At 67.9% G+C, this 55,125-nt stretch carries 53 protein-coding genes and 3 pseudogenes (1 of these 56 only partly in view); 17 read left to right on the top strand and 39 right to left on the bottom strand.

The genetic code is table 11. The features are described 5' to 3' along the window. From ABLE43_RS16860 to thiL, 5 genes are all read right to left on the bottom strand, one after another. A protein-coding gene (locus tag ABLE43_RS16860; protein WP_348979560.1) for a heme o synthase crosses the window boundary here: on the bottom strand, positions 1–572 show its 5' portion. 325 nt of this gene lie to the left of the window's left edge; the window shows 572 of its 897 coding nt (coding positions 1–572); the start codon lies at positions 570–572; its stop codon lies off the left edge, out of view. Positions 573–751: 179 nt separating this feature from the next. Continuing rightward, positions 752–3,046: a TonB-dependent receptor gene (locus tag ABLE43_RS16855; RefSeq protein WP_348979547.1), complete on the bottom strand. Its 2,295-nt coding sequence runs from the start codon at positions 3,044–3,046 to the stop codon at positions 752–754. 181 nt (positions 3,047–3,227) lie between these two features. Then, on the bottom strand, positions 3,228–5,267 hold the full coding sequence (locus ABLE43_RS16850) for a prolyl oligopeptidase family serine peptidase (RefSeq protein ID WP_348979546.1): 2,040 nt from the start codon (positions 5,265–5,267) through the stop codon (positions 3,228–3,230). 39 nt (positions 5,268–5,306) lie between these two features. After that, positions 5,307–7,481: a sodium-translocating pyrophosphatase gene (locus tag ABLE43_RS16845; protein ID WP_348979545.1), complete on the bottom strand. Its 2,175-nt coding sequence runs from the start codon at positions 7,479–7,481 to the stop codon at positions 5,307–5,309. Between the two features lie 242 nt (positions 7,482–7,723). Further along, on the bottom strand, positions 7,724–8,608 hold the full coding sequence (gene thiL, locus ABLE43_RS16840; RefSeq protein ID WP_348979544.1) for a thiamine-phosphate kinase: 885 nt from the start codon (positions 8,606–8,608) through the stop codon (positions 7,724–7,726). A 49-nt stretch (positions 8,609–8,657) separates the two neighbouring features. Here thiL and hisG point away from each other — a divergent pair, with 49 nt between their 5' ends. From hisG to nusB, 3 genes are all read left to right on the top strand, one after another. Further along, a complete protein-coding gene (hisG, locus tag ABLE43_RS16835; protein ID WP_348979543.1) occupies positions 8,658–9,308 on the top strand; it encodes an ATP phosphoribosyltransferase in 651 nt (216 codons plus the stop codon). Beyond that, entirely contained in the window at positions 9,305–10,606 is a 1,302-nt protein-coding gene (gene hisD / locus ABLE43_RS16830) for a histidinol dehydrogenase (protein ID WP_348979542.1), read from the top strand. Before hisG ends, hisD begins: the two co-directional genes overlap by 4 nt. Before the next feature lie 263 nt (positions 10,607–10,869). Continuing rightward, complete coding sequence (nusB, locus tag ABLE43_RS16825) at positions 10,870–11,337, top strand: transcription antitermination factor NusB (RefSeq protein WP_348979541.1); 468 nt, start codon at positions 10,870–10,872, stop codon at positions 11,335–11,337. Positions 11,338–11,494: 157 nt separating this feature from the next. Here the strand turns inward: nusB and ABLE43_RS16820 are convergent, their stop codons facing one another. The 4 genes from ABLE43_RS16820 to ABLE43_RS16805 are packed head-to-tail and all read right to left on the bottom strand — an operon-like array spanning position 11,495 to position 13,696. Then, entirely contained in the window at positions 11,495–11,794 is a 300-nt protein-coding gene (locus ABLE43_RS16820) for a hypothetical protein (RefSeq protein ID WP_348979540.1), read from the bottom strand. Beyond that, entirely contained in the window at positions 11,791–12,693 is a 903-nt protein-coding gene (locus ABLE43_RS16815; protein WP_348979539.1) for a pirin family protein, read from the bottom strand. Before ABLE43_RS16815 ends, ABLE43_RS16820 begins: the two co-directional genes overlap by 4 nt. Beyond that, positions 12,693–13,397, bottom strand: coding sequence for a glutathione S-transferase (locus ABLE43_RS16810; RefSeq protein WP_348979538.1), 705 nt, complete (start codon positions 13,395–13,397; stop codon positions 12,693–12,695). The genes ABLE43_RS16815 and ABLE43_RS16810 overlap by 1 nt, the downstream gene beginning before the upstream one ends. Continuing rightward, on the bottom strand, positions 13,394–13,696 hold the full coding sequence (locus ABLE43_RS16805; protein ID WP_348979537.1) for a BolA family protein: 303 nt from the start codon (positions 13,694–13,696) through the stop codon (positions 13,394–13,396). Before ABLE43_RS16805 ends, ABLE43_RS16810 begins: the two co-directional genes overlap by 4 nt. Positions 13,697–13,733: 37 nt before the next feature. Here ABLE43_RS16805 and ABLE43_RS16800 point away from each other — a divergent pair, with 37 nt between their 5' ends. Then, the gene (locus ABLE43_RS16800; protein WP_348979536.1) at positions 13,734–14,357 is read left to right on the top strand and encodes a J domain-containing protein; all 624 of its coding nucleotides are present in this window, start codon (positions 13,734–13,736) and stop codon (positions 14,355–14,357) included. A gap of 99 nt (positions 14,358–14,456) precedes the next feature. Here the strand turns inward: ABLE43_RS16800 and ABLE43_RS16795 are convergent, their stop codons facing one another. From ABLE43_RS16795 to ABLE43_RS16780, 4 genes are all read right to left on the bottom strand, one after another. Then, positions 14,457–14,756, bottom strand: coding sequence for a hypothetical protein (locus ABLE43_RS16795; RefSeq protein WP_348979535.1), 300 nt, complete (start codon positions 14,754–14,756; stop codon positions 14,457–14,459). A 126-nt stretch (positions 14,757–14,882) separates the two neighbouring features. Continuing rightward, complete coding sequence (locus ABLE43_RS16790; RefSeq protein WP_348979534.1) at positions 14,883–15,269, bottom strand: acyl-CoA thioesterase; 387 nt, start codon at positions 15,267–15,269, stop codon at positions 14,883–14,885. 186 nt (positions 15,270–15,455) lie between these two features. Then, on the bottom strand, positions 15,456–16,457 hold the full coding sequence (cobS, locus tag ABLE43_RS16785; RefSeq protein WP_348979533.1) for a cobaltochelatase subunit CobS: 1,002 nt from the start codon (positions 16,455–16,457) through the stop codon (positions 15,456–15,458). 157 nt (positions 16,458–16,614) lie between these two features. Continuing rightward, a complete protein-coding gene (locus tag ABLE43_RS16780) occupies positions 16,615–18,393 on the bottom strand; it encodes an AcrB/AcrD/AcrF family protein (protein ID WP_348979532.1) in 1,779 nt (592 codons plus the stop codon). A gap of 83 nt (positions 18,394–18,476) precedes the next feature. Between ABLE43_RS16780 and ABLE43_RS16775 the strand changes: the two genes are divergently transcribed. After that, a complete protein-coding gene (locus ABLE43_RS16775) occupies positions 18,477–18,905 on the top strand; it encodes a GtrA family protein (protein WP_348979531.1) in 429 nt (142 codons plus the stop codon). 1 nt (position 18,906) lies between these two features. Then, positions 18,907–19,632: a class I SAM-dependent methyltransferase gene (locus ABLE43_RS16770; protein ID WP_348979530.1), complete on the top strand. Its 726-nt coding sequence runs from the start codon at positions 18,907–18,909 to the stop codon at positions 19,630–19,632. Between the two features lie 87 nt (positions 19,633–19,719). Here ABLE43_RS16770 and ABLE43_RS16765 read toward each other — a convergent pair whose 3' ends face one another. The 3 genes from ABLE43_RS16765 to ABLE43_RS16755 form a co-directional block, all read right to left on the bottom strand. After that, a complete protein-coding gene (locus ABLE43_RS16765) occupies positions 19,720–19,962 on the bottom strand; it encodes a hypothetical protein (RefSeq protein ID WP_348979529.1) in 243 nt (80 codons plus the stop codon). A 235-nt stretch (positions 19,963–20,197) separates the two neighbouring features. Next, complete coding sequence (locus tag ABLE43_RS16760) at positions 20,198–21,430, bottom strand: ABC transporter permease (RefSeq protein WP_348979528.1); 1,233 nt, start codon at positions 21,428–21,430, stop codon at positions 20,198–20,200. Next, positions 21,427–22,365, bottom strand: a complete 939-nt coding sequence (locus ABLE43_RS16755) for an ABC transporter ATP-binding protein (protein ID WP_348979527.1) — start codon at positions 22,363–22,365, stop codon at positions 21,427–21,429. Before ABLE43_RS16755 ends, ABLE43_RS16760 begins: the two co-directional genes overlap by 4 nt. A gap of 53 nt (positions 22,366–22,418) precedes the next feature. On the opposite strand from ABLE43_RS16755, the gene queG reads away from it, so the two are divergent. After that, positions 22,419–23,495, top strand: a complete 1,077-nt coding sequence (gene queG / locus ABLE43_RS16750; RefSeq protein ID WP_348979526.1) for a tRNA epoxyqueuosine(34) reductase QueG — start codon at positions 22,419–22,421, stop codon at positions 23,493–23,495. A 216-nt stretch (positions 23,496–23,711) separates the two neighbouring features. Here queG and ABLE43_RS16745 read toward each other — a convergent pair whose 3' ends face one another. Continuing rightward, positions 23,712–23,930, bottom strand: a complete 219-nt coding sequence (locus ABLE43_RS16745; RefSeq protein ID WP_348979525.1) for a hypothetical protein — start codon at positions 23,928–23,930, stop codon at positions 23,712–23,714. A gap of 283 nt (positions 23,931–24,213) precedes the next feature. Next, positions 24,214–24,573, bottom strand: coding sequence for a hypothetical protein (locus tag ABLE43_RS16740; protein WP_348979524.1), 360 nt, complete (start codon positions 24,571–24,573; stop codon positions 24,214–24,216). 285 nt (positions 24,574–24,858) lie between these two features. On the opposite strand from ABLE43_RS16740, the gene ABLE43_RS16735 reads away from it, so the two are divergent. Continuing rightward, positions 24,859–25,878, top strand: a complete 1,020-nt coding sequence (locus ABLE43_RS16735; RefSeq protein ID WP_348979523.1) for a glycosyltransferase family 2 protein — start codon at positions 24,859–24,861, stop codon at positions 25,876–25,878. Positions 25,879–26,114: 236 nt separating this feature from the next. Here the strand turns inward: ABLE43_RS16735 and ABLE43_RS16730 are convergent, their stop codons facing one another. The 6 genes from ABLE43_RS16730 to ABLE43_RS16705 form a co-directional block, all read right to left on the bottom strand. After that, a complete protein-coding gene (locus tag ABLE43_RS16730; protein ID WP_348979522.1) occupies positions 26,115–26,798 on the bottom strand; it encodes a Fe2+-dependent dioxygenase in 684 nt (227 codons plus the stop codon). Between the two features lie 88 nt (positions 26,799–26,886). Further along, the gene (locus tag ABLE43_RS16725; protein ID WP_348979521.1) at positions 26,887–29,283 is read right to left on the bottom strand and encodes a TonB-dependent receptor; all 2,397 of its coding nucleotides are present in this window, start codon (positions 29,281–29,283) and stop codon (positions 26,887–26,889) included. 54 nt (positions 29,284–29,337) lie between these two features. Then, the gene (locus ABLE43_RS16720) at positions 29,338–29,634 is read right to left on the bottom strand and encodes a ribbon-helix-helix domain-containing protein (RefSeq protein WP_348979520.1); all 297 of its coding nucleotides are present in this window, start codon (positions 29,632–29,634) and stop codon (positions 29,338–29,340) included. Beyond that, positions 29,631–31,460 (bottom strand): cobaltochelatase subunit CobT, encoded by a 1,830-nt coding sequence (gene cobT / locus ABLE43_RS16715; protein WP_348979519.1) that lies wholly within the window; start codon positions 31,458–31,460, stop codon positions 29,631–29,633. The genes ABLE43_RS16720 and cobT overlap by 4 nt, the downstream gene beginning before the upstream one ends. Before the next feature lie 185 nt (positions 31,461–31,645). Then, positions 31,646–33,736, bottom strand: a complete 2,091-nt coding sequence (locus tag ABLE43_RS16710; RefSeq protein WP_348979518.1) for a RelA/SpoT family protein — start codon at positions 33,734–33,736, stop codon at positions 31,646–31,648. A 60-nt stretch (positions 33,737–33,796) separates the two neighbouring features. Next, complete coding sequence (locus tag ABLE43_RS16705) at positions 33,797–34,096, bottom strand: CC_3452 family protein (RefSeq protein ID WP_348979517.1); 300 nt, start codon at positions 34,094–34,096, stop codon at positions 33,797–33,799. Between the two features lie 379 nt (positions 34,097–34,475). Between ABLE43_RS16705 and ABLE43_RS16700 the strand changes: the two genes are divergently transcribed. Further along, positions 34,476–34,946 (top strand): winged helix-turn-helix transcriptional regulator, encoded by a 471-nt coding sequence (locus ABLE43_RS16700; RefSeq protein ID WP_348979516.1) that lies wholly within the window; start codon positions 34,476–34,478, stop codon positions 34,944–34,946. Between the two features lie 36 nt (positions 34,947–34,982). Here the strand turns inward: ABLE43_RS16700 and ABLE43_RS16695 are convergent, their stop codons facing one another. The 3 genes from ABLE43_RS16695 to ABLE43_RS16685 all read right to left on the bottom strand — a co-directional run bounded on the left by ABLE43_RS16695 (position 34,983) and on the right by ABLE43_RS16685 (position 37,354). Then, positions 34,983–35,474 (bottom strand): DUF4142 domain-containing protein, encoded by a 492-nt coding sequence (locus tag ABLE43_RS16695; protein WP_348979515.1) that lies wholly within the window; start codon positions 35,472–35,474, stop codon positions 34,983–34,985. A gap of 112 nt (positions 35,475–35,586) precedes the next feature. After that, on the bottom strand, positions 35,587–35,985 hold the full coding sequence (locus ABLE43_RS16690; RefSeq protein ID WP_348979514.1) for an MAPEG family protein: 399 nt from the start codon (positions 35,983–35,985) through the stop codon (positions 35,587–35,589). Between the two features lie 160 nt (positions 35,986–36,145). Further along, a complete protein-coding gene (locus ABLE43_RS16685) occupies positions 36,146–37,354 on the bottom strand; it encodes an LL-diaminopimelate aminotransferase (RefSeq protein ID WP_348979513.1) in 1,209 nt (402 codons plus the stop codon). Positions 37,355–37,429: 75 nt separating this feature from the next. On the opposite strand from ABLE43_RS16685, the gene ABLE43_RS16680 reads away from it, so the two are divergent. The 6 genes from ABLE43_RS16680 to ABLE43_RS16655 all read left to right on the top strand — a co-directional run bounded on the left by ABLE43_RS16680 (position 37,430) and on the right by ABLE43_RS16655 (position 43,535). Next, entirely contained in the window at positions 37,430–39,163 is a 1,734-nt protein-coding gene (locus tag ABLE43_RS16680; RefSeq protein WP_348979512.1) for a PHA/PHB synthase family protein, read from the top strand. 106 nt (positions 39,164–39,269) lie between these two features. Then, positions 39,270–40,094, top strand: a complete 825-nt coding sequence (locus ABLE43_RS16675; protein WP_348979511.1) for a phasin family protein — start codon at positions 39,270–39,272, stop codon at positions 40,092–40,094. Between the two features lie 154 nt (positions 40,095–40,248). Next, positions 40,249–40,575, top strand: coding sequence for an ATP-dependent Clp protease adapter ClpS (gene clpS, locus ABLE43_RS16670; RefSeq protein ID WP_348979510.1), 327 nt, complete (start codon positions 40,249–40,251; stop codon positions 40,573–40,575). A gap of 4 nt (positions 40,576–40,579) precedes the next feature. Next, positions 40,580–41,077, top strand: coding sequence for a hypothetical protein (locus tag ABLE43_RS16665; protein ID WP_348979509.1), 498 nt, complete (start codon positions 40,580–40,582; stop codon positions 41,075–41,077). Between the two features lie 193 nt (positions 41,078–41,270). Beyond that, the gene (gene murA, locus ABLE43_RS16660) at positions 41,271–42,554 is read left to right on the top strand and encodes a UDP-N-acetylglucosamine 1-carboxyvinyltransferase (protein WP_348979508.1); all 1,284 of its coding nucleotides are present in this window, start codon (positions 41,271–41,273) and stop codon (positions 42,552–42,554) included. 87 nt (positions 42,555–42,641) lie between these two features. Next, positions 42,642–43,535, top strand: a complete 894-nt coding sequence (locus ABLE43_RS16655; RefSeq protein WP_348979507.1) for a DUF2971 domain-containing protein — start codon at positions 42,642–42,644, stop codon at positions 43,533–43,535. Positions 43,536–43,545: 10 nt separating this feature from the next. On the opposite strand, the gene ABLE43_RS16650 is transcribed toward ABLE43_RS16655, so the two are convergent. The 7 genes and pseudogenes from ABLE43_RS16650 to ABLE43_RS16620 form a co-directional block, all read right to left on the bottom strand. Then, entirely contained in the window at positions 43,546–44,493 is a 948-nt protein-coding gene (locus ABLE43_RS16650) for a cation diffusion facilitator family transporter (protein ID WP_348979506.1), read from the bottom strand. Positions 44,494–44,495: 2 nt separating this feature from the next. Continuing rightward, positions 44,496–44,945 (bottom strand): EF-hand domain-containing protein, encoded by a 450-nt coding sequence (locus ABLE43_RS16645; RefSeq protein ID WP_348979505.1) that lies wholly within the window; start codon positions 44,943–44,945, stop codon positions 44,496–44,498. Positions 44,946–45,210: 265 nt separating this feature from the next. Then, positions 45,211–45,330, bottom strand: a pseudogene (locus ABLE43_RS16640) (S-adenosylmethionine:tRNA ribosyltransferase-isomerase); the annotation flags it as partial. A 315-nt stretch (positions 45,331–45,645) separates the two neighbouring features. Beyond that, positions 45,646–45,960, bottom strand: a complete 315-nt coding sequence (locus tag ABLE43_RS16635; protein ID WP_348979504.1) for a hypothetical protein — start codon at positions 45,958–45,960, stop codon at positions 45,646–45,648. Further along, positions 45,960–47,183 carry a tyrosine-type recombinase/integrase gene (locus ABLE43_RS16630; protein ID WP_348979503.1) on the bottom strand — a complete coding sequence of 408 codons (1,224 nt, stop codon included), beginning with the start codon at positions 47,181–47,183 and terminating at the stop codon, positions 45,960–45,962. Before ABLE43_RS16630 ends, ABLE43_RS16635 begins: the two co-directional genes overlap by 1 nt. Positions 47,184–47,476: 293 nt before the next feature. Then, a complete protein-coding gene (locus ABLE43_RS16625) occupies positions 47,477–48,805 on the bottom strand; it encodes a VapE domain-containing protein (protein ID WP_348979502.1) in 1,329 nt (442 codons plus the stop codon). Positions 48,806–48,968: 163 nt separating this feature from the next. Then, positions 48,969–49,328, bottom strand: a complete 360-nt coding sequence (locus ABLE43_RS16620; RefSeq protein ID WP_348979501.1) for a hypothetical protein — start codon at positions 49,326–49,328, stop codon at positions 48,969–48,971. A gap of 252 nt (positions 49,329–49,580) precedes the next feature. Between ABLE43_RS16620 and ABLE43_RS16615 the strand changes: the two genes are divergently transcribed. Then, the gene (locus ABLE43_RS16615; protein WP_348979500.1) at positions 49,581–50,537 is read left to right on the top strand and encodes a helix-turn-helix domain-containing protein; all 957 of its coding nucleotides are present in this window, start codon (positions 49,581–49,583) and stop codon (positions 50,535–50,537) included. A gap of 74 nt (positions 50,538–50,611) precedes the next feature. Here the strand turns inward: ABLE43_RS16615 and ABLE43_RS16610 are convergent, their stop codons facing one another. From ABLE43_RS16610 to ABLE43_RS16600, 3 genes and pseudogenes are all read right to left on the bottom strand, one after another. Beyond that, positions 50,612–51,004 (bottom strand): hypothetical protein, encoded by a 393-nt coding sequence (locus ABLE43_RS16610; protein WP_348979499.1) that lies wholly within the window; start codon positions 51,002–51,004, stop codon positions 50,612–50,614. Between the two features lie 132 nt (positions 51,005–51,136). Then, positions 51,137–51,421, bottom strand: coding sequence for a hypothetical protein (locus ABLE43_RS16605; RefSeq protein ID WP_348979498.1), 285 nt, complete (start codon positions 51,419–51,421; stop codon positions 51,137–51,139). 49 nt (positions 51,422–51,470) lie between these two features. Further along, a pseudogene (locus tag ABLE43_RS16600) lies at positions 51,471–52,222 on the bottom strand (IS5 family transposase). 141 nt (positions 52,223–52,363) lie between these two features. On the opposite strand from ABLE43_RS16600, the pseudogene ABLE43_RS16595 reads away from it, so the two are divergent. Continuing rightward, positions 52,364–52,961: pseudogene (locus ABLE43_RS16595) on the top strand (transposase); the annotation flags it as partial. Positions 52,962–53,008: 47 nt separating this feature from the next. Here ABLE43_RS16595 and ABLE43_RS16590 read toward each other — a convergent pair. Then, complete coding sequence (locus ABLE43_RS16590) at positions 53,009–54,370, bottom strand: DUF7986 domain-containing protein (protein WP_348979496.1); 1,362 nt, start codon at positions 54,368–54,370, stop codon at positions 53,009–53,011. After that, positions 54,367–54,960 (bottom strand): recombinase family protein, encoded by a 594-nt coding sequence (locus tag ABLE43_RS16585; RefSeq protein WP_348979495.1) that lies wholly within the window; start codon positions 54,958–54,960, stop codon positions 54,367–54,369. The genes ABLE43_RS16590 and ABLE43_RS16585 overlap by 4 nt, the downstream gene beginning before the upstream one ends. Positions 54,961–55,125: the final 165 nt, after the last annotated feature.

Below are 55,125 nucleotides of genomic sequence, written 5' to 3'. Positions count from 1 at the left end.
AACAGCGCCAAGGCCCAGAAATGCGGCGGGGTCCACAGGAACACCAGCGCGAACAGCAAGAAGGGGAGCAGCGCGACCTCACCCGTCGCCGCCGCCCAGCCGATCAGCGGCGGAAACGCGCCCGCCGCCCCGCCGATGACGATGTTCTGCGGCGTGCGGCGCTTCAGCCACACGGTATAGACCAGCACGTAGAACAGGATCGAAACGCACAGGATCGCGGCGGCGGGCAGGTTCACCGCCAGCCCCATCAGCACGACCGAGAAGATGGCGAGGCCGACGCCGAAATGCAGCGCCGACTGCCGGTCCATGCGCCCGGCGGGCAGCGGACGGCCCTGCGTCCGCTTCATCAGCGCATCGAGATCGGCCTCGTACCACTGGTTGAGCGCACCCGCCGCACCCGCGCCCAGCGCGATGCACAGCACGGCGGTGAAGCCCAGCACCGGGTGGATCGTCACCGGTGCGGCGAGCATCCCGCACAGCCCGGTGAACACCACCAGCGTCATCACGCGCGGCTTGGTCAGGGCAAGGAAGTCGCGCCAGTCGGCGGGCAGGGTGAGCGTCTGCGCGGTCATCGCCCCCGTATAGGCGCTTGTGGGCGTGGGGGAAAGCGGCGTGCGGCGTATCCCCATCATCCGTCATCCCGGCGCAGGCCGGGATCCATCGACAGGCGACGGTCGCGAAGGAATCGACAACGCCCGACACAACGGATTCCGGCCTGCGCCGGAATGACGGAGGGTGCCTGGCTAACGGTTTACCGGAACCTGCCCGAGAGCGAGACGCCGACGATCCGCGGGTCGTTGAACACCGCCGCCATGTAGTTCTCGATCACGCCCTTCAGGTTCTTCTCGTTGGTGATGTTGCGCGCGAACACCGACAGCTCCCATGCATCCGACGGCGGGGCATAGCCGATGCGCAGGCCACCCTCGAAGTTGCCGTTCGCAGTGAACTCCTTGGTCCGGTACAGCACGAACTGGGTATAGCCCTGAAGATTCCAGTCGGTGGCGATGAACGCGCGACCGCCGTTGCCGAGCGGCTGGTCCCAGCGCGCGGTCAGGTCGACGGTATATTCGGGCGCGTTGGGCAGCGGCTCGCCGTCGATCTGCGCGAACACGTTGCTGCCGACGCGGATCGTCGGGTTCTCGACGGTGCACACCACCTGCCCGTTCAGCGCGCAGACCTGTGCGTACACCCGCTTGTCGCGGATCGCCGAATGCAGCCAGCTGCCGCCGAGACCCAGCGTCAGCTGCGGCACCGGCTTCCAGTCCAGCTCGGCCTCGACGCCGTACGCCTGCGCCTTGTCGGCGTTGAAGAGCACGCCGTTGCCGTTGGAATCATTGCCGTTGAGCTGGATGTCCTTCACCCGGTAGCCGAACACCGTGGCGTTCAGCCGCAGCGTGTTGTCGAGCAGGTTGCTCTTGAACCCGGTCTCGAACGACAGGATCGTCTCCGAATCGGCGGTGGTGAAATCGGCGTTGAACACCGCCGAGCGGCCCTGGATCGTCGGCCCGCGAAAACCGCGCGCGACGCGCGAATAGAGGCTCAGCGCATCGCTCGCCTTGTACAGCAGGCTCACGTCCCAGCTCGGCTCGGTCGACGTCAGCTCGACTTCGGTGCGCCCGCGATAGGTGACGACGTTCGCCGCCGTGTTCGCGGTCTTGAGCAGGCGGGTGCGCTTCTTATCCTCGGTGATGCGGCCGCCGGCGGTGAGGGTCAGCCGGTCGGTGAGATCGTAATGCGCCTGCCCGAACGCCGCCCATGACGTGTTCACGTCGCGCAGGCGCACCCAGTTGTTGGGGTTGCGTGCCGCCGTCGTCAGGAAGAAGCCGCGCTGGTAGAATTCGGTCACGTCGCGGTTGTCGAAATAGAAGCCGCCGAGCTGGAAGCCGAACGGCCCGCTGCCGGTGGTGGCGAGGCGCAGCTCCTGCGACCATTGGTCGAGGTCGCGGATGTTGCCGCGGCTCTGGCCGAAGCCGTTGGCCACGCCGTTCACCGGGAACAGCGCGGCGGCACCGCCGTCGGTATCGCCGCGGCTGTATCCCTCGGTCGTCTCGTACGCGGTGATCGAGGTCAGCGCGACCGGCCCGAAATCCAGCGTCGCCCGCGCCGATGCGCCATAGGTATTGTACGCCTGCGGATTATTGGCCCCTTCGTCCAGCGCGATGCGGTCGCGCGGTTCGGCCGACACGTCGTTCGACCCACGCTTCAGCGCCGCGCGGTGGAACACGGTCGAGGTGCCCGCATACCAGCGGGCGTGGCCCGACAGGTCGACGGTCAGCGCGTCGAACGGGCGCGCGCGCAGTTGCAGGCGCAGGTTGCGGTCGTCGAAGCCGCCCATCGCGTCCTTCTTGGGCGTCTGCGTGCCGTCGGCGCTGAACCCGGCATAGCGGTTGTCGATCCAGTCGTCGCGGTGCTGGACCAGCGCCGACAGCCGCATCGACAGCCCGTCGGCGACCGGCCCGCCGACGCCCGCATCGAAGCTGGCGCTGTTGTACGTCCCGTACGACGCCTGCGCGCGGCTCTGGAAGGTGTCGGAGGGGCGGATGGTGTCGAACTTGATGATGCCCGCCGTCGTGTTGCGCCCGAACAGCGACCCTTGCGGCCCGCGCAGCACTTCCACCTGGGCCACGTCATAGACCGGGTTCGACTTCAGCACGACATGCTCGAGGATCACATCGTCCTGGATGATCGTGACCGGCTGCGACGCGCCGAGGTAGAAGTCGATGTTGCCGAGACCCCGGATATAGAAGCGCGGGAAGATGCGGCCCGTCGTCGTCTCGGCATAGAGGCCGGGGATGCGGCCCGAGAGCGAGAGCAGCGTATCCTCGCCGCCCGCCTGGAACTGGCGCAGGTCGTCGCCGCTCGCCACGCCGACCGATACCGGCACGTCCTGCAACCGTTCCTCGCGGCGTTCGGCGGTGACGACGATGTCGCCCAGCTGCGGCGCATCGGCGCTCGCCGCGGGCGGGTTGGCGGCGGTCTGCGCCGCGGCGGGCGCGGCAAGCGCGACGAGTGCGGCGCCGACGAGCAGCGGCAAACGGTTCTTCATTGGTGGTCCTTCCCTCTACACGAGGGACGCGCCCGCCCGCCGGCGATCCCCCGATCGCATGGGCGGCGGACGACGGCGGCGCATCCCCTCGGCCGCGCCCGCTAGGGCCGGGATATGTCCGAACCGTGACGCCCCTATCGATTGGCGACGGCTGTTGCCCGATTGCCACGGGCGGCGCGGATCAGGCCGGGTTGTGCGCCTTGAGAAAGGCGGTCATCTCCTGAAGGAACTGCAACCGGTCCTCGCCGCGCGAGAAGAAATGGTCGGCGAGCGGCTGTTCGACATAGCGGTGCGGCTTGCCCGCCTTCTTCAGCTCGGCGACCAGCATCCGCGACTGGGCGACCGGCACCCGCTTGTCGAGCTTGCCGTGCACGATCAGGATCGGCGTGGAGAAGTCGGCGGCGTGGAAGCGCGGCGAGATGGCGTTGAAGTCCGGGGCCTGGGTCTTCAGCCAGTCGCCGATCGTCCGCCCGTTCAGGAACTGGCTGTCATAGCGCCGCAGCGCCGCCATGTCGGACACTCCGGCATAGGAGATCGCGCAGCGATAGCGCGACCCGTCGCGCTGCGCCGCGCGCATCGCCGCATAGCCGCCATAGGAACCGCCGACCATGCACACCCGCCGGGGATCGGCGATCCCCTGCCTGGCCAGATAGGTGACTGCGTCGTTCAGGTCGTCCTGCATCTTCAGGCCCCATTCGCCCGCGCCCTTCCTGGCGAAGGCGGTGCCATAGCCCGACGATCCGCGGTAATTGGGCTGGATCACGACATAGCCCATCTCCGCCAGATATTGCGCCCACCAGTCCCAGCCCTCGCTGTCGCGGGCGAAGGGGCCGCCGTGCGGCATCACGATCAGCGGCAGGTTCTTCTGTCCGGCGCGGTGGCGCGGCATCGTCAGCACCGCCTCGATCGACAGGCCGTCGCGCGCCGGATAGCGGATGGTGCTGACGGCCGACAGGCGGCGCGCCTGGAGCGAGTTGCTGTTCCACGCGATACGCTCCATCTTCGCGCCCGCGCTGTTCCAGTAATAGAGCGCGCCGGGCTGCGACGGTGCGCCGACCTCGATCAGGAAACGGTCGCGCGCCCGGTCCCACGACACGATCCGCGCGCGCCGGTCGCCGACCGCCCTGTCGATGTCGTCCTGCAGTTCCTTCATCTTGGGATCGAACCAGACGTGGCGACGGAAGCGATCGGTCAGCGCCACGCCCGCCGCATCGTTCTCGGTCGCATTTTCGACGATCGAAACGACGTCATATCCCTCGATCCCGTACAGCTTCCTGCCGAGCTTGAGGTCGGGCAGCGTGACCTCATAGACCGAGGTGAAGCCGTCCTCGTCGTCGATCGCGATCGCCGTTCCGTCGGCGCGGAAGGTGACGGGGATGGTGATGGGGATGGTGATCCCGTCCTCGTCGCGCCGGACGCGCCGGGCGATCGGGCGGAACTCCTCGCGGTTGTTCGCGCGGTAGAGCAGCGAGGCGGCGCGGGTGGTGTCGTTATACTGGTATGCGGCGCGCACCTGCCCCTCGCCGTCGGCATACCAGTTGCGCACGTTGTTGCGCCCGGCGGCGACCTTGCGCGACTTGCCGGTCGATACGTCGACCTCGAACACGGCGGGGTCGAAATCCTCCAGCCGCTCGATCCCCGTCTGGCGCGACAGCAGGATGCGCGGGCTGCCGTCGTGCGCGACCCACAGCACGTCGTCGGCATACAGGCCCGACCTGTCCCAGTCGATGCGGTTGGTCGTCCGGAAATCGGCGCTGACCCCGATCGTCCGGGTGACATAGACTTCTTCGCCGAAGATCGTCTGCTGCGCGCCCAGGCCGACCACCAGCCAGTCGTCGTTGACCCAGCGCCACCAGTTGATGTCGGTATTCTCGGGCGTGCCGAGGAAGCCCGGCTTCTTGCCGCCGAACAGCGGGGTGACGGTCAGCACCTGGCGGCCCTGCACCGCCTGTTTCGACACGACCATCTCGCCGTTGGGCGACAGCTGGGGCGACTCGATCGCGGGCAGTTGCGCGAACACCTCGATCGGGACAGGGGCGGCGGGATCGGGGGCGGGTGCGGGCGTCTGTGCGGGCAGGGTGGTCGCGGCGGCGGCCAGCGCCAGTGCAATGGTCCGGTACGAAATCACGTCGATGCCCCCAGTTTCACCGGGGGCGGGGAAGGGCGGGCGTCCCCCGACGCCCGGCTCGATCCCGACATGCGCATCGCCCCCGCTGCGCATGTCGGCATAGTATCCGCCGCGCGGCGCGGTGCAAGCCGTTCAGCCCACGCCGCCGCCCGCCAGTGCGGTCAGCAGCAGCAGCGCGACGATGTTGGTGATCTTGATCATCGGATTGACCGCCGGGCCCGCCGTATCCTTGTACGGATCGCCCACGGTATCGCCGGTGACGGCGGCCTTGTGCGCGTCCGATCCCTTGCCGCCGTGGTTGCCGTCCTCGATGTACTTCTTGGCATTGTCCCACGCGCCGCCGCCGCTGGTCATCGAGATGGCGACGAACAGCCCGGAGACGATGACGCCCAGCAGCATCGCGCCCAGCGCCGCGAACCCCTGCGCCTGTCCCGCCACCGCGGTCACGAGGAAATAGACCGCGATCGGCGAGAGCACCGGCAGCAGCGAGGGCACGATCATCTCGCGGATCGCGGCGCGGGTGACGATGTCGACGGTGCGGCCATATTGCGGGCGGCTGGTGCCCGCCATGATGCCGGGATCGGCGGCGAACTGCGCGCGCACGTCCTCCACCACCGATCCCGCCGCGCGGCCGACCGCCGTCATGCCGAACGCGCCGAAGAGATAGGGGAGCAGCGCGCCCAGCAGCAGCCCGACGATGACGTACGGGTTGGACAGCGAGAAATCGACGGTCAGGTCGGGGAAGAACAGCTTCAGGTCGGTGGTGTACGCCCCGAACAGCACCAGCGCGGCGAGCGCGGCGGAGCCGATCGCATAGCCCTTCGTCACCGCCTTGGTCGTGTTGCCGACCGCGTCGAGCGCGTCGGTGCGGTGGCGCACCTCGTCCGGCAGGTTCGCCATCTCGGCGATGCCGCCCGCATTGTCGGTGACGGGGCCGTAGGCGTCGAGCGCCACGACCATGCCCGCCAGCGCCAGCAGCGCGGTGGCGGCGAACGCCACGCCGATGATCCCGGCGAGCTGATAGGCGGCGACGACCGCGACGACGATCACCAGCGTCGGCAGCGCGGTCGATTCGAGGCTGATCGCCAACCCCTGGATCACGTTGGTGCCATGGCCGGTGACGCTGGCGCGCGCGATCGACTTGACCGGGCGATAGGCGGTGCCGGTGTAATATTCGGTGATCCACACCAGCGCGGCGGTGACGCCGAGGCCGATCATCATGCACCAGAACAGGTCCATGCCGGTGAAGCTCTGGCCCGCGACCGGGGCCTGTGCGCCCAGCGCCCCTTCCACGGTCAGCGTGTCGCCGCCGGGATCGAGGAACCCCGCCCCGCCGATCACCGCGTTCAGATCGCCCAGCGCATAGCTGCACGCGACATAGATGGCGGGGACGGCGAGCAGCGCGGTGGTCCAGAACCCCTTGTACAGCGCGCCCATGATCGATTGCTTCGCGCCCAGCCGGACCATGTAGGTGCCGATGATCGACGTGACGATGCACACCCCGCCGACGATCAGCGGCAGCGCCATCAGCCGCAGCAGCTCCGCGGGCGGGGCCTGCACCAGCAGCGCGATCGACACCATCGTCAGGCCGATGGTGACGACATAGGTCTCGAACAGGTCGGCGGCCATCCCTGCGCAGTCGCCGACGTTGTCGCCCACATTGTCGGCGATGACCGCCGGGTTGCGGGGGTCGTCCTCGGGGATGCCCGCCTCGACCTTGCCGACGAGGTCCGCGCCGACGTCCGCCGCCTTGGTGAAGATGCCGCCGCCGAGCCGCGCGAAGATCGAGATCAGCGACGCGCCGAAGGCGAGCGCGGTCAGCACCTCGACCACCTCGCGGTCGCCGGGGCCATGGCCTGCCACCGCGACGAGGTACCAGAACACGCCGGCGATCGCGATCAGCCCCAGTCCCGCGACCAGCATGCCGGTGATCGCGCCCGAGCGGAAGGCGAGGGTCAGGCCGCCCTGCAACGAGGTCCGCGCCGCCTCGGCGGTGCGGACGTTGGCGCGCACCGAAATCTCCATGCCGACATATCCCGCAACGCCCGACAGGATCGCCCCGATCAGGAAGCCGACCGTGGACAGCGGCCCCAATGTCGGGAACAGCAGGATGGCGACGATGACGCCGACGATCGCGATCGTGCGATACTGCCGCCCGAGATAGGCCTTGGCCCCCTCCTGGATCGCCGAGGCGATGTCCTGCATCCGTTCGTTGCCGGGCGACGCGCGCAGCACCTGCGCGGCGGTGAGTGCGCCATAGAGCACGGCGATGATGCCGCACGCGATGGCGAGATAGACGATCGTCATACGTTCCAACCCCTCCCAAGTGGGGCCGCCCGGCTGTGTCGTCGGGTCGAACCCTGAAGCGACGGCAGCTTATGCCGATGGATGGGGGAGGCAAGGGCGGAATTGATCCTCCCCGGCACGGGGAGGGGGACCGCGCCCGCAGGGCGTTATGGCGGGGGATCGCCGCGAACGCGACGGTTGCGTGTGCGGACGCCCCCCTCCACCATGCTGCGCATGGTCCCCCTCCCCGTGCCGGGGAGGATCTAGCCGTGGAGCCAGCCGAGGCGTTCGGGCAGGGAAACCGTGTGGTCGCCGTCCGTCAGCGACAGCCCCTCACCCGCCATAAACCACCCGACCCGCGTCGCGGCGACCGGCGGCACCTCGCCCTGCGGCAACGCGAACAGCAGTTCGTAGTCGTCGCCTGCCGTCGCCGCCTGCAACGCATCAACGCCGTACGCCCGCAGCGCGTCCGACAGCGGCACCTGCGCCAGATCGATCGTCACCGCGCACCCGCTCGCCGTCGCCATGCGGGCGGCATCGATCAGCAGCCCGTCGGACACGTCCATCATCGCGCTGACATGGCCCGCCAAGGCCCGTCCCTCCGCCAGCCGGGGGACAGGGCGGCGATAGCGTGCCAGCAGGTGCGCCGGACCCGCCGCCCCTTGCGCGATCGCGAGGCCCGCGCCCGCATCACCGATCGTCCCCGTCACCCACAGCGCATCGACCGCCCGCGCCCCGCCCCGGCGCGGGGCGGCGGCGCTGCGTCCGATCGCGGTCAGCGACAGCATGCGCGGCGCGCCGGGCGGCAGCCGCACCGTGTCGCCGCCCAGCAGCGGGCAGGCGAAGGTCCGCAGCACCATGTCCAGCCCGGTCAGGAACGCCCGGTCCCAGCCGTCGTCGCCGATCGGATAGCCGAGCATCGCCCCCACCGGCACCGCCCCCTTGGCGGCAAGGTCCGACAGGTTGGTCGCGACCAGCTTCCACGCCACGTCCGCCGGGGGATCGTCGGGCAGGAAATGCACCCCCGCGACGATCATGTCCTTGGTCAGCACGAGGTCGCCCAGATGCGCCGCATCGTCGGCCAGCCCCAGCGCGCCGGGATGGAGCGGCAGGCGGCGCAGCGCGGCGATGAACTCGGCTTCGGTCATGGCGCCCGTGTTGCGCGAGCGAGCACCCCCAAGTAAAGCCCGCGAGCCCATGACCGATCCCATCATCATCGCCGTGCCCAAGGGGCGCATCCTCGACGAAGCCATGCCGCTGCTGGCGCGGGCAGGCGTCGTCCCCGAAGCGGCGTTCGGCGATCCCGACAGCCGGGCGCTGCGCTTCCGCACCGACCGCGCCGACATCGACCTGATCCGGGTGCGCGCGTTCGACGTGGCGACCTTCGTCGCGCATGGCGCGGCGCAACTGGGCATCGTCGGGTCGGACGTACTCGCCGAGTTCGACTATTCGGAACTGTACGCGCCGGTCGATCTGAAGATCGGCCATTGCCGCATCTCGGTCGCCGAACCTGCCGCCATGGCCGAGCGGGACGATCCGCGCGGGTGGAGCCATGTGCGCATCGCCACCAAATATCCCTATACCACCCGCCGCCACTTCGCCGCGCGGGGGGTGCAGGCGGAATGCGTCAAGCTGAACGGCGCGATGGAGCTGGCCCCGGTGCTGGGCCTCGCCCCGCGCATCGTCGACCTGGTGTCGTCGGGGCGGACGCTGAAGGAGAACGGCCTCGTGGAAGTCGAAACCATCGCCGAGGTGACGTCGCGCCTCGTCGTCAACCGCGCGGCGTTCAAGACCCGGCCGCAGGTCGTGCCGCTGGTCGAGGCGTTCCGCCGGGCGGTGGCGGCATGATCCGGCTGGATGCGGGCGCGCCGGGCTTCGCCGCCGACTTCACCGCGCTGGTCGAGGGACGGCGCGAGGCCGATAGCGATGTCGCGCGCGACGTGGCGGCGATCCTGCGCGCGGTGCGCGAGGAGGGCGACGCGGCGGTGCGCGCCTTTACCGAGAAATTCGACGGCCATGACCCGGACGCGACCGGCTGGCGGATCGAGCGCGCGACGTGCGACGCGGCGCTGGCCGGGCTGGACCCCGAACTGCGTGCAGCGCTGGAACTCGCGCACGACCGGATCGCCGCCTATCACGCGAAGCAGCGCCCGGAGGACCGCGACGAGGTGGACGCGGCGGGCGTGCGGCTGGGCGCGCGGTGGAGCGCGGTGGCGGCGGCGGGGGTCTATGTGCCCGGCGGTCGTGCGGCCTATCCCTCGTCGGTGCTGATGAACGTCGTGCCCGCGAAGGTCGCCGGGGTCGGGCGGATCGTGATGGTCACGCCCACGCCAAAGGGTGAGGTCAACCCGCTGGTGCTGGCCGCCGCGGCGCTGGCAGGCGTGGACGAGGTGTGGCGCATCGGCGGGGCGCAGGCGGTGGCGGCGCTGGCGTACGGCACCGACCGGATCGGCGCGGTCGATGTCGTGACCGGCCCTGGCAACGCCTGGGTCGCGGAGGCCAAGCGCCAGCTGTACGGCGTGGTCGGCATCGACATGGTGGCCGGGCCGTCCGAGATCGTCGTCGTGGCCGACGGGCGGAACGACCCGGCATGGATCGCCGCCGACCTGCTGAGCCAGGCCGAGCACGACCCGACCAGCCAGTCGATCCTGTTCACCGACGACGCCGCCTTTGCCGATGCGGTGGCGCAGGCGGTGGATGCCCAGATCGCCGAACTGGCGACGGCGCAGGTCGCGCGGGCGAGCTGGGATGCGAACGGGGCGATCGTGCTGGTCCCGACGCTGGCCGATGCGATGCCGCTGGTCGACCGGCTGGCGCCCGAGCATCTCGAACTGGCGGTGGACGATCCCGAGCCGCTGTTCGGCCAGGTCCGCAACGCCGGGTCGGTATTCCTCGGGCGGTACACGCCCGAGGCGGTCGGCGATTATGTCGCGGGGCCGAACCATGTGCTGCCGACCGGGCGGCGGGCGCGCTTCGCCTCGGGGCTGTCGGTGCTGGATTACATGAAGCGGACCAGCTTCCTCGGGCTCGACCGGGCGGCGTTGCAGCGGATCGGCCCGGCGGCGGTGACGCTGGCGGGGGCGGAGGGGCTGCCCGCACATGCGAAGTCGGTGGCGGTCAGGCTCGACGCGCCGGGCAAGGCGTAGCGAAGCAGCGCCGCGCCCCAAGGCGCGTCCGGCCGGCGGGGCTGCCAGCCCCGACCGACGACGCGGGCTTCGCCCGCGGCTCCCCCCGATTCGCCTCCCGAAGTTTACAAACTTTACACTAACGCCGGGTTTCGCGCCGTCGTGCGCGCGCGCCCCGCCGGACCGATCTTCGTCGGCCAGCCTGACACACCACCGCCGCTGTAGGAAAGCCCGTTCAACCCCCCTCGACTTCGCACGGCCCGCGCGGCTAGGGGGATGGCCATATGAACACGAAGAACTCCCGCCCGCGCGGTGCCCGTCAGGCCCGCGCCGCCGCCCGCCTTGCCGCGGTGCAGGCGCTGTACCAGCACGACATGGAAGCGACCCCGATCCCCGCGCTGCTCCACGAGTTCCACCAGCACCGGCTGGGCGCGACGATCGAGGAGGTCGAATATGCCGAGGCCGACGTCCATTTCTTCGACGATGTGGTCAAGGGCGTCGATGCCCGCCGCGACGAGATCGACGCGCTGATCGCGTCCAAGCTGTCGAGCGGGTGGACGATCGAGCGGCTGGACAAGCCGATGCGCCAGATCCTGCGCGCGGGCACCTATGAACTGCTCGCCCGGCCCGACGTGCCGGTGGCGGCGGTGATCAGCGAATATCTCGACGTGGCCGACGCCTTCTACGACCGGCGCGAGAAGGGGTTCGTCAACGGCCTGCTCGACGCGGTGGCGAAGGTGGTGCGGGGATGACGAAGCGGGGGGCTCGCCTCCCCCCGTTCGTCCCGAGCGAAGTCGAGGGACGTGCCGCACGTACCGCGCCCGGTGTCTCGACTGCGCTCGACACGAACGATGGGGGATGGTTTCCCTGCATCGGCATCCGTTGACCCGAACCGATGGCACGCTGCTGCTACCGCACGAACGCCAGCGCCGCGACCGCCAGCATCGCCAGCAGCCCCACGCAGAGATAGCGCAGCGGCCGCCAGCGGATCAGCAGGTACAGCGCCGCCACGATCCCCGCCGCGGTCAGCAGCAGCAGCGCCAGCCCCTGCACCATGCCGGTACCGATGCCGTTGCCCGCGGGATCGCTGTCGGTGATGCGGGTGTTCAGCCCGATCGCGCCTGCGATCGCGCACCAGCCGGTCAGCGCCCACATGCCCCAGGTGAGCGGCGCGGGTCGCCACCACGGGCCGGGGGCGGGGTCGCTCACGGATAGCTGACCGTCTTGGGGATTTCGGGGATGGGGATGAATTCCGCCGCATCGCCCGGCACCTTGGGAAAGCGGCCCGCCTTCCAGTCGGCCTTCGCCTGATCGATCCGGTCGCGGCGCGACGACACGAAATTCCACCAGACGTGACGCGGGGTCGTGAACGCCTCGCCGCCGCACAGCATCACCCGCGCGCCGCCTGACGAGCGCAGCGTAGCGGCGATGCCGGGGCGCAGGACGTAGAGCGTCATCGGTTCGAGGCCCACGCCGTCCAATGCCGCATCGCCGTGCGTCAGGTAGAGCGCGCGCTCGTCCGCACCTGCGTCGATGGGGATCGCCCCACCCGCATCGAGCACGATATCGGCATAGATGGTCGCGGCATATTGCGTCGTCGGCGCGGACACGCCCCACAGATCGCCCATCACCACCCGCGCGCTGGCCCCGCCGCCGGTGACGATCGGCAGCCGGTCCGCCTCGACATGCTCGAACGCGGGGTCCATTTCCTCCTGCGCCTCGGGCACCGCCAGCCACGTCTGGATGCCCGAGAGCAGCGGACCGCCCGCGCGCTCGTCGTCCGGGGATCGTTCCGAATGGACGATGCCGTGCCCTGCCGTCATCAGATTGACCGCGCCCGGCTCGATCCGGGCATGGGTGCCCAGCGAGTCGCGATGGTCGATCGCCCCGCCGAACAGATAGGTGACGGTGGCGAGGTTGATGTGCGGATGCGGGCGCACGTCGATGCCCTGACCCGGATCGAGTTCCGCCGGGCCCATCTGGTCGAAGAAGATGAACGGGCCGACCATCGTCCGCGTCCGGGTCGGCAGGGTGCGATGGACCTTGAACCCGCCGAGGTCGTGCGTGACCGGCGCGATCGTCTGGAGGAAGAAGCGGTCGTTTTCCATCAGTCGGCGTCCAGTTCGGGATAGTGGCGGAAGATGCCGTCGTTGTTGAACGGCAAACGCCGGTCGCTGGCAAGATAGTGTGCGATTCCCGGCAGTTCGCGCACCCGGTCGTGCAGCGCGACCAGCGCGGGCACCTCGCGTTCGAGGGCCGCCATCCGCCGGGGAAAGGCATAGCGCAGCCCCGCGACGAGCTGGAACAGCGAGGTGTCGACATAGGTCCAGCGATGGTCGATCGCCCAAGGCCCGGCGTGGCCGGTGATCGCATCCTCGAAATAGCCGAGGAATTTGGGCAGGCGTTCCTCGCGGAACTGCCGCGCGGCGCGCGCCGCCTCGGCACGTTGTTCGTGATACCAGGCGCCGACCGCGACCGGGTGGTGCACATCGTGCACCTCCGCCACCAGATCGGCGATGGTCAGCTGCAACTGGTTCGCCCACAGCCGGTCGCGCATGTTGGAGAGCGCAAGGTCGTGGCGCTCGCCCAGATATTGCAGGATGCCCGCGACCTGCGCGATCACCAGCCCGTCGAGTTCGAGGAACGGCGGGGCGAAGGGGGCGCGGGCAGCCTCTGCCATGCGCCGTTGCATCGCCGCGACGCCCTGTTCGCGGGCGCAGTCGACATAGTCGATCCCGGCCCCTTCGAGCGCGAGGCGGACGAATTCGCCGCGCCCCTGGATCGTCGGCCAGTACCACAGGCGATAGGTCAAGCATTCTCTCCCGGTGCGCGGGCGCGGATCGCCAGCGCGTGTATCCGGGTGGCCAATAGGTCGGCGAGCGCGCGGTTGACCAGCCGTTGCCGCGCGACCCGCGACTGGCCCGCGAACGCCGCCGCCGCGATATCGACCGAGAAATGCGATTCGCCGGTGCCGTCGTCGCCCATGTGCCCGGCGTGATGATGGCTGTCGTTGGTGACGGTCAGCGACACGGGATCGAGCGCGGCGCGCAGGCGGTCGGCGATGATATCGGCAAGGGGGGTGCGGGGCGGAGCGGTGGTGCTGTCGGTCATGCCCCCTTATATAGTCGCTTTTGCCAAAGGGAGTCGCGTGGCGCGCGAGAAGATCAGCAAGGACCGCCCCGGTGCCCGGTTCCACGGGCGGGTGGAAGCGAACGGGCGGCGGTGCGAGGCGCCGGGCTGCGACGCGGCGGGCGAGTTCCGCGCGCCGCGCCGCGACGGCGGGGGGCAGGGCGACGGCCCGAACGCCTATCGCTGGTTCTGCCTCGACCATGTCCGCGCGTTCAACGCGGGCTACAACTATTTCGCGGGGATGACCGCCGAGGAGATCCACGACGCGCAACGCCCCTATGCCGGGTGGGAGCGCGAGACGCGGGCGTTCGCCCGGAACGGCGCCGATCCGGCCCCGGCGTGGAGCGACTTCGCCGATCCGCTCGACGCGATCGGCGCGACGATCCGCGGGCGCGCGGCGGCACGCGCCGCCGGGCGCGCGGAGCGGCAGGACGGGCGTCCGCTGTCGCCGGCGGATCGCTCCGCGCTGAAGGTCATGGGGCTGGCGGTCGATGCCGACCGGACGCATCTGCGCAAACGCTATTCGGAACTGGTCCGCCGGTTCCACCCCGACCGCAACGGCGGCGACCGCAGCCACGAGGCGGCGTTGCAGAAGGTGATCGCGGCGTATCAGCAGCTCAAGGGGTCGCGCGCCTTCGCCTGACACGACGACGCCCGCCCCGTCGGGTGACGGAGCGGGCGTTGCACCTAGGGTCTGATCCGCTCACGCGGATGCGGTGCCGGCCCGGCACCGCCTAGGACGTCAGCGCGCCGCGACCTGCGCGTTGCTGCCGGTCAGCGGCTTGGCGATGCGGAAGCGGACCTGACGGCCGTCGACGTCGCCGGTGACGAGGCGGTCGCGGACCACGAAGCGGAACGGTTCGCCGCTGTTCTTGATCGTGCCGGTCAGCACGGTCGCGCCGTCGGCGGTGACGCTGCGGTCGTAGTTGAAGGTGTAGCCGTCGCGGCTGATCTCGTTCGCCTGTGCGGCGAGGGTGGGAACCAGCAGGCCGGTGGCGACCAGGGCGACACGAAGGGCGGCGGCAACGACGAAAGCGCGCATGATGTTTCTCCGGTGGTGGTGGGATCGGCGCTCCGCTCGCGCCGTTTCGTTGCCGGAGATATGCCGTTGTGCAGTGCGATATCGCAACTGCACAGGTTTTCATCGTAATTGCAAAAACCGAAATCGTTATTCGGGAAGGAAGTGGCTCACCACGTCGCGCGCCAGCCGCGCCGGGCGGCGGGTGATCGAATCGAGCGAGCACCAGGTGCTCTTCACCTCGGCCAGCACCTCCTCGCCCCGGCGGATCAGCGTCGAGAAATAGGCGCGCACCCCCTCGACCCGTTCGGCGACCACGGTCGCGACGATCTCGTCGTCGAGGAAGGCGGGGCGGCGATAGGTGATCTCATGGCGGAGCGCGACCCACAGGTGGCGCGCGACCGCCTCGGCCGGGGCGGTGCGCTCCCAATAGGCGACCACCGCGTCCTGTACCCACGACAGGTACACCGCGTTGTTGACATGACCCATATGGTCGATGTCGCCGGGATTGACCGCGAGCGGATGCTGGTGCGCCATGGGGATATGCTGGGCGCTATTGACATGACTGTCAATGCGCGTCGTGGCTCAGCCCCGATGGAGCGTTGCTGCCATGCTGCCGTTCGTCATTCCCGCGCAGGCGGGAATCCATAGACGCTGCCGTTTCGGATCGATCACGACCGACATGGTGTATGGCTTCCCGCCTGCGCGGGAATGACGGGAGGATCAGCGCTTCCCCACCACGCTTTCGGGCAGGTCCTTGCCGAACACCCGCTGGTAATATTCCGCCACCAGCGCGCGTTCCGCCTCGTCGCACTTGTTCAGGAACGACAGGCGGAAGGCGAAGCCGACATCGCCGAAGATCAGCGCGTTCTGCGCCCAGGTGATGACGGTGCGCGGGCTCATCACGGTCGAGATGTCGCCGTTGACGAAGCCGCGGCGGGTCATGTCCGCCACGCGGACCATCTTCTCCACCGTCTCCTTGCCGCCGACCTTGTCGTATTCGCCCGACTTGGCGAGCACGATCCGCGCCTCGGTGGCGGCGGGCAGGTAGTTCAGGGTCACGACGATGTTCCAGCGGTCCATCTGGCCCTGGTTGATCTGCTGCGTGCCGTGATACAGGCCCGAGGTGTCGCCCAGGCCCACGGTGTTGGCGGTGGCGAACAGGCGGAAGTACGGGTTGGGGCGGATCACGCGGTTCTGGTCGAGCAGCGTCAGCTTGCCCTCCGTTTCCAGCACGCGCTGGATCACGAACATCACGTCGGGGCGCCCGGCGTCATATTCGTCGAACACCAGCGCGGTCGGCGTCTGGAGCGCCCAGGGGAGCAGCCCCTCGCGGAATTCCGTGACCTGCTGCCCGTCCTTCAGCACGATCGCGTCGCGCCCGATCAGGTCGATGCGGCTGATATGCGCGTCGAGGTTGATGCGGATGCACGGCCAGTTGAGGCGCGCCGCGACCTGTTCGATATGGGTCGACTTGCCGGTGCCGTGATAGCCCTGCACCATCACCCGCCGGTTGAAGGCGAAGCCCGCGAGGATCGCGAGCGTCGTGTCGGGATCGAACACATAGGCCGGATCGGCATCGGGCACGCGCTCGTCGGCGACCGAGAAGGCGGGGACTTCGAGATCGCTGTCGATCCCGAAGACCTCGCGCACCTGCACCATCTTGTCCGGCGCGGCGAGGATGGTGGTGTCGCTGGTCTGGGGCGGGGTGTCGGTGATGCTCATGCGGGCCTTTCGCTGCCCCGGCAGGGGGCGGGTCGCGCGTCTGATAGGACGAACCGGGGGTGCGGCTCAACCGGGTTGGTCGGGGGAGAGGAACGGGGCGGGCGGGGGCGGGGTTCCGTCCGCTTTACTCCCCGCCCTGTCAGGGCGGGGCGTCCGATCAATAGGCGATCCGCCACAGCCGCAGCGGCGATCCCTTCGGCAACGGCACCGGGGTCAGCCAGTCGAACCGCTCGCCCTTCGCCAGCCGTCCGTAGAAGCCGTCCGGCGACCGCGCGCGATAGTTGGTCGTCTCCGCCATGTTGGGGCAGGTGAGCAGATAGGTCGCGCCGTGGCGCTGCGCGATCCGGCGGAACAGCGCCGGATCGCCCTGGAACGCATGATGCACGTCGAGGATCGCGTCGCCGTTGCGGTGATACGGCCCGGTGATGCCGTCGTGATGCGTCGCGACGATCAGCCGCGGCCCCAGATCGACATGGGTGAACATGACGGCGGGCGGCAGGCGGTCGAGCGCCTGCAACGCGGGCAGGCTGGCGCAGCGGGCGCCGGCGCGCAGCACCAGCTTCGTCCGCGCATCGGGCGGGTCGATCCGGAATCGCTGCACGATCAGGCTGACGGCGGTGCTGGAGAGCAGCAGGAACGCCGCCACCGTGCCGCCGACGCGCACCAGCGGGCTGCGGTGCGTCAGCAACCACGGCACCACGATCCATGCCAGCGCCACCGTGCCGGGCACCGCCAGCAACTGCGCGGCGGGGCCGGAGCGGATCTGCCAGAACAGCATGGCGACCGCAAAGGCGGTGAACAGCGCGACCGCCGCCCAGCCGACGACCGCCGCCGACCGCCGTGCCCGCCATGTCGCATAGAGCGCGCCGACCAGCCCGACGAGCGGCCCGGTCACGATCGGCAGGATCGTGCGCCACGGCATGGCATATAGCGGCTTGGCCTCGCGCACGTTGTTCAGCCAGATGCGCGTCAGTTCGTCCGACACGCCTTCGGGCCGGTGGAGGCAGTTGGGGAAGAGCGTGGCGAAGGTCGCCGCCAGCGCGCCGCCCGCCACCAGCGCCAGCACCAGCCGCAGCCACAACGCGCGGGGATTGGCCCATGCCAGCAGCACCAGCAACGCCCCGCCCGCGACCACCGCCGACAGCCATACCGGGGTCAGCGCGTCGCAGCGCATCGCGTAATTGGCGTTGGAGGCGAAGGCGACGAACCCGCCCGCATTGCCCCCGGCCAGCACCGCGCCATAGACCGCCAGCCGCCGCGACTCGGCGCGGTCCCACACCCAGCGCAGCGCGACGATCGCCCCGGCCATGCCGCAATAGGGCAGCAGTTCCAGCCCGATGTTGAGCGACACCGCCGACGACAGCGCGACCGCAAGCCCGCCGCGCGCGCGCTTCGGATCGGCCAGCCCCGCAACGGTCCACGCAAGGCAGGCGAGCTGCCAGCCGTGATGGTCGATCCGCTCGGGCATGAACATCAGCAGCGTCGACGAACAGCCGAGCAGGAAGATCACCGCCAACGGCCATGCCATCGGCGCGACCAGCCGCCGCACCGTCACCGCCAGCGCGACCATCGCCACCCCCATCGGCAGCAGCGGCGCGATGCCCACCGCCAGCCGCTCCGCCCATGCCGTGCCCGCAAAGGGTTTCAGCAGCAGGATCAGCGCGGCGATCGGCAGGTCGACGATCCGCGACCAGTGGATGTCGAGGCCGCCGGGCGGGTTCAGCCGGTATTGGCGCAGGTCGTACCACGCCTGCCCGTTCAGCCACGCGCGGACCTGCATCAACCGCATGTTGTCGTCGGTGTCCGACAGCGCCAGCCAGTGCACCGCGTTCCAGCGGTTCCACAGGAAGTACGCGGCAAGCACGGCCCAGGCGAGCAGCGCCCAGCGCAGCCAGTGGCGCTCCAGACCCTGTGGCAGCGTGGCTCGGTCGTTCAAAATCGCTTCCCCCGGCACGCGGACCATTCTACGGCGCATGTCCAAGCGTCGCGCTGTATCGCACGGCGCGCAAAGGGCAAGACGTGGACGCGGTGACCGGACGGATCGAACGATTGCGGGACAGCGGCGTGCTGGGGCAGCTCGTGCGCTTCGGCATCGTCGGGCTGCTCTCGACCGGCATCTATTCGGCGGTGTATCTGCCGCTGGTCTATTGGGTGCTGCCCGCTGGCCGCGCGTTCCTCGCGGTGCCGCCCGCCTTCCTCGTCGCCGCCGCCTTCGGCTTCTTCGCGCATGGCCGCTGGAGCTTTCAGGGGCATGGGAGCCGCGATGCGGGCGCGGTGCAGCCGGTCAAGTTCATGGTGGTGCAGGGGTTCGGCATGGTGCTGAACGCGCTGTTCACGCTGGTGCTGGCCGACTGGATGGGGCTGGCCGAATGGGTGCCGCTGGTGCCCGCGATGCTCGTCACCCCCTTCGCCACCTTCGCGCTCAACCGTACATGGGTATTCGGATAAGATGGACCGCATCGTCTATGACCGCATGGCGGCGCATGATTCCACGCACTGGTGGTATCGCGCGCGGCGCGAGATCCTCGCCGATTATGTCGAGCGCTACGCCGGGCTGAAGCCGGGCGCGCGCATCCTCGAGATCGGCTGCGGCACCGGGCACAACCTGCCGATGCTGGGCGCGTTCGGGACGGTCGACGCGATCGAGATCGATCCGGCGGCGCGCGCCATCGCCAGCGAACGGCTGGGCAAGCCGGTCGGCACCGCGCCGCTGCCGGGGCTGGACGGCGTGACCGCGAAGTACGACATGATCGCCGTGCTCGACGTGGTCGAGCATATCGAGGACGATGTGGCGACGTTCCGCGGCATGGCCGACCGGCTGGCGCCGGGCGGCAAGATCCTCGTCACGGTCCCGGCACACCAGTGGATGTGGAGCGCGCACGACGTGGTGAACCATCACCACCGGCGCTATTCCAAGGCCACGCTGGCGAAGGCGATCGCGGATGCGGGGCTGCGCCACAACGGCCTGCGCTACTTCAATTCGCTGCTGTTCCCGGCGGCGGTGGCCGCGCGGGTCGCGGGCAAGCTGACCGGGAAGGACGACAGCGACGATTCGCCGCCGCCGGGGCCGCTCAACAAGGCGTTCGAGGCGATCTTCCGGCTGGAGCGCCATCTGGTCGGGCGGGTGCCGCTGCCGCCGGGGCTGTCGATCGTGACGCTGGTGGAGCGGGGGTAGGGGCGTCCGGCGCGCTAAGCCGTAGACCAGTATCGCATCGGCTCATGTCACCGCTCAGTCAGGATCGCGCTGGTGGTGGAAACCATGTCAGATGTCCATGCGCCAATAACCTCGGAAGACGAAACCGAGTTGGATCAGGGCAACCATGGCAAACGCGACTGCACACGCACGGTGCAACGCGCTGTGGATGTCGCCAGTCAAGACGCCATAGGCGATACCTATCCACGCTGGGACACCTACGAACACGGCAAGATAGCGAGCCCATATGGGTTGGACGCTCCAGTGGCCTTCCGCCAGCGTCTGGGGCTCTTCCTTGGCGAACAGCTTCAAGCTCGATTCCTCCACGATTTGCGGATGATGTCAGCCTGCCGCCCACGCGGCAATCGCATTCCGCTCTATGGGTTCACGGCCTGATTGCCGGATCAGCCGTTCTTACACCGTATTTCGTCATTCCCGCGCAGGCGGGAATCCATAGCCGCCGACGCTTCCTGACCGGTTCGTGACGGCAGCGCATATGGACTCCCGCCTGCGCGGGAGTGACGAGAAGGGGGGCGACGATCGCCCTCTACCCACGCTTCCGCCCCCACCGCCACTTCGGCCCCGCCGACTGCAACACCCCGCGCCGGAACAGCCGCGCGCCGAGCGTGATCGTCAGCGTCACCCACAGCAGCTGCCACGCGATCGCCGCCAGATGCGGCCACACCGCGCCGTCGGTCGCCGCGCGCGCCGCCATGGCGAAGGGCGAGCTGAACGGGAACAGCTGTGCCGCGGTCGCCACCCAGCTGCCCGGATTGCTGACCGCCGCCAGCGCGAAGCCGAACATCGCCATCTGGAAGATGGTGATGGGCAGCGACAGCATCTGGATTTCGCGCGGCGTGGATGCCTGCGCGCCGATCGTCAGGAACACCGATCCCAGCAGCATATAGGCCATGGTGAAATAGACGATGTAGAGCGCGGCGAAGGCGGGGAAGCCGAGCGCGGGAACGATGCCCGCCAGCCCCTGCGCCATCTCCGGCGGCAACAGCGCGCCGATGTTCGCGCCGACCGTGACCCAGAAGGCGAGGAACAGTACCGCCACCCCGAACATGCCGATCAGCTTGCCGAGGAACACCGATTCGAGCGGCACGGCGGCGGCGAGCACCTCGATCACCTTGTTCGAGCGTTCCTCCGCCATGGTGCCGACCGCCTGTCCGGCAAGCATCAGCGTGACGACGAACAGCGTGACCACCGCGAAGAACCCCGCCGCATTCTTGCCGCCGAGCGAGGTGCTGCTGCGCGCCACGCGGGTGAAGGTCGGGCGCGACAGCTTCGTGGGGCCCAGCCCGCTGCGCACGTCGCGGGTCGCCGCCTCCGCCAGCATCGCCAGATAATCGGCGGTGGTCGAGGTGACATTGGCATGCACCAGTTGCGGCCGATCGAGCGGGCCGTAGAGGACCGAGGGCACGTCGATCGTCGGATCGGCCAGCAGCGCGCGCGCCTGCGCCGCCGGATCGGCGGCGGGGGCGACCGTCACCAACGGAGGAAAGGCACGGTCGCGCGCGGGGATGCCGGGGCGGATGCGCGCGTCGGCGGCGCGCAGCCGCGCGGCGTCGGCGGGGGCGGCGATGGCGTAGATGCGCTCCTTGCCCGCCGCGCCCTTGCCCACGGTGGCGGCACCCAGCCCGCCGACCGCGCCGAACCCGGCGAACAGCAGCGGGGCGAGCAGGAACAGCAGGAACATCGGCGTCATCACCGTGGCGGTGAAATCCCGCCTTGCGATGGTCAGCGTCTGGCGGACCAGCTTGCGCGCGCCGCTCATGCCGCCTGCTCCGCCGCCGCTTCGCCGACGATGCGGACGAAGGCATCGTGCAGGCCCGGCCGTTCGATCGACAGCCCCGATATGCCGTGCCCCGCGTCGATCAGCCGCACCAATATCCCCTCGATCCCCTCCGGCGGCAGGGTGAAGCGCCAGCCGCCGCCGCGCGACGCATCGACCGGCTGCGCATCGGCGGGCAGCAGCGCGGCGATGGCGGGCGAGGGATGGTGCGGCACATAGTGCGCCTTCATCGGCAGCATCGCGCGGGCATCGTCCACCGTGCCCTCGAACCGGCGCTTGCCGCCCGCGATGATGCACAGGCGATCGCACAGCCGTTCGGCATGGGCCATGACATGGGTCGAGAACAGGATCGTCGCCCCCCGGTCGCGCTCGGCACGGATCAGCGCCTCCAGCCGTTCCTGATTGACCGGATCGAGGCCGGAGAAGGGTTCGTCGAGCACGAGGAATTCGGGCGCATGGACGACGCTGCCGAGCAGCTGGACGAACTGCGCCATGCCCTTGGACAGCTTGCGGATCTTGCTGTCGGCGGCGTGGCCGAGGCCTGCCGCCTCCAGCATCTCGCCCGCGCGCTTGCGCCCCTGCGACCAGTCCAGCCCGCGCAGCGCACCCATGAAGGCGATCGCCTCGCGCGCCTTCATGCCGGGATAGAGGCCGCGTTCCTCGGGGAGGTAGCCGACCCGGTCGGATGCGTCGCGGGGCGCGGCGTACCCGAGCAGGCTGCGATGCCCCTCGTCGGGTTCGATGATGCCGAGCAGCATGCGCAGCGTCGTCGTCTTGCCCGCGCCATTGGGGCCGAGCACGCCGTACACCGCACCGGTCGGCACGTTCAGGTCGATCCCGTCGACCACGCGCCGGTCGCCGAACCGCTTGACCAGTCCGGTGGCGCTGAGCGCCCAAGCATCGCCGTCCAACGCCATCCCCCCTGTCGCCGGGACTTCAGCACCGGACGATTACAGGGTAGCGGGGAGTGATGCGCCAGCACAAGGCCCCCCCCGGCGATATCGCCGATGCGATCCGCGCGAAGGCGGCGGAGCTGGGCTTCGTCGCCTGCGGCATCGCGCGCGCCGATGCCGCGCCGCGCACCGCCGAGCGGCTGCGCCAGTGGCTGGACGAGGGGCGGCACGGATCGATGATCTGGATGGAGGAACGCAGCCAACAGCGCGGCTCGCCCAAGGGGCTGTGGGGCGAGGTGCAAAGCGTGATCGCGCTCGGCATGAGCTATGCCCCCGCCGTCGATCCGCTGGCGCTGGAAGGCGTGGGGGATCGCGGGCGCATCTCGGTCTATGCGCAGGGCGGCGATTACCACGATGTGGTCAAGAAGGCGTTGAAGGCGCTGGGCCGCTGGCTGGCGCAGAGTGCGGGATGCGACCTGAAAGTGTTCGTCGATACCGCGCCGGTGATGGAGAAACCGCTGGCGGAGGCGGCGGGGCTGGGGTGGCAGGGCAAGCATACCAACCTTGTCAGCCGCGATCATGGCAGCTGGCTGTTCCTCGGGGCGATCTATACCACGCTCGACCTGACGCCCGATCGGGCGGGGCGCGACAGTTGCGGATCGTGCGATGCGTGCCAGCGGGCGTGCCCGACCGATGCGTTCCCTGCACCCTATCGCCTCGATGCCAGGCGCTGCATCTCCTATCTGACGATCGAGCATGCCGGGCCGATCCCGGTCGAGTTCCGCGAACGCCTGGGCAACCGCATCTATGGCTGTGACGATTGTCTCGCGGTGTGCCCGTGGAACAAGTTCGCCGCGCATGCCGCCGCGAACCGCGCCTTCGCCGCGCGGGCGGAGTTCGCCGCGCCCCGCCTCGCCGACCTGCTGGCGCTGGACGATGCGGCGTTCCGCGAGGTGTTCCGCGGATCGCCGATCAAGCGCATCGGGCGTAATCGCATGGTGCGCAACGCGCTGATCGCGGCGGGGAACAGCGGCGATGCGGCGCTGGTCGCGCCGGTCGCGGCGCTGCTGGGCGATGCCGACCCGGTAGTGGCGGAGGCGGCGGCGTGGGCGATGGCCGCGCTGTCCGCCGCGCCGCAGCGATCGGAGGCGTGAGGACGGCAGGGGGGGGCGGCTCCCGGACCGGTCGACATCGAGCGGGAGCGGGGATGAAACTCCCCGCCCTTGTCGGGATTTCCGTGCGACAGTCCAAGGCCAACCCTTGATCCTGCCGTACCCCCGCGCAGGCGGGGGTACGGAAAAGGGCTTTCGCAGAAGAATTCTTGTCGGGGGAGGAGAGGGACCGAGCCGGTTGCTGCGTGTCGATCGGCCCTAGCCGTCGCTGACCCGGCGCGCCTTGATCGCGCGCCATGCCGGTTCGGCGCGGTCGTTCTTGATGACGATCGTCTCGACCTCGTCGAATTCCTCTAGTTCCAGCGCCTCGCTGACCGAGACGGGATAATAGACCGATTCGTCGTTGTCGGCACGGATGCCATAGGCACCCCGGCCTTCGAGGCTGGAGGTGATGAAGCAGATGGCCTTGCCCGCCATGCAGGTTCCTTCCGGGTTAGATATCCTAGCTACGTAGCGTTGATGCCGCGGCGCACCACGACGGCAAGGACCATGCGCGCGTTGCGGGCGGGGTTCAAGCGGATGCGCGGCATGCCTGGGACGGATCGACCTTCAGCGATACGCATGCACTTTCGTCATTCCCGCGCAGGCGGGAATCCATAACCGCTGACGTTTCGACCGGATTCGCGACGCTGGCGCATATGGACTCCCGCCTGCGCGGGAGTGACGACAAGGAAATGGAGCGGTTTTCTTGCCTAGCGCGCTAACGGCTCGCGCGCGACGCCCGTGCGCGTCCTTCCGCCCGGCGGGCGTCGACCAGCCCGCGCAGGTTCAGTACCGCGCCGTCCTGCTGCGTGCCGACCCCGTTGGCGACCCCGAACGACGACCCCGCGATCGCGCGGGCCTGTGCGCGCAGTTCGCGCCCTTCGCGGCGGGTGAGTTCGCCGCGCCGCACCCCCTCGCGGATCGAACGGTCGATGCGGCGCGTCTCGCGGCCGCGCTGGAAGGCGGCGGGATCGACCGGGCGGAGGGGCCGCGTCTCGACGCTGCGCCCCCCGTCCCAGATCTGCGCCGGAGCGGGCGCGGCGAGCAGCATCAGGGGCAGCAGGAGGGCGAGACGCATCGGCGGTTCCTCGGCGGGGGTGCGCCATCGTAGCGCAGATCGACCTTCAGCGATATGCGTGGATTTTCGTCATTCCCGCGCAGGCGGGAATCCATAACCGCTGACGTTTCGACCGGATTCGCGACGCTGGCGCATATGGACTCCCGCCTGCGCGGGAGGGACGACAGGAAAGCGGATCGGCTTTCCTGCTTCGGCGAACGGAATGTCGATCGGGCCGAGCGCGGGGGCGGCGCGCAATCGACTCCGGCTTTTCCTGCGCTGCGGCATGGGGTAACGCACCCTCCCATGATCCGTCCCGCCCTCTCCGTCGTCGTGCCCTGTTACAACGAAGCCGCCTGTCTCGACGTGCTGCACGCGCGCGTGTCGGCGGCGGTGCGCGCGGTCGTCGGCGACGATCACGAGATCGTGCTGGTCAACGACGGGTCGCGCGACCAGAGCTGGGCGGTGATGGAGCGGCTCGCCGCCGCCGATCCGCGGCTGGTGGCGATCAACCTGTCGCGCAACCACGGCCACCAGCTGGCGCTGACCGCCGGGCTGGACCTGTGCGCGGGCGAACGCATCCTCATCATCGACGCCGACCTGCAGGACCCGCCCGAGCTGATCGGCGACATGCTGGCAAAGATGGACGGCGAGGGGGCCGACGTGGTGTATGCCGTCCGGCGCAAGCGCGAGGGCGAGACCTTCTTCAAGAAGCTGACCGCGTCGCTGTTCTACCGCGTGCTCGACCGGGTGACGGACACGCCGATCCCGCTCGACACCGGCGATTTCCGGCTGATGAGCAGGCGCGCGCTGGATGCGTTCCTGTCGCTGCCCGAACAGGCGCGCTTCATCCGCGGGATGGTGGCGTGGGTCGGCTTCCGGCAGGTGCCCTTCCCCTATGACCGCGACGAGCGGCTGGCGGGCGAGAGCAAATATCCGCTGGGCAAGATGATCCGCTTCGCACTCGACGCGGTGACGGGTTTCTCCACCGCGCCGCTCCGGCTCGCCAGCCATCTGGGGCTGGTGCTGACCGCGCTGTCGCTGCTGCTGTTCGCCTATATCGCCGTGGGCTGGATTTCGGGGAGCGCGGTGCAGGGCTGGACCTCGACGATGCTGGTCGTCGTGTTCCTCGGCGCGGTGCAGATGTTCGTGCTGGGGATGATCGGCGAATATCTCGGGCGGCTGTATGTCGAATCGAAGCGGCGGCCGCTGTATCTGGTCGCCGATGTCGCCGGGCCGGTGAAGGGCCGCGCGAGCCTGGGGTATCGTGCGGGCGATCATGGCGAGGTGACGGTGGCGCCGGTGCTGCCCGAGGTGGGGCAGTAGGGGGTTTTCACGCGAAGGCGCGAAGGCACGAAGAAGGTTTTAGCCGCGCAGAGACGCGGAGGCGCGGAGCCGCTGTGTTCGCGGCGCAGCCGCTCTCCATCATTGCCGCAGGAGATACAGCCGCTGGCGCGGCGGAGCGATCCACTGACGCAACCTCTTTGCGCTTCCGCGTCTCTGCGCGAACCATCCCTTCTACTTCTTCGCGTCTTCGCGCCTTCGCGTGGAAACCCGAAAATTCAAACCTCCGCCCAGCGGCGCAGCAGGTTGTGGTACACGCCGGTCAGTTCGATCACCGAACGGTCGCCGTGCCCCAGTTGCCCGGCCAGCCGCTGGATCGCGCGGTCCATGTCGAACAGGATGCGGCGTTCGCCGTCGCCGCGCACCATCGACTGGATCCAGAAGAACGACGCGACCCGCGCCCCCCGCGTCACCGGTTCGACCCGGTGGAGCGACGAGGCGGGATAAAGGACCATGTGCCCGGCGGGCAGCTTGACCGACTGGATGCCGAACAGGTCCTCGATCACCAGCTCGCCGCCGTCATAGTCGGCGGGGTCGGACAGGAACAGCGTCGCCGACAGGTCGGAACGGATGCGGAAGTCGCTGCCGCGCTGGATGCGCACCGCATTGTCGACATGCGCGCCGAACGCCTGCCCCCCGGCATAGCGGTTGAACAGCGGCGGAAAGACCTTCGCGGGCAGCGCCGCCGCGACGAACGGCGGGCAGCGCCCCAATGCGTCGAGCACCCGCCCGCCGCCCTCGCGCGCCGCCGCCGATCCTTCGGCCAGTTGCGCATTGCGCTTGGCCAGCGCCGATTGCGGGCCGGAGGTGACGTTGCCGTCCACCCAGTCGCCGCCGTCGATCAGCGCGCGCAGGTCGGCGACGCCTCGGGCGTCCAGCACGTCGGGAATTGCGATCAGCATGGGAAGGGCTCCTTCCGGACGAAAAGGGCCTGTCCCCGGCGGGGAACCGGGAACAGGCAGGGTCTGACGCGAGGCGGGGGCTGCCCGGTCAGAAGCTCTTGAACACGCTCAGCACCGCCTGTCGCCGGTCGCCGGGCATCGCCCAGCCGCCGGTGACGACGCCGGTCGTGGCATTCACGTTGTTGCGCACGTTCACGACATAGCGTTCGTCGGTCAGGTTCTGCACGTTGAGTTGCAGGCTCCACCCCTGACCGATCGTGTAGCCGAGATAGGCGCGGTGGATCAGATAGTCGTCCGCCTCGGTCGCACGCGCATTGGCGAGGTTGGGCGCATAGGTGGTGAAGCTGCCCTGGTAGGTGAGGCCGTAGCCCAGCTCCAGTCCGAACGGCAGCCGCCATGTGCTGAACAGGCTGCCCGAATGCTCCGGCGTCTGGACGAGGCGCGCGCCCGCCTGCGGATCGGGGTTCGCCGCGCTGTTGCCGCAGCCGGTGCGGCCCGGATTGGCGAGGCAGAAGTCGGACACCGACTGGCGCACCTTGCCGTCGAGATAGGTGTAGTTGGCGAAGATCGTCCAGCCGGGCAGGATGCTGCCCGACGCGCCCAGCGCCACGCCGTCCACCCGGCTCTTGCCGTCCAGCACCTGCACGCTCGGCAGCAGCGGGTCGTTCGAGGCGACGCGGTAGTTGGTGCGTTCGTTGCGGAACAGCGCGGCGGTCAGTTCCAGCTTGCCGTCCATCAGCCCGGCCTTGACCCCGGCTTCGTAGTTCTTCGCGGTTTCGGGCGCGACGTTGCAGGTGTCGGTGACGATGTTGTTCGACACGCTGACGCAACCGCCGCGCACGCTGACCGAGGACGGGGTGCGGGCGTTGCCGTAGGCGCCGTACAGGCTGACCGCCTCGACCGGGTGGAACACCGCGCCGACGCGGTAGGAGAACAGCCGTTCATCGTTGACCTGCAACGCCTGGAGCGCGGCGGCGGGCTGGGTGACGCCGGGGGCGAGGGCGACGAGCGGCAGCGCGCGGAACTCGGCGCGCTGATGCTCCCAGCGGACGCCGCCGTTCAGCTCGAAATAGCGTCCCAGCTCGAGCGTGTCGAACGCATAGACCGCGACGTTCCGCGAGGTGCCGCGCGACCGGGCGGTGGTGACGTAGTTGACCGGGCCGCGGTATGCCGTGTCGGGGTTGACGATCGCCAGCAGCGGCAGCGGCGTCGTCGCCGAACCGTCGGCATTGCGCAGCAGCGAGCCGCTGGTGATCGCATAATCCTCGACCATCGCGCTCATGCCGATGTTGGCGACGTTGCGGATGCCGCCCCCGGCCCCGTGTTCCAGCCGGAGATCGGTCTGGTTGACCAGCAGCTGGTTCTCCTGGTCGCGCACCAGCCCGCGCGGGCCGCTCGGCAGCCAGTTGCCGGGCGTGACCGTTGCGGGACAGGCGAGGCCGGTCGGGTTGGTGGCGCTGGTCGCCACCGGCTGGCGACCGCTGGCGAGGCAGAAGGCGCCCTGCGGCGCGCTGGTCACGGTGTACTGGCCGACGCGCTGCCAGCGGGTGAGGTTGCGCACCGAGACATGGGCATCGACCGCATGGGCGAAGGTGGCGGTGAGGCGGTCGACGGTCTGTTCCTGCCGGTCGAGGTTGCGATAGCCGTAGTAATCGCTGCGGTCGGTACTGGGCAGGAAGCCGCCGATCACGCCGTTGTCGAAATAGGGCAGGCCGTAGAGCGGCGTATTGTCGTCGCGCTGGTGGACAAGGCTGAGCGTCAGGCTGGTCGGCGTGCCGATGCCGATCGTGACCGACGGGGCCACGCCCCAGCGCTCGAACTTCTCCACGTCGCGGCCCGGCACGTCGTTATGGTGATAGGCGGCGTTCAGGCGCACCGCGACGGTATCGGCCACGCGGCGGTTGGCGTCGATCGCGCCGCGGTAATAGGCGTCGGTGCCGACCGACCCTTGCAGGATCGTCAGATCGTCCGCGTTCGGCGCCTTGCTGACGAGGTTGATCGTGCCGCCGACCGATCCCGATCCGTTGAAGACCGAGTTGGCGCCGTTATAGACCTCGATCTGTTGCAGGTTGAACGGATCGGTGCGGCTGTACTGGGCGCTGTCGCGGATACCGTCGACGGTGATGTCGTTCGCCGCCGAGAAGCCGCGCAGGTTGATCGAATCGCCATAGCCGCCGCCGCCCTCGCCCGCGCCGAAGGTGATGCCGGGCACGGTCTGGAGGATGTCGCGCAGCGTCTGGAGGTTCTGCTTGGCGATCACCTGATCGGAGACGACGGTGACCGTCTGCGGCGTGTCGATCAGCGCGGCGGTGGCCTTCGGGCTTTCGAGCGTCTCGACGCGCCGGCCCTCGACCACGATCGTCTGCGGATCGGCGGGCGCGGTGTCGCGCGGGTCGGCATGGGCGGGCGCGGAGGCGATGAAGCCGACGCAGGCGAGGGCGAGGAACGCGGGCGAGGCGCCCGCGGCGGTGGTGGTATCGGTCACGAATATCCCCTTTCGTTACCGACCCGCTATTGCGATGCGTTCGCAGAGTCAATGCTAATGCGAATGGGTTTCAACTTTGTCGGGGAGGGGAGAGGGAATCGCCCGTTCGGCGACCGCCGCCAGCAGCCACGACCGGATCGCACTGGCCAGATTGGGCGGATCGGCGCTCTCGATCCGCGCGGCGTCGATCGCCGCGACCAGCGCGGACAGGGGCAGGGCGCGTGCCGCCGCCTGCGCCTCCAGCGCCGCCCAGAAGCCGGGTTCGAGGCTGATCGAGGTCGGATGCCCGGCGATGGTGATCGACCGCTTGACCGGCCCGCGAAAGCCGCCGGGCGGGGCGGCGACCCTCATTCGCTGTCGAACAGCGCCGCCAGCTGCTCGATCATCGTTCCGGCAAGCTGTTCGGCGTCCATGATCGTGACCGCGCGCGAATACCAGCGGGTCACGTCATGGCCGATGCCGATCGCGACCAGTTCGACCGGCGACTTGTTCTCGATATAGGCGATCACCTGCCGCAGGTGCCGTTCGAGATAGCTGCCCGAATTGACCGACAGGGTCGAATCGTCGACCGGCGCGCCGTCGCTGATGACCATCAGCACCCGGCGATCCTCGGGCCGGGCGATCAGGCGGTTGTGCGCCCACAGCAGCGCCTCGCCGTCGATATTCTCCTTCAGCAGCCCTTCGCGCATCATCAGCCCGAGCGACTTCTTGGCGCGCCGCCACGGCTCGTCCGCCTGTTTGTAGACGATGTGGCGCAGGTCGTTGAGGCGGCCGGGATGCGGCGGGCGGCCCTGCGCCAGCCATGCCTCGCGGCTCTGCCCGCCCTTCCACGCGCGGGTGGTGAAGCCGAGGATCTCGACCTTCACTCCCACCCGTTCGAGCGTGCGGGCGAGGATGTCGGCGCTGATCGCGGCGATGCCGATCGGGCGACCGCGCATCGATCCCGAATTGTCGATCAGCAGCGTGACGACGGTGTCGCGGAAGTCGGTATCGCGCTCGATCTTGTAGCTGAGCGACTGCGCAGGATTGATGACCACCCGCGCCAGCCGCGCGGCGTCGAGCAACCCTTCCTCCTGATCGAAATCCCACGATCGCGACTGCTGCGCCATCAACCGGCGTTGCAGCCGGTTGGCGAGCTTCGTCACCACCCCCTGCAACTGCACCAGCTGCTGGTCGAGATAGGCGCGCAGCCGCTCCAGTTCGTCGGCGTCGCACAGCTCGGTGGCGGCGATCACCTCGTCGAAACGGGTGGTGTAGGCGCGATAGTCGAACTGGGCGTTCAGGTCGGGGGGCGCGCGGTTGGGGCGCACCGGCATCATGCCGCCCTCGTCCTCGCCGTCGGCCATGTCGTCGCCGTCGATCTCGCGGTCGTCCTGCGCATCGTCGGAGGGGCCTTCGGCGGAATCGTCGCTGCGATCCTCGCCGCGGGCCTCGACCTGGCCTTCGCCGCCCTGCTGCTCGCCGTCGTCGTTGCCGTCGTCGTCGGGGGTCTGGTCGTCCTCGCCCTCGGCGTCGTCGCCGCCGTCGTCGGCTTCCTCCGGCTCTACCTCGCCCTCGACCAGTTCGAGGTCCTCGAGCAGGCGGGTGATGCTGCGCCCGAACGCCTGCTGGTCGGCGATGAGCGGGGCGAGCGCATCGAGCTGCTTGCCCGCGCGCGCCTCGATCCAGTCGGTGATAAGCGCCATGCCCGGCGCCGCCGCCGCCGGGGGCAGCCGCCCGGTCAGCCGTTCGCGCACCAGCAGCTGCACCGCGGTCGACAGCGGCACCTCGGCGCGGGTGCGCGCCCGCGTGATCGGGTCGGAGCGCATGCGCAAGGCGAGCGCATGGTCGAGGTTGTCGGCGATCCCGGCATAGCCCGCCGATCCCAGCGCATCGACCCGCGCCTGTTCGACCGCATCGAACACCGCCCGCGCCACCGCGTCGCCGGGCGCGGCGCGGGCGTGGATCGCGGCATCATGGTGGCGCATCCTGAGCGCGAACCCGTCGGCGAGACCGCGCGCCTCGGCCACCTGATCGGCGGGAAGGGCGCGGGCGGGCATCGGCACCTTGATATGCTTGCCCGAGGCGACCGGCGCGTCGGCGGTGAAGCCCAGCTCGACCTCCGGCTCGTTCGCGATCGCGCGGGACGTACCGCGCAAGACGTCGCGGAACCGGTCGAGGGGGGAGTCCTGTGCCATGGGGGATGCTTTGGGGATTGGCGGTGCCGAGGGCAAGGGGGCAAGCTCCTCCCCGCTTGCGGGGAGGGGGACCGTCCGCGCAGCGGATGGTGGAGGGGGATCGCCGCGCACGCAGGCGTTCCGTATGCGGATGCCCCCCTCCACCATGCTGCGCATGGTCCCCCTCCCCGTGCCGGGGAGGAGCTTCAGACCCGTTCGGCTGCGTTCACGGCGTCCGCCGCGCGCAGGCCCGCGAGCAGCTTCATCAGATGCGCGGCGTCGCGCACCTCCACGTCGATGGTGTTGGTGTGGAAGGTGGTGTCGCGGTTGTCGAGCCGGAGGCCGAGGATGTTCGCCTTGTGCCCGCCGATCACCGTCGCCACCACGCCCAGCGCGCCGGGTTCGTTCTTCAGCGTCACCGCGATCCGCGCGGTCGCCCCTTCGGCATTGTTGCCCCAGGTCAGGTCGATCCAGTGGTGCGGATCGATCGCCTCGACGCGCGAACAGGCGATGTCGTGCACCTCGAACCGGCCGTCGTCGCTGCGCACGCCGATGATGCGGTCGCCGGGCACCGGATGACAGCAGGTGGCGAGGTCATAGCCGACGCCTGCGGTCAGCCCCTTGATCTCGATCGGCGCGCGCTGGGCGGGGATCGGTTCGGCCCTGGGATCGGCGACGGCGCCGGGCATCACCGCCTCCATCACCGCTTCCTCGGTCAGCTTGCCGCGCGCCAGCCCCTCGAACAGCGTCGCCGCATCGGCGATCTTGAGCCGCTTCAGCGCCTCGTCCAGCGCGTCGCTGCCCGCGGGTACGGGCAGGCGCGCGACCAGTTCGTGGTACAGCTTGGTACCCAGCGCCACCGTCTCCTCGCGCTCGCGCTGGCGGATGTAGCGGCGGATCGCGGCGCGCGCCTTGCCGGTGATCGCGAAGTTCAGCCAGTTCGCCTGCGGCCGCTGCGCCTTGGAGCGCAATATCTGTACCTGGTCGCCGTTCTTCAGTTCGGTACGCAGCGGCACCACCCCGCCGTTGACCTTCGCCCCCACCGCCTGGTCGCCCAGATCGGTGTGCACCGCATAGGCGAAGTCGATCGGCGTCGCGCCCTTGGGCAGCTGGTGCAGCTCGCCCTTGGGGGTAAAGGCGAAGATGCGGTCGGCATACATCGCCATGCGGGTGTGTTCGAGCAGCTCCTCCGGGCTTTCGGCATTGTCGAGGATCTCGACGAGGTCGCGGATCCAGCGCACCTGCGTGTCGGGGCGCACCGCATCCTGCTTGTAGGCCCAGTGCGCGGCGAGGCCGAATTCGGCCTGCGCGTGCATCTCGCGCGTGCGGATCTGCACCTCGATCCGCATGTTCTCGGCATGGATCACGCTGGTGTGGAGCGAGCGGTAGCCGTTGCGCTTGGGCGTCGAGATATAGTCCTTGAACCGCCCCGGCACCATCGGCCAGCGCCGGTGGATGATGCCGAGCGCGCGGTAGCATTCCTCCTCGGTGTCGACGATCGCGCGAAAGGCGATGATGTCCGAGAGTTGTTCGAGCGTGACGTGCCGCTCCGACATCTTGCGCCAGATCGAATAGGGATGCTTGCGCCGTCCCGACACCTCCGCCGCGATGCCGTGGCGGTCGAGCATCGCCTTCAGGTCGCCGCCGATCTTGGCGACGCGGTCGCCGCCGCCTTCCTCCAGCTGCGCGAGGCGGCGGGTGATCGATTCATATGCCTCGGGTTCGATCTCGCGAAATGCCAGCGTCTGCATCTCGTTCATGAACTCGTACATGCCGATCCGCTCGGCCAGCGGGGCATAGATGTCCATCGTCTCGCGCGCGATGCGCTTGCGCTTCTCGGGCTTGGCGATGTGGTGCAGCGTGCGCATGTTGTGCAGCCGGTCGGCCAGCTTCACCAGCAGCACGCGGATGTCGTCCGACATCGCCAGCAGGAACTTGCGCAGGTTCTCGGCGGCGCGCTCGTTCTCGGTCTGCGCCTCGATCTTGCTGAGCTTGGTCACGCCCTCCACCAGCCGGGCGACGTTCGCGCCGAACTTCGCCTCGATCTCCTCGTGCGTCGCCACCGTATCCTCGACGGTGTCGTGGAGGATCGCGGTGGCGATCGTCTCGTCGTCGAGATGCAGGTCGGTCAATATGCCTGCCACCTCGATCGGATGGCTGAAATAGGGGTCGCCCGAGGCGCGCTTCTGGCTGCCATGGGCGTGCATCGAGAAGACATAGGCGCGGTTCAGCAGGGCCTCGTCCGCATCGGGATCATAGGCCTTGACCCGCTCGACCAATTCATACTGGCGCAGCATGGGTTGAAGATGGGGCGAGGCAGGCGCGCTTGGCAACCGTTTTCGCCCCGCCCGGTACGATCAGTCCGCCTTGCCGTTGCACTTTTCGAGCCGGTCGGCGGCAAAGGCGCTGCCGTTGGCGGCGAAGCCGGTGAGCGGGCCGAGCTTCGCGCGCACCAGCTGGCACGTCGCCATCGGGCTGCCTTCGGTACGCGCCGTGGTGCAGGCGGTGCCGCCGCACGTCCACAGGGTGCTGCGCGTGATGAGGCTGTCGACCGACGGGGCGGCGGCGGGGGTCGCGCTATAGCCGCGTGCGCCCTGCGCCATGGCGGCGGGGGCAAGCAGCAGGGCGGCGGCGGCGAGCAGGGCGGGGGTCTTCATCGGCACGCTCCAATGGTTGAGGGCGCGCACTTAATGTACATTGATGTAAGTTGCAATCGGGTACGTATGCTGCGTTGCAAGGTAATCGCCTGACCAATCGACATTCCGTTGAAACAGCGGCGGAATGCCTCCCCTCCCTTGCAAGGATTTCCCTGCGAAAGTCTGAGGTCAACCTTTGGATCCTGCCGTACCCCCGCGCAGGCGGAGGTCCAGAGCCAAGCACAACAACGGCTTGCGTCCGTGGCGCCTGGACCCCCGCCTGCGCGGGGTTACGGAAAAGGACTTTGCCGGAGGAATGCCTGTCAGGCAGCGGAAGCGACCCTCGAATCTCGATTCCCACGGGTTTCCCCGCGACCCGATCTTGCGCTAGATCAAGTCGATGACGATCCCCTTGCGAGAACCGCTGCGCCTGCTGGCCGGCCGGTGCAGCCTGCCCGCCGCGCTGGAAGTGATGGGGGAACGCTGGTCGTTCCTGATCCTGCGCGCGGCGTTCAACGGCCTGCAGCATTTCGAGGAGTTCCAGAGCGAGCTGGGCATCGCGCGCAACATCCTTGCCAACCGGCTGGGGCGGCTGGTCGGGCACGGCATCCTCGAACGATGCGCCGTGGCCGAGGACCGGCGCAAGATCGAATATCGCCTGACCGACAAGGGCCATGCGCTGCTGCCGACGATGGTCGCGCTCCGCCAATGGGGCGAGCGGTGGGAGACCGGCGTGCCGGCGACGCCGCGACTGGTCGACACGCGCGATCGCCGGCCGGTCCGCGCGGTGGCGGTGCTGTCCCACGACGGGCGCGCGCTGGGGAAGGGCGACCTCGACTGGGCGGGCGAGGACGAGGCGCTGGCGCACTGACCGGCGCGGGTGTCGCCCCGCGCCGGTCCAGCCCGGTCACATCGCCCGGAGCATCTCGATATGATGCTGCACCACCGGCGCGGTCGCGGCGGCGACGGCCTTCAGCGGTGCGGCGGTGCCGCCCTGCGCGAAGCCGCCGTGCAGCGCCAGCGCCTGCTGATGCGCGGTCTGCTGCTGCTGCACGTACAGCCGGTCGCGGTCGGCGCCCGTGGCGCGGCGCAGTTCGGCGACCATCTGCGCCTGCATCGGCTCCAGCTTCGGCGCGGGGACGCGGACGTTCGACTGCGCGGCGGCGCGCTTCACGTCGGCGGTGCTCTTGGCGTGATCGCGGATCATCATCGTCGCGAAGTCGCGGACCCTGGCGTCCTTGCTCGATTGCAGCACGAGCTGGCTCGACGTCTTTTCGTACAGGTCGCTTGCCCCCGCCTTGGCGACATAGGTGGCGGCGTCGGTGGTCTGCGCGACCAGCGGGGCGGCGGCAACCATGCCGACGGCGGCGGCGATCATCATCAGGCGGGGCATCGTCATCTCCTGCTCGCTTCGCATATCTGCGGAACGACCGCCCAACGCGCGGTTGCGGCAAAGGAAGCGACGAAATCCGTGCTAACTGATTTGGATCAGGACGATTTTTCGCGCGCTGCTACACCAGCCGGACGAACATCAGCAGCAGCCCGACCATCGATGCGACCCATGCGAGGCTGCGCAGATAGGGCACGCCCAGCAGGTAGAGCGGGTGATAGACGACGCGCGCGGCGATCCACAGCAGCGCACCCGCAGCACCCAGCCCGCCGGTGCGCCCGCTGACCGCCAGCGCCAGCGCGAGCGCCACGAACGCCGGATAGGTTTCCTTGAGATTGTCGAGCGCGCGCTGCGCCCGTCCGGCCAGCGCGCCCCGCGGATGACGGTCGCCGTCGCGCGGCCCGGCGTTCCAGTCCAGCCCCAGTTCGCGGGTGGCCAACTGCCCCTGCAACAGGATCGCCGCGACCAGCAGCGCGGTCGACCACGCGAGTACCAGCAGTTCGGTCGGCAGGTCGCTCATGGCGGGGCTTCCTTGGCGGCAGGGGAATGCGGAACGTTGGGGCGGGGTTCCGCTGCCATGCTATCGCTGCAGGCAACTTGGCCACCCGGCGCGATCTTCGTCGCTCCCGCCTGCGCGGGAATGACGAAAATCCAGAATAATCATCGAACGCCGATCGCCCCTATCCCACGCTGCGCCCCGGCGTGTTGACCCCCATCGACTGGAGATACTTCTTCACGTTGCGCGCCGCCTGTCGCAGCCGCTGTTCGTTCTCGACCATGGCGATGCGGACATAGCCCTCGCCGTTCTCGCCATAGCCGACGCCCGGCGCCACCGCGACCTTGGCCTCGGTCAGCAACTGCTTGGCGAATTCCAGCGACCCCAGATGCGCGAGCGCGGGCGGCAGCGGGGCCCAGGCGAACATCGACGCGCGGGGGGAGGGGATATCCCATCCGGCGCGCCCGAAACTCTCGACCAGCACGTCGCGGCGCTTGTGATAGAGCTGGCGGTTCTTCGCGACGATATCCTGCGGGCCGTTCAGCGCCGCGCAGGCCGCCGCCTGGATCGGGGTGAACGCGCCGTAATCGAGGTACGACTTCACCCGCGTCATCGCCGCGATCAACTGCTTGTTGCCGACGCCGAAGCCCATGCGCCAGCCCGCCATCGAATAGGTCTTGGACAGCGAGGTGAACTCGATCGCGACATCCTTCGCGCCCTTGACCTGGAGGATCGAGGGGGTGGGGCAGCCGTCGTAATACAGCTCGCTATAGGCGAGGTCGGAGATGACCCACAGGCCATGTTCCTTCGCGAAGGCGACCACCCGTTCGTAGAAGGCGAGGTCGACCACCTCGGCGGTGGGGTTCGACGGATAGCCCATCACCAGCACGCTGGGCTTGGGCACGGTGAACGCCATCGCCCTTTCGAGCGCCTCGAAATAGGCTTCGTCGGGCGTGGTCGGCACCGCGCGGATCGTCGCCCCCGCGATGATGAAGCCGAACATGTGGATCGGATAGCTGGGGTTCGGCGCGAGGATCACGTCGCCCGGCGCGGTGATCGCGGTGGCGAGGCTGGCCAGCCCCTCCTTCGACCCCATCGTCACCACCACCTCGCTGTCGGGATCGATGTCGACCCCGAAGCGACGGCCATAATAGTTCGCCTGTGCCTTGCGCAGCCCCGGAATGCCGCGCGACTGCGAATAGCCGTGCGCCGAGGGCTTCCTCGCCACCTCGACCAGCTTTTCGATCACATGGTCGGGCGGGGGCAGGTCGGGGTTGCCCATGCCCAGGTCGATGATGTCCTCGCCACCGGCACGCGCCGCTGCCCGCATCGCATTGACCTCGGCGATGACATAGGGGGGCAGGCGTTTCATGCGGTAGAATTCGTCGGACATTCTCGTTCCTTTCGTCATCGCCCTTACGCTAGGAAGCAACTAACGGGTAGGCCCGCGTGCCCCGAGGAGAGGAAAATGACCGACGAGACGCAATCGCCGCCTGTCGCACCCATGTCGCTGGAAGAGTTGCAGCACTGGACGCAGACGCTCGGGCGCGCGCAGCAGCTGATGCTCGAACACGGCATCGACCTGATCGAGCGGACGCCGCCGCTGCCGGTCGCCGATCCGACCGGCGTGCTGCGGGTGCAGGCCGATTTCTGGGCGGACACGATGAAGCTGTGGCAACGCTTCCTGAGCGCCGAGGGCAGCGTTCCCGCGCCCGAATCGCCCGAACAGGCGCGCGACCGCCGGTTCAAGGCGAAGCAATGGCACGACGATCCGCTCTATGCCTTCATCCGCCAGAGCTATTATCTGATCGCCGACCATATGCTGAAGGGCGTGGACGCGATCGAGAATGTCGAGCCCAAGCAGAAGGAGCAGCTGCGCTTCGCGACGCGCGGGCTGATCGATGCGATGAGCCCGACCAACTTCCCGATCACCAACCCGCTGGTGATGGAGAAGATCGTCGAGACGCGCGGCGAGAATCTGGTCAAGGGGTTGCAGAACATGCTCTCCGACATCGCCAGGGGGCAGATGACGCAGAGCGACACCAGCGCGTTCGAGCTGGGCCGCAACGTCGCCACCACGCCGGGCAAGGTCATCAAGCGCACCCCGCTCTACGAACTGATCCACTATGCGCCGACGACGGAGAAGGTGGGCGCGGTTCCGCTGCTGATCTTTCCGCCGTGGATCAACCGTTTCTACATCCTCGACCTGACGCCCGAGAAGAGCTTCATCCGCTGGGCGGTGGAGCAGGGATTGTCGGTGTTCGTCGTCTCGTGGCGATCGGCGGATGCGTCGATGAAGGACGTGACGTGGGACGATTATGTCGTGCGCGGGCAGATCGACGCGATCGACACGGTGCGCGAGGTGCTGGGCGTCGAATCGGTGCACACCATCGGCTATTGCGTGGCGGGCACCACGCTCGCCGCGACGCTGGCGCTGCTGGCGGCGCGGGGGGAGGCGGCCAAGGTCGCCACCGCCACCTTCTTCACCGCGCAGGTCGATTTCGCCGATGCGGGCGAGCTGTCGCTGTTCGTCGACGACGACCAGCTGAACCTGATCCGCCAGATCGGGCAGGAGGGCTATCTCGACGGACGCTACATGGCCGCCACGTTCAACCTGCTGCGCGGGCGCGACCTGATCTGGAACTATGTCACCAACAACTATCTGCTGGGCAACGACTATACCCCGTTCGACCTGCTCCACTGGAACGCGGACGTCACCAACTTGCCCGCGCAGTGGCATCTGGGCTATCTGACCGACCTGTACCGCGACAACCGGCTGGCGCAGGCGGGATCGATGGTGGTCGACGGAACGCCGATCGACCTGTCGGTCGTCCAGACCCCGGCCTATGTCCAGGCGGGGCGCGAGGATCATATCGCGCCCCCCGAAAGCGTGTGGAAGATCACCGACCATTTCACCGGCCCGCTGCGCTTCGTGCTGGCCGGATCGGGGCATATCGCGGGCGTGGTCAATCCGCCCTCGGCGCAGAAATACCAGTATTGGACCAACGACCATCCCGCCGAATCGCTGGCCGCGTTCGTCGCGGGGGCGAAGGAAACCAGGGGGAGCTGGTGGCCCGACTGGCGCGCATGGATCCGCGCGGCGGACGGCGAGGAGGTTCCGGCGGACGGCGCGCGCATTCCCGGCGGGGGCGCGATGCCCGCGCTGGCCGATGCGCCCGGCGACTATGTACGAACCCGTTGATAACGTTCACATAAAAATATGCTGCAATGCACAATAAAGCGTCTTGAAACTGCAACGCCGAATGCGTAGATGCTGCATTGCAGCAGCAACAGATGGAGGATGTCTAGTGGCCAGCCGCGGTCCAAAGACCGGCACGCGCAAGCCTGCCAATTCCCGTTCCAAACCGCCGGTCGCCCGTGCGACCGCCCCGGTCGGCGCTGCTGCGCCGGATCCCGCGGGCAAGGTGGACGAAACGGTCGAGGCGGCGGTGCCGCCCGTGCCCTTCGTCGCCGAACCCGCGCCCGCTCCGGTCGAACTGGAAGAAAAGATCGAAGCAGCCATCGCCGATGCGGCGGACAGCGCGGAACCGGCCGTAGCGGCCGTTGCCGACGCCGCGCACGACATGGCGCAGGAAGCAACCGCAGCGGTCGACACCGTCGCCGCCCAAGTCGAGGAAAAGACCATGGACGTCACCAACGAAGCGACCGCCACCGCCCAGACCGCCGCCGACAAGATGCAGGGTTTCGCGCAGGACGCGACCGCCAAGGCGCAGGCGATGACGGCCGAGTTCAACGAGAAGGCGAAGGCCGCGATGGAAAAGAGCGCGAAGGGATTCGAGGAAATGAACGATATGGCCAAGGGCAACGTCGAAGCGATGGTCGAGGCGAGCCGCATCGCCGCCAAGGGTCTGGAAGCGCTGGGTCAGGAAATGGCCGAGTACGGCCGCAAGTCGTTCGAGCATGCGACCTCGACCGCCAAGACGCTGGCGTCGGTGAAGTCGCCGACCGAGTTCGTGAAGCTCCAGTCGGACTTCGTGCGCCAGTCGTTCGACTCGTTCGTCGCCGAAGCGTCGAAGACCACCGAGATGATGATCAAGCTGGCGGGCGACGCCGCGCAGCCGATCAGCAACCGCGTCGCGGTCGCCGCCGACAAGCTGAAGGTCGCCGCGTAAGCGACCTCCGCGCATCGTCGATGGGAAGCGAAGGGGCGGCCTGCCATGCGGGCCGCCCCTTTCGTTTGTGGCGCGAAACACCGCGCACCCCCTTGCCCCGACCGGGCGGGATGCCATATTTCCGTGCGACATGTCTCGACAGCACGATTTCCAGATGGCCGGCGACGACCGCGACCAGGACGACGACCGCACGACCGGCATCGGCGTGGCGACCCAGGCGCGCGTCAAGAAGCCGACGCCGTACCGCGTGCTGATGCTGAACGACGACTATACCCCGATGGAGTTCGTCGTCCTCGTCCTGCAACGCTTCTTCCGCATGACGATGGAGGAGGCGACGCGGGTCATGCTCCACGTCCACCAGCGCGGCGTGGGGGTGTGCGGCGTCTTCACCTATGAGGTGGCGGAGACGAAGGTGACGCAGGTGATGGACTTCGCCCGCCAGAACCAGCACCCCCTGCAATGCACGCTGGAAAAGGCGTGAGGTGATGCGCGGCGCGCTGCCCTGCTGCGCGCTGCTGATCGCGGGTTGTTCCGCCGAACCGCCCGCCCCCGCCGGACCCATGGCGCAGCGCAGCGAACGCGCGGCCCCGCGCGCCGTCGTGCGCTCGCCCGAGCCGGAAGCGTCGGTCGACCGGCACGCCGCCGATGCGCTGCGCCGCGAATTCGGGCTGCCGCGCTGCGACGAGATCACCCGGCTGCGCGACGTGCGTCGGAACGGCTATCTGGCGGAGAGCTGGCGGGTGCGCGGCGACGACGCCTGTTTCGCGGACTGGGCCGCGCGAACCGGGCGCTATTCCGTGCTGGAGCATGTGGTGAAGGGCGACACTGCTGCGCAGATCGACCGGATGCCGTGGCGGTGCGGCGATGGCGGCGACCATGTCCTGACCTGCTCGACACAAGGCCGCGGGGTCACGCTGGCGATCGAGCAGCCGAACTTCGCACCGTTCCTGCTGCTGCGCCGGATCACGCCGCCGCGCCGCTGACTGTCCTCAAATCCTCCCCGGCACGGGGAGGGGGACCAGCCGCAGGCTGGTGGAGGGGGCGGGCCGCATACGGAACGGCAGCCTACGCGGAGACGCCCCTCCACCATCGCCTTCGGCGACGGTCCCCCTCCCCGTGCTGGGGAGGATGCGCTCGCCCCTTGCGTGTGTGTTACGACACAGTAGAAGCTCTCCCATGGATCGTATCGTCATTCGCGGCGGCAATCGCCTGTCGGGCCGCATCGTCATTTCCGGGGCCAAGAACGCCGCGCTCACGCTGCTGCCCTGCGCGCTGCTGACCGAGGAGCCGCTGACGCTGCGCAACCTGCCGCGCCTCGCCGACGTCGACAGCTTCGGGCATCTGCTCAACCAGTTCGGCGTATCGACGATGATCGAGGGATCGCACCCCAGCGAGTTCGGCCGGGTGATGACGATGCGCGGGCAGCGCCTCACCTCGACGGTCGCGCCGTACGACATCGTGCGCAAGATGCGCGCCTCGATCCTCGTGCTCGGGCCGCTGGTGGCGCGGGCAGGGGAAGCGACCGTCTCGCTCCCCGGCGGCTGCGCGATCGGCAACCGCCCGATCGACCTGCATCTGAAGGCACTGGAGGCGCTGGGCGCCGAGATCGAGCTGGCGGCGGGCTATGTGAAGGCGACGGCACCGGGCGGGCGCCTGTCGGGCGGGCGCTATCGCTTCCCGGTCGTGTCGGTCGGCGCCACCGAGAATGCGGTGATGGCCGCGGTGCTGGCCAGGGGCACCAGCGTCCTCGAAAACGCCGCGCGCGAACCGGAGATCGTCGACCTGTGCCGCTGCCTCGTCGCGATGGGCGCGTCGATCGACGGCATCGGCAGCGACACGCTGACCATCGAGGGGCGCGACCGGCTGCATGGCGCCACCTATGCGGTGATGCCCGACCGGATCGAGGCGGGCAGCTATGCCTGCGCCGCCGCGATCACCGGCGGATCGGTCGAACTGGCCAATGTCGTCCCCTCCGACATGCGCGCGACGATCGACGCGCTGGTCGAGGCGGGGGTGGCGGTGCGCGAGACGGCTTCCTCGCTGTTCGTCGAGGCGGGCGGCGACATCCGCCCGGTCAACCTCTCGACCGCGCCCTATCCCGGCTTCGCCACCGACATGCAGGCGCAGTTCATGGCGCTGCTGACCGCCGCCAACGGCGCGAGCGTGCTGACCGAGACGATCTTCGAGAACCGCTACATGCACGTCCCCGAACTGGCGCGGATGGGCGCAGACATCACCGTCACCGGGCGATCGGCGGTGGTGAAGGGCCCGGCGGCGCTGGTCGGCGCGCCGGTGATGGCCACCGACCTGCGCGCGTCGATGAGCCTTATCATCGCCGGGCTGGCAGCCGATGGCGAGACGTCGGTCAGCCGCGTCTACCACCTCGATCGCGGCTATGAACGGCTGGAGGAGAAGCTCCAGGCGGTGGGTGCGGATATCGAGCGGCTCGGCGACGGATAGAAGCAGGTCCGGAACGGATGGTTTCGGCCTTGCGTGCCACATCGTCGATGCGCACCATTTTGCCTTCGTATCGATTCGGAGACAGCGATGGCACGGCCTGTGGAAGCAGATTTCGATGTCGTCGGGCGGCGCTGGATCGACGATGCCGTCGTCAATCCGGCGTCGGTCGTGCCGCGGATCGTCTATCACTATACGGACGCGGCGGGCCTGATCGGCATGTTGCAGTCCCGGCGGATCTGGCTGACCGACTATCGGTTCCTGAACGACACCGCCGAATTCGTCCACATCCAGAAGCTGGTCCGGACCCTGCTCGCCAGACGCGCGGCACAGGCGGGGCCGACATGGCGTACCGCATTCCATGACCATATCCTGCATTGGCAGAGAAAGCCGACGCCCGAGGACGCCTTCGTCTTTTCCTGCTCCACCGAGCAGGACGATCTGAGCCAGTGGCGGGGCTATGCCTCCGAAGGCTGCGGCTTCACCATCGGTTTCGCGTCGGCATCGCTTGCCGCCATGCCCGCGCAGGAAGGGCATACCGCCTTTTCGCGGGTGATCTATCGCGACGACCAGCAGGAATCCGCGCTCGCCAACGCGCTGGACGAGATGGAGGAGATCATCCTCAATGCAGGCGAACTATCCCCGGAGGAACTGGAAGCGACGCTCAAGACGGCGGCGTGCACCTTCGACTGGATCGCCACCAATCGCGGTGCGCTGAACAAGCACGGTTCCTTCGCCAACGAGCGGGAGTGGCGGCTGGTCCACTACATCTCCCGCCAGAGCGATGCGGTGAAGGTGCGCGCCCGGGGCAAGTCGCTGGTCCCCTATGTAGAGGTCGGCGCAGCGCAGCCGCTCGATATCCGTGCGGTCGGGATCGGACCCGGGCATACCAACCCCCATATCATCGAAGCGGTACGCAACCTGACCCGCGGATACCGGAACCTTGAGATATATCAGGCCGATACGCCCTATCGTCAGACCTGAGCGCCCCCGCTCAATGCGCATGCGCCAGCGCGCAATCCTCCGCCTGTTCGATCTGGAGCGTCGCATGGCCGATGGCGAAGTCGTGCTCCAGCATGTGCGCCGCCGTTGCGAGGAACGCATCGCCGCCGTGGCCGCCGGGCATCACCAGATGCGCGGTCAGCGCGGTCTGCGTCGTGCTCATCGGCCAGATGTGCAGGTCGTGCACCCGCGTCACGCCGGGCAGGCGGGTGAGCGCCGCCTCCACCGCCGCCGCGTCCAGCCCGCGCGGCACCGCCTGTAGCGCCAGCAGCAGCGATTCGCTGAGCAGCCCCCAGGTGCCGAACAGGATCACGACCACCACGATCAGGCTGACGACCGGATCGATCCATGTCGCCCCGGTCCACAGGATCAGCAGCCCGGCGACGACCACCCCCGCCGATACCGCCGCGTCCGCGGCCATGTGCAGATAGGCCCCGCGGATGTTGACGTCGCCGTGCCGCCCGCGCGCGAACAGCAGCGCGGTGCCGAGGTTGACGGCGATGCCCGCCAGCGCGACCCACACCACCGGCATGCCCGCGACCGGCGTCGGATCGCCCAGCCGCCGCACCGCCTCCCACAGGATCGCGCCGACCGCGAGCAGCAGCACCAGCGCATTGGCAAGCGCGGCGAGGATGGTCGACGCCCCCAGCCCATAGGTGAAGCGCTTCGACGCGGGCCGCTTGGCCAGTTCCGCGCCGCCCCATGCGATCAGCAGCCCCAGCACGTCGGACAGATTGTGCCCGGCATCGGCGAGCAGCGCAACCGAATTGGTCCAGAAGCCCGCCGTCGCCTCGATGGCGACGAAGCCGAGGTTCAGCAGCGTCCCGATCAGAAAGGCGCGACCGAAGTCGGCGGGGGCGTGCCCGTGGCCGTGGCCGTGGCCGTGGTCATGCCCGTGCCCGTGCCCGTGCCCGTGCCGGTGATGCTGGTGCCCGCCCATGGTCAGCGCCGCTCCCGCCGCCCGCGCCCGTCGGCGCGCCCGGGCAGGGTACGGATGGTCAGCAGTTCGCCGCGCGTCAGCACGCCGTCGCCGTCGCGGTCGATCCGGCGAAAGATCGCCACGATCCGCGCCTGCAATTCGTCCGGGGTGATGCGGTTGTCGCCGTCGCGGTCGACCTCGAACGGTCCGGGCAGCGCGTTGCGGTCGCCCAGCCGGCGCTCGGCCCAGTCGGCGAAGGCGATATAGCCGATCGCATTCTGCCCGGCGGGAAAGCTGCGGGCGACGCACGCCTGCGCCTCGGCGAGGGTCGTGCGCGCGTCGCCGTCGGCATCGCAGGCGGCGAGGAACATGCCGACCGGCTCGACGACCAACGTCGCCGCCGCCGGGCGGTCGCCGGGGGCGGGCACGGGCGGCGGCACCGTCTGCAGACCGAGGAGAAGCGCGAACACCATCGATCGCGCTTGTGGCAGCTAAGCCGCGCCGTGACCAGCCGTCGCTTCGGGCGGGCGCGTGCGGCTCGTGGCCGGGCACGGACGATCCGCAACCGCCTCCTCCGCAGGATGGGCGTCGTCAACCGCGGTTCTGCCGACGTCGCGACGGGATGGGGACCATATGCGGCCGCCGCAGGGAGCGGCGGCGCATCCATGCCCGCGATGCCGGATCCGGTGTCAAAGCACCGCTTCCATGTTCCACCTACCACGTCCTGCCAGCGGTGCCCTACGGAAGCAGCAGCGACGCGTCCCCGTAGGAGTAGAACCGATAGCCATTCTCAATGGCATAAGCGTAAGCGTCTTTCATCCGCTCCCGCCCCATCAGCGCCGAGACCAGCATGAACAGAGCCTGCGGAAAGCGCCGGATTGCTTTATAGGTACAAGCGCTTGGCTCCAAAATGCGGATGGAAAATTTAGTGTTCCATGCACGACCCACTCGCACCAAAGCTCGCTGTTCCGCCGTCATCCAGTGGAAGGGTCTTTGGCCCGATCACCCGCGCTTGTTCGGCCTACAGCCGGCCACTGGCAGCCGCTCCTCATCCGGCTTCAGCAGCCGCTGCCTGGCCCTCTCCACTACCCGAAAAAATTTATAGAAGATGTCGCCCCTCAAGCGACCTTGGCGGTCACCCGAGGGGCGAAAGAGTTGGTGAACCGGAACGGCCTAACCGGCCTCGCTGTGGTCGGTCCCAGCCGGCAGCATATGACGATATCGACCTTCGGCATCGAGTGCCCACCGCCTCGCGAGAAGGCCCTCCGCAAGGGTTTGAACGGCATGGCTCGCCGAGAAATCCAACCGCCGCATGGCGCCGATGATGCGCCGCCGGGTATCAATGCCTTCGCCGATCAGAGCCTCGATCAACACCGTGGCCTGATCGTGCTTGTTGCCGCCGGATGCCTTCTTGAGCCACCGCAATCGACGGAACAGCTCAGTCGTCTCCTTCACCGGGGGCCGATTTCCGTTGCCGACCATCGCCATCACCCCTCTTCGCTCAGCGGCGGCAAGGGCGAGGGAGCGGCCGCCTCCTCGGCATCGGTCGGCGGCAGCTGCCAAGTGGTGCCACTGACCTTTACCGCGGCATCGACGGCATTGCGTAGTGTCTCGGTCGACAGCCTCGCATATCGTTCGGTCGACCGGCTTTGCGCATGGCCGAGCACCTTCGAGATCACCCAGAGCGAGTGACCGGACTGCGCGAGCTGACTGGCAAGCGTATGGCGCAGGTCATGAACGCGGACGTCAGCCAGCCCCGCCCGGCGTCGCGCCTGGTTCCAGCTCGTATAGATCGAGCCGTGCGGTTCCATGGTCTTGAGGTTCGGCACGATGTACGGGCACCCGTCGAACCGCGGAAGCGATCGAAGCAGCGCCAGCGCCTCGCTGCCCAGTGGCACGAACCGCGAGCCGGTCTTGCCCTTCACGATCTTGAGCGTCTTGTTCTCGAAGTCGACCTGATCCCACTTGGCGTCGAGGATTTCCCGCTTCCGACAACCGGTCAGGAGCAGAAGCCCGACGATCGGGGTGAGCATAGGGTTGGGGCTCTGCTCGACCGCCGCCTTAAGGCGCTGAACCTCTTCCGGCGTGAGAAACCGGTCCTTCATGTTGTCGGGCTCCTTGAGCTTGGCGCCCTTCAGCGGGTTGCGCTCGGCACCCGCTACACCCCACTCGCCGGCAAGCCGCATCATGCACGACAGGATGACCTGCCAGCGATTGACTGTCGCCTGAGCGTAGCCCTCCTTCACTTTCTCGTTCAGCCAGTCCATGATTTCGGGCTGCTTCAGCTTGTCGAGGTGCTGCCGGCCGAAGCGGGGCAGGAGGTGCAGGCGGAGGTATCGCTCGTCGATGTCATGCGACCGCTTATTGACCCGGGCATGCTCCAGATAACGGACGGCGAACTCGGCAAGCGTCGGTACCTGCCGCATGACCTTGCGCTTTGCCTGCGGGCTATCCCCGATGAGGGCTTGCGCCTTGATCCGCTGCGCTACCTTGCGAGCTTGTTCGGCCGTCAGAACTGAAGCGTCTCCAATTTTGTACTGGCACTGAGTGCCGCGCTCGTCGGTGTACCGCTGCGCATAGGTTCTCCGACCAGTCCGGTGAATCTCGCAGACGAACCCGGTGAGACTATCATCAAAAAGCGATATCTTCTTCTTGCCTGCCGGGCAGACGGCCGTGAGCACGGCGGTGTTGGTGATGCGGATTACGGGCATGACTGGTTCCTTTTAAATGGGCAGCCGCATGCGTGGCGCGAGGACGCGCGGCGCGGCGGCGATGGCTGGGTGATCGGAGGGCTCGGGACGGCGCCCTGCGGGGCTCCTCCGGGCCGTGGCGGGCCTGCCGAGGGGGCGGGCTCCGCGAAGGTAGGGGTGGGCGATTTCTCCCCACCACCGGCCGCTACCGGTGCGATGCGATGGTTTTCATCGGCTTACCGGCAGGTGGCGGCAGGGGAGGCAAGACCGGGTCGATCGCGTGCTCCGGCGGGACCGTGACATCGTGTTTGTAATCAATACTCCTCGTTTTCGGGGTTGGTGCGGCGGTTTGCGTACAACTCCTTCGCGCTGAGCTGAGACCGGTCCCAGGGAACATACCAGCGATAGACGCCCTGGATTTTCTTCGGGCCGCCCAGCAGTTCCTTCAAAATCGCGTTGGCCTCCTTGAATTGAATGTTGGTCGGTCTTTCGACGCCGATCTTGCGCAGCACGTCCCCGGCACTGTCACGGGGATTGCTGGTCAGTCCTCTACCGGACAGATCGAGCAAGGACTTTATTTTCTCCCCTATCGCGCCATAGTGTCGATGCTGCCGATTGACTGCTTCGAGTTGTTGTTCCTCCTCATCTTCAAGATGCCATTTGGCACCGGCTTCGAAGTCCTTCTTCAGCTGCGCAAACAGCTGCTGCATGTCGATGCTATGCTCGTAGTCGAGCTTCGCGACGGCAATGGTCCAAAAGCGGCTGTTTCCCGTGGCATCGAGCAGAAAATCGCTTTCGTTCACAGACGCACCGAAGATCGTCCGACGCGGGTACTCCGCATCGACACGGCCATAGGGCGGCCTGATCTTGTCATAGTCCTCGGTCAGGAAGGCCTTCAGTCCAGCGATTTCACGACGGAACGAGCCCTCCAACTCGCCCAGTTCGACGATCCGATGACGGATAGCCGAAAGCCGGGCATCCTTGCTTCCGCCGTCCCAGGCATGGCCGAGCTTCACGGTCTGATCGCGCAGGGAGTCGTCGCTGACCAGTTGCTTGAACCAGCTGGTCTTGCCGATCCCCTGATCTCCCTGGAACGTCAGGGCGCCGCGGGCGCGGAAGCCGCGCTTCTTGAACGTCGCTGCCACGATGCTGAGCAGCCACTTGCGCAACAGAGTGTCGCGGAAGCTGACCGGATAGCCCTCCTGCGGCGCTACGGTTTCGTAGAGGTCAGGGAGGCGGTCCTCGCCGTCCCAAGGCTTGCTGTCGATCCAGCGTGCGAAGGGGTCGACCGGCGAACGATCCGCCAGTGCCAGCAGGTTCTGCGCTACCCGCCGCGTCGACATGCGATGGCGGATCGCCAGATCCTCGACATAGGTGAGCACCACCGCGTCCCGGTTTTCACCAGTCGCCCTGAAGCCGGGAATGTCGACCATCGGTCGTTTCTTCAGAACATCGAAGCGCACGGTGATTCCGTATTCCTTGAGCAGGTGCCCGAGGTTGTCGACCGTGGCCGGCAGGCCCTGACCGGCCTTCGACGGAGGGTCGGGGAAGTCGTCATAGTCGAAGATCGGGATGACCCTCCGGACGACCGGTGGGGCCGGTTCAGCTCCCTCGGCTGGGAGTGCATCCGTTAGAGATTGCATCGTTCTTCCTTGTTGGTGTTAAGCGAAGCGCGGCGTGCGCGAGCGGCGAAGCTCGCCGCCCCTCCCCACCCCCAGACTTCGCGGGGGCGGCAGGGGAGGCAAGTCTGGATGGATTTGGTAGGTGCCCGCACGACTGCCGAGTGTTCAGGGCGAACCGGCGTTATCAATCACCATCCCGGATCGATGGATCGTACCGCCACCGCGATAGTCCTGGACGGCAGAGCTCCGTGCACAGTTTGTACCGTCCCGATGGCAGGCGGTGCCAAAGGTCGATGTCCCAGTCGTTGCCCTCGTACATTGTGAGCACACGCCTGAGCACGGTAGCGCTATCGCGGTGGTGCCGGTCGATGGTCTGATCGATCAGATCGGCCGGCAGGCCGCTCCGCATCGCTGCGGAGAGGATTCCGACAGCAAGGCCGGGCGACAGCTTCGCCGCTTGCCCGGGGATGGCTGACTGGGCGCGCATCGCATGCTCGAAAGCGCCCGCGCCGTAGTGGATGTCTTCGTTGGTAAAAGTGATCACACCGTCCTCGACTGGTTGACCGCACAAACGCTTCAGTGCGTGGCGGCTGAGGGGGGTGTACCGTGCCACCTCCGTCGTCCGACAGAGTGTTCCCAGAAACTGAAACAATCAGCCGCCTTCGACATGGAAAGCTTATAATCAATTACTTAGCCTTTAGCAGACAAAGGCATAGGTATGGACAAGGCCTTGCCTTGCAAGGCAAAGCATCCACTTGTTGAGCGATGATCGGGCGACAGGAGAGGAGGCGAAAGAATGAGCGATCCACGCCTAGCCCTTGTGGAGACGCTCATTGCTATGGCCGAATTCAAAGACGTTCCCTCAGTCGCCGCGGCGCTCGGCGTGAGCGTGACCACCGTGCCTCGCGATATCGAACAGTTGGAGGATTGGGCCGGCCGCATTCTGCTGTTGGACGGCCAGCTGACAACGGACGGGGAGAGGTTCGCGCGTGAAGCGGTATCCGTCTGGAGCTTTGCTGACTTTGTGCACGAGCGGCCAGGCCGTGCACGGGGCCACGGCTGGGCTCTCCTCCGATCCGCACGATCGAACGTTCGGCTGTCGGATTTGAAAGCGTTTTCCGTCTTAGCCGGGGGCGATGTGGCAAGTTATAGGTCGGCTGCTGATCACCTGTCTAGTGAGCAAAGCACATTAAGAAAGCAGATTGAGAAACTTGAAGTTCTGCTTGACAGTGACTTGTTCCGCGGCCGAGGAGATCTACTGAAGACGGATACGGGACGTAAGCTGCATCCGATAGCATCGAGCCTGATCTCGTATTTCAATCAGCTGAGTATATATGCCGATGATACAGCAAGGTCGACTGCCCAGTTAGCCGGATATCTGCATCGTATCCGTGACAATCTCGCGTTGAACTTGCACAATGCTGGCGTATTCATTGACGAATGTGAGCGGACAAAGCGTTTGTCCCTTAAGAACAAAGTGGAGCTTCGGAAAGCGAAAGATCTTTCGCTAAAGTGGAAAATCGCAATCGAAGAAATCGACAGGCATCTAACCCAGCGCTCACCTGTCGCGCCTTTCCATGGCGAGATGCCTGACAAGTTACGCCAGCCGGCGAGCTATGGCCAAAAGGACGACAACGGTGAGGAAGGCGAGCGGATGTGCTTGGACGAACTCGCCAATGAGGATCAGCCCAAGAAAGCCGAGCGTCTCACGGGGCGCGACGAACAGGCCATAGGCCAGCCCGGCGAGCAGTAGCACACACAGCGCGGTTGCCACCGCCTGCGCCGCAGCCAATACAACGCAGGCGGTGAGGAGGATGCCGAGCAGCTTCATGCGGCGTACTGACGGCAGAGCGCGAGAAGTTCGGGAAGGATGCCCTCTGCATCGGGTATGATCAGGACGTAGCCGAAAATCGAACCAAAGCTTTGGATCATCAGGAAGTGGCTATGCTCAAGATCGAGGTGATCCCAGAAGGGCTGAAAGCCAGCGGTGCCGAACCGGGCACCGTCGACCGGCTCAACCAGCGGCGAGAAACCAACTTCGCGCACGATGTCGCTTTCCTCGTCGCCGGGTTCGAGAATGATCCATTCGGTCCAGTCGGTAAGATCGCCCCACGGGGTTATGAGGGCGGCAAAGCGGCGTTCGAGCAGGCGGCGGAGTTGCGGGTCAATGTCGAGCATTAACACGCGCGCCATCGCGGCGCGGTCGTAGATCGTGATCATGGCGGAGGTTCTCCAAGCAAAGAAAAAGCCCGCGAGGCGGAGTGCCTTGCGAGCTGTAGAACCGCGTCGAGGCGGCGGTTTCATTGGGTTTCTTCGGATTTCGCGTCCGAGAGGCATGCCGTGCGGGCGGGCTTACGGCGTGGGAGGGGCTCCTGCCTGACCGGCACTAGCCTCGTCGGCGGAGGGAGGCTGGGTAAGGTCGCGGAGCAGCGCCAGCAGCGGTCGGTCGATGCCGTCGATATCAGGCACGAACAGGACAATGCCGAACCCGTCGTCAGAGAGGATCGTCACAGCCTCGAACCAGCCGCCGCGATCCGCGACCCACTCGAAGGCCGGCGAGGTTACGAGAGGGTAGCCCGCCGCTGCCTCAATGTCGGCAACGGTGTCATGAGCCTCGACCACAATGAGATAGGCCAAGTCGCCGAGGTCGTATTCTCCGCCAGTGTCCGCTAGGGTCTGTGGGGATTCATCGTGAGTTGATGACGGCGCCGACGAGGTGGATCATGGCTTCGAAGCTGCGGTCGGTTTTGCAGGCTCGCATGGCGATGCGCTTGAACTCCTTGAGCTTGCAGAAGAAGTTCTCGATCAGGTGCCGCCAGGTGTAGATCGCCGCATCGATCTTGAGCTTCTGCGCGCGGGCAGGATGCTGCGAGATAACGATCCGTGCGCCGCGATCGTTGAGTTCGGCGACGAGAGCGTTGTTGTCGAACGCCTTGTCGGCGATCAGCCCCGCGAAGGCGATACCGTCGATCAGCGGTGGTACCTCGACACTGTCGTACCGCTGGCCGGGCATGAGCCGAAAGCGCACCAGATTACCCAGCGCATCGGTCAGCGCCAGGATCTTGGTCGTCATGCCGCCTTTGGAGCGGCCGATGGCCTGGCTCTGAGTCCCCCTTTTGCGCCCTGACCGTGACGGTGGACCTTTACGATTGTGGCATCGACCATGGCGTATTCGAGGTCGGGTTCGTCCGACAGAGCATCGAATATCCGCCTGAAAACATCGGCCTCGCGCCAGTCCCGGAAACGACGGAACGCCGTGCTCCAGTTGCCGAAGCGCTCCGGCAGGTCGCGCCACGGACTGCCCGTGCGCGCGATCCACAACACCGCCTCCACAAACAGCCGGTTATCCCTGCCGCTTCGGCCAGGATCAGTCCGCTTGCCCAGACAATGTGGCTCGATCTTCGCCCATTGGGCATCCGTCAGTACGTCTCGGTCCATCCAAAGCGTGAATCACATTCGTAAAGCTTTGTGAATCCCCACACGCCCTAGAGCGTGATGACGTGGGTCTGAATCACTGGAGGTTCCCAGCGGCGCGATGATCTGATTCAAGGTGCAGGCCGGTGAAGGAGGCTGGTTTGCATGGCGAAGCCGTATTCGATGGACCTGCGCGACAGGGTGGTGCGGGCGGTGACGGCAGAGGGCATGTCGTACCATGCGGCTGCGGCCCGCTTCGGGGTTGCGCCAGGTTCTGCGATCAAATGGATGCGGCGCTACCGGGACACGGGCAGCGCGGCGCCGGGTCGAATGGGCGGCCGCCGCACCAATATCCTATCGGGCGCGACGCGAGACTGGCTGCTGGAACGGGTGGCGAGCGGCTTCACGCTGCGGGGTTTGGTGGCCGAACTGGCCGGGCGCGGCGTGAAGGTCGACTATGTTCAGGTCTGGCGATTTGCCCATGCCGAGGGTCTGAGCTTCAAAAAAAAGCGTGCTGCCCGCCGAGCAGCTCCGCCCCGCCATCGCGCGACGCCGGGCACAGTGGAAGAAATACCAGGGTCGGCTTGATCCGGCGCGCCTCGTCTTCATCGACGAGACATGGGTGAAGACGAACATGGCCCCCTTGCGAGGATGGGCGCCGGTCGGCCGGCGCCTCCACGCCAAGGTGCCCTACGGCCACTGGCGGACCATGACCTTCCTCGCGGCACTCCGATGCGATCGAATTGACGCACCCTGGCCCCTGTACATTGTAGGGACACAGATTCACGGTAGGCGTCGTCGTGGGGCGGGCTATTTCCGCAGGTTTTCGATACCGAGTTCGCGCCACATCCATGTGAAGTCGTAGGTCGCCATCGGGTCGCTCGGATCGGGCTTGGCACCGCTGCGGTTCTCGAGGTGCTTGAGCCAGGCAGCAAGACGATCGCGGCCCGCGGCGGTCTTGGCGGCCGCACGCGGGGTGATATCGCCCAGCATCCCGATCGGTTCGTCAAGTGTAGCGCGGTACTGGCGATCGAGCATGTCGTGGATGAGCGGGGTCGTGATTTCAGGGGATATGTCGGGCGCGGGTTCGGGTGTGGTCAGTCCCTCCCTTCGCGCCGCCATGGCCTGCTCGACGGTTTCGATCGCGGTGAGCGGGGTGCCGACCAGTCCGGCCAGTGCATCGGCGATAAGAGCGGTGCCGCGACCGGCACGCTCGGCGGAGGTGACGGCAAGGATCAGGGCGCGGCCCTTGAGTTCGACATTGCCGAGCACCGGGGTGCCGTCTTCCATCGTCACGCCCCAGCGCATCTTGCCCGTGGCTCTCGTTGTCTTGCCGGGCTTGTCGCCCAGCCAGTTCCAGAAATGGCTGGTTTCACGCTGAAGCGCGGGCAACGTGTCGAGCCGCTCCCCGATCAGGGCGTGGGTGGCACCGCGCGCGAAGGGGAAGCGCACGCGGTGAAACACCACCTCCTCGCCGTCGCTGTTGTGCAGGACCGGGATACTCGCCGGCTCCAGGGCGCGGGGCACGAGGTCGAACAGCCAGGCGGTGGTGATCAGGACGGGTAGCGCGCGAAGTTTGTCATCGTCGAGCACGAGCAGGGTGTGCGGACTGCGCTTTCCTTCCGCCCGGCGGAGGCCCCGCACCAGATCGTCGGCCGTCTCCATCGGGAAAGACAGCAGCCCGCCCGACAGGAGATGCCTGCCGCCGACCTCGACGACGCGGGCCCCGATCCGGTCCCATGGCTTGAGCGTCTGCGAGGCGCTGCGCTCGCTGACGCGCACCGGCTCGCCGCCCCGGATCAGGTCGCGGACCAGAAAGCCGTGGCCGGGTCGGACATCGCTGACCTCGTACAGGCTCATCACCGACGATCGCAGCGCACGCATATAGGCCTTGGCGGGGCCGCTCTCGTTCCAGCCCCGGCGTTTGATATAGTCGTCGACGATGTTGCGGCCATCGGGGGCGACGGCGCGCGTCAGCAGGTCCTCGAACGCGCAGCCCCACAGCACGCCCGCCCAGTGATCGCCGACGATATCGGCGAGGTCTTCGTAGCCGAAGTCGAACTCCTCCATCGCCAGCTCGAGATGATCGCCGAGCGCCTCGCCGAGATGGTCCGCCCAGGCCGGCGAGGTGGCGAACTTCATGAGACCGGACAGGTCGTGGCCCCGCTTCATCCCGCTTCTCCCTGTTCCTGGCGCCAGGCCGCGACAATCCGCGAGACGGTGGGTTCGCTGACGCCGTAGAGCCGGGCCATCTCGGCCCCCGACTTGCGGCCTGAAGTGACGGACTCGGCGATCTCGCGGCGCTGTTTGTCGGCCAGCTTGCGGCGGCGTCCACCGATCCGCCCCTCGGCGCGCGCCTGCGCCAGGCCGGCGGAGGTGCGCTCGCGGATCATCGCGCGTTCGAATTCGGCGAAGCTGCCGACCATCTGCATCATCATGCGCCCCGCCGCCGTGGTGGTGTCGATCGCCTCGGTGAGCGAGCGGAAACCTGCGCCGGCCGCTTCGATCCGGTCCATGATGTGAAGCAGATCCTTCAGGCTGCGCGACAATCGGTCGAGCTTCCAGACGACCACCACGTCGCCCTCGCGCAACTGCCCGATCATCTCGTGCAGCTTCGGGCGGTCCCAGCGCCCGCCGCTGGCGGTTTCCTCGAACACGCGCCGGCAACCGGCTGCATCCAACGCGCGAGCCTGCGCGACGTTGGACTGCTCCTCGCCCTTCGACACACGGGCATAGCCGATCAGATAGGATGTGTTGTCCAAGCCTGTCCTTCCGCAAACGGCCGTATCCGGAGGCCGGATCGGCTGTGGCTTTCAGCGGTAAATGTCACGAATGTCAGCACTAGGTGACGCCGATGACGAGGGTGCTGCGGGCGGCTTCCACGACATCCTCGCTGATGGTTGCGAGGCCGTTGATCTTCAGCACGC

This window comes from Sphingomonas silueang, from assembly GCF_040049155.1.
Classification (GTDB): Bacteria; Pseudomonadota; Alphaproteobacteria; order Sphingomonadales; family Sphingomonadaceae; genus Sphingomonas; species Sphingomonas silueang.
This window is presented reverse-complemented; position numbering and strand designations above follow the sequence as displayed.

Excerpts from the sequence above, each read along its gene's own strand:
- ABLE43_RS16855 (WP_348979547.1), bottom strand. The coding sequence starts at position 3,046 with ATGAAGAACCGTTTGCCGCTGCTCGTCGGCGCCGCACTCGTCGCGCTT.
- ABLE43_RS16850 (WP_348979546.1), bottom strand. The coding sequence starts at position 5,267 with ATGCGCAGCGGGGGCGATGCGCATGTCGGGATCGAGCCGGGCGTCGGG.
- ABLE43_RS16845 (WP_348979545.1), bottom strand. The coding sequence starts at position 7,481 with ATGACGATCGTCTATCTCGCCATCGCGTGCGGCATCATCGCCGTGCTC.
- thiL (WP_348979544.1), bottom strand. The coding sequence starts at position 8,608 with ATGACCGAAGCCGAGTTCATCGCCGCGCTGCGCCGCCTGCCGCTCCAT.
- hisG (WP_348979543.1), top strand. The coding sequence starts at position 8,658 with ATGACCGATCCCATCATCATCGCCGTGCCCAAGGGGCGCATCCTCGAC.
- hisD (WP_348979542.1), top strand. The coding sequence starts at position 9,305 with ATGATCCGGCTGGATGCGGGCGCGCCGGGCTTCGCCGCCGACTTCACC.
- nusB (WP_348979541.1), top strand. The coding sequence starts at position 10,870 with ATGAACACGAAGAACTCCCGCCCGCGCGGTGCCCGTCAGGCCCGCGCC.
- ABLE43_RS16815 (WP_348979539.1), bottom strand. The coding sequence starts at position 12,693 with ATGGAAAACGACCGCTTCTTCCTCCAGACGATCGCGCCGGTCACGCAC.
- ABLE43_RS16805 (WP_348979537.1), bottom strand. The coding sequence starts at position 13,696 with ATGACCGACAGCACCACCGCTCCGCCCCGCACCCCCCTTGCCGATATC.
- ABLE43_RS16795 (WP_348979535.1), bottom strand. The coding sequence starts at position 14,756 with ATGCGCGCTTTCGTCGTTGCCGCCGCCCTTCGTGTCGCCCTGGTCGCC.
- ABLE43_RS16790 (WP_348979534.1), bottom strand. The coding sequence starts at position 15,269 with ATGGCGCACCAGCATCCGCTCGCGGTCAATCCCGGCGACATCGACCAT.
- cobS (WP_348979533.1), bottom strand. The coding sequence starts at position 16,457 with ATGAGCATCACCGACACCCCGCCCCAGACCAGCGACACCACCATCCTC.
- ABLE43_RS16770 (WP_348979530.1), top strand. The coding sequence starts at position 18,907 with ATGGACCGCATCGTCTATGACCGCATGGCGGCGCATGATTCCACGCAC.
- ABLE43_RS16760 (WP_348979528.1), bottom strand. The coding sequence starts at position 21,430 with ATGAGCGGCGCGCGCAAGCTGGTCCGCCAGACGCTGACCATCGCAAGG.
- ABLE43_RS16755 (WP_348979527.1), bottom strand. The coding sequence starts at position 22,365 with ATGGCGTTGGACGGCGATGCTTGGGCGCTCAGCGCCACCGGACTGGTC.
- queG (WP_348979526.1), top strand. The coding sequence starts at position 22,419 with ATGCGCCAGCACAAGGCCCCCCCCGGCGATATCGCCGATGCGATCCGC.
- ABLE43_RS16745 (WP_348979525.1), bottom strand. The coding sequence starts at position 23,930 with ATGGCGGGCAAGGCCATCTGCTTCATCACCTCCAGCCTCGAAGGCCGG.
- ABLE43_RS16740 (WP_348979524.1), bottom strand. The coding sequence starts at position 24,573 with ATGCGTCTCGCCCTCCTGCTGCCCCTGATGCTGCTCGCCGCGCCCGCT.
- ABLE43_RS16735 (WP_348979523.1), top strand. The coding sequence starts at position 24,859 with ATGATCCGTCCCGCCCTCTCCGTCGTCGTGCCCTGTTACAACGAAGCC.
- ABLE43_RS16730 (WP_348979522.1), bottom strand. The coding sequence starts at position 26,798 with ATGCTGATCGCAATTCCCGACGTGCTGGACGCCCGAGGCGTCGCCGAC.
- ABLE43_RS16720 (WP_348979520.1), bottom strand. The coding sequence starts at position 29,634 with ATGAGGGTCGCCGCCCCGCCCGGCGGCTTTCGCGGGCCGGTCAAGCGG.
- cobT (WP_348979519.1), bottom strand. The coding sequence starts at position 31,460 with ATGGCACAGGACTCCCCCCTCGACCGGTTCCGCGACGTCTTGCGCGGT.
- ABLE43_RS16710 (WP_348979518.1), bottom strand. The coding sequence starts at position 33,736 with ATGCTGCGCCAGTATGAATTGGTCGAGCGGGTCAAGGCCTATGATCCC.
- ABLE43_RS16705 (WP_348979517.1), bottom strand. The coding sequence starts at position 34,096 with ATGAAGACCCCCGCCCTGCTCGCCGCCGCCGCCCTGCTGCTTGCCCCC.
- ABLE43_RS16700 (WP_348979516.1), top strand. The coding sequence starts at position 34,476 with ATGACGATCCCCTTGCGAGAACCGCTGCGCCTGCTGGCCGGCCGGTGC.
- ABLE43_RS16695 (WP_348979515.1), bottom strand. The coding sequence starts at position 35,474 with ATGACGATGCCCCGCCTGATGATGATCGCCGCCGCCGTCGGCATGGTT.
- ABLE43_RS16690 (WP_348979514.1), bottom strand. The coding sequence starts at position 35,985 with ATGAGCGACCTGCCGACCGAACTGCTGGTACTCGCGTGGTCGACCGCG.
- ABLE43_RS16685 (WP_348979513.1), bottom strand. The coding sequence starts at position 37,354 with ATGTCCGACGAATTCTACCGCATGAAACGCCTGCCCCCCTATGTCATC.
- ABLE43_RS16680 (WP_348979512.1), top strand. The coding sequence starts at position 37,430 with ATGACCGACGAGACGCAATCGCCGCCTGTCGCACCCATGTCGCTGGAA.
- clpS (WP_348979510.1), top strand. The coding sequence starts at position 40,249 with ATGGCCGGCGACGACCGCGACCAGGACGACGACCGCACGACCGGCATC.
- ABLE43_RS16665 (WP_348979509.1), top strand. The coding sequence starts at position 40,580 with ATGCGCGGCGCGCTGCCCTGCTGCGCGCTGCTGATCGCGGGTTGTTCC.
- murA (WP_348979508.1), top strand. The coding sequence starts at position 41,271 with ATGGATCGTATCGTCATTCGCGGCGGCAATCGCCTGTCGGGCCGCATC.
- ABLE43_RS16655 (WP_348979507.1), top strand. The coding sequence starts at position 42,642 with ATGGCACGGCCTGTGGAAGCAGATTTCGATGTCGTCGGGCGGCGCTGG.
- ABLE43_RS16650 (WP_348979506.1), bottom strand. The coding sequence starts at position 44,493 with ATGGGCGGGCACCAGCATCACCGGCACGGGCACGGGCACGGGCACGGG.
- ABLE43_RS16645 (WP_348979505.1), bottom strand. The coding sequence starts at position 44,945 with ATGGTGTTCGCGCTTCTCCTCGGTCTGCAGACGGTGCCGCCGCCCGTG.
- ABLE43_RS16635 (WP_348979504.1), bottom strand. The coding sequence starts at position 45,960 with ATGGCGATGGTCGGCAACGGAAATCGGCCCCCGGTGAAGGAGACGACT.
- ABLE43_RS16630 (WP_348979503.1), bottom strand. The coding sequence starts at position 47,183 with ATGCCCGTAATCCGCATCACCAACACCGCCGTGCTCACGGCCGTCTGC.
- ABLE43_RS16625 (WP_348979502.1), bottom strand. The coding sequence starts at position 48,805 with ATGCAATCTCTAACGGATGCACTCCCAGCCGAGGGAGCTGAACCGGCC.
- ABLE43_RS16615 (WP_348979500.1), top strand. The coding sequence starts at position 49,581 with ATGAGCGATCCACGCCTAGCCCTTGTGGAGACGCTCATTGCTATGGCC.
- ABLE43_RS16610 (WP_348979499.1), bottom strand. The coding sequence starts at position 51,004 with ATGATCACGATCTACGACCGCGCCGCGATGGCGCGCGTGTTAATGCTC.
- ABLE43_RS16590 (WP_348979496.1), bottom strand. The coding sequence starts at position 54,370 with ATGAAGCGGGGCCACGACCTGTCCGGTCTCATGAAGTTCGCCACCTCG.